This is a genomic window from Burkholderia sp. Ac-20384 (assembly GCF_017104605.1).
Taxonomy (GTDB): Bacteria; Pseudomonadota; Gammaproteobacteria; order Burkholderiales; family Burkholderiaceae; genus Burkholderia; species Burkholderia lata.
Genome location: NZ_JAAGPE010000006.1, coordinates 1 through 56,899, shown reverse-complemented (window position 1 = coordinate 56,899; position 56,899 = coordinate 1). Strand labels below are relative to the sequence as shown.

Sequence of the window (56,899 nt, the reverse complement as noted above, 5' to 3'; positions counted from 1 at the left end):
GCCGCGCGGCGTCGCGTGCGACGAATCCCGTGTCGCGGGTGCCGAGCGGGCGTAGCACGAGCGCATCGACCGCATCGGCGAGCGGCTGCCCGCTGACGGCCTCGATCACCGCGCCGACCACGTCGATGGAGAGCGAGTAGTTCCAGCCGGTGCCGGGTGCGTACTGCAACGGCACGCTTGCGATCCGGCGCATGTTCTCGGCGAGCGTGATCGATGCGCCATCGAGCCCGTCGGAGACGCCCGCGCGTGCATACGGGCCGGTCGCGTCGGCTTCCGCGAAGCGATAGCCGAGGCCGGCGGTATGCGCAAGCAGGTGACGCACCTTGATCACCGGCACGCTGCCGTCACGCAGTGCCGGGCGGAACTCGGGCAGCCAGCGCGTGACGTCGTCGTCGAGCGACAGCTTGTGCTGTGCGACGAGCGCCATGGCGGCCGTCGCGACGATCGGCTTCGTCACCGACGCGAGCCTGAACAGCGTGTCCTCTTGCATCGGCGTGCGCGCTTCGCGGTCGGCGAACCCGGCCGCGCGGCGATAGACGAGCTCGCCGTCGCGTGCGATCAGGACGACCGCGCCGACGAGGCGGTGCGTGTCGAGTTGACGGGACAGTACCGCATCGACGCGCTCGGCGAGTGCGGGATCGGTCGACGGCTGCTGGGATGACGCGCGGTTGGGGATCATCGAAGACTCTGTCGTGAAGGGTGAGCCGACATGGTAGGCGGCATGCCCCGACCGTGCTGTTTACCCACACATGGAACAGGGCTTCGTGGGCTTCGTGCGCCGCAACGGCCGGCGTAGACGGCCACGGGGCGGGCGATTCGGCCGGCGGCCGAGGCGGCTCCGTTGCAGCGCGGCGCGCCTGATGGCAGCGGCGCCCCATCGCACCGGCGCCGGGCAGCCGACAAAATATGCCCCAAGCGGCGCGCGGCCTTCGTTAGAATCTGCTTTCGTCGAGAAAATAACGCAATTGCATGGGTGCAGCGCGGTATCGCATGACGGACGCTGCTCGCCCAGATTTCATCGTTCATCTTTCACCGGAGGCGAGCATGCCAGGATTACTTCCCGATGTTGACCGCGAGGGGCTCCTCGAATATTCGGTGGTGTACACCGATCGATCGGTCAACCATATGTCGCAACGCTTTCAGGGCGTCATGCGCGACATCTCCGGCACGCTGAAAAAAGTCTACAACGCGAAGTCCGTCGTGATCGTCCCCGGCAGCGGGACGTTCGGCATGGAAGCCGTCGCGCGGCAGTTCGCCACGAACAAGAAGTGCCTGGTCATCCGCAACGGCTGGTTCAGCTTCCGCTGGTCGCAGATTTTCGACATGGGCAGCATCCCGTCCGAAACGACGGTGCTGAAGGCGCGCCCGGTCGAAGCGGGACGGCAGGCTGCGTATGCGCCGGCACCGATCGACGAAGTGGTCGCCGCGATCAAGGAACACAAGCCGGATCTGGTGTTTGCGCCGCACGTGGAAACCGCGTCCGGGATGATGCTGCCCGACGGGTATCTGCGCGCGGTGTCCGACGCCGTGCATGCGGTCGGCGGCATGTTCGTGCTGGATTGCATCGCGTCCGGCACGGTGTGGGTCGACATGCAGGCGAGCGGCGTCGATATCCTGATCAGCGCGCCGCAGAAGGGCTGGAGCGCATCGCCGTGCTGCGCGATGGTGATGCTCAGCGAGCTTGCCCGCGAACGCATCGATGGCACGACCAGCACCAGCTTCGCGTGCGATCTGCGCAAGTGGCTGCAGATCATGGAGGCTTATGAAGGCGGCGGGTTCGCGTACCACGCGACGATGCCCACGGACAGCCTCACGACGCTGCGCGACGTGATGAAGGAAACCGAGGCGTACGGCTTCGACAAGGTGAAGGCGGAGCAGCTCGAGCTGGGCAAGCGGATTCGCGCGCTGCTGGCTGAGAAGGGTTTCCGGAGCGTGGCGACGGAAGGGTTCGAGGCACCGGGTGTCGTGGTCAGTTATACGGACGACGACGGGATTCGCACCGGGAAGAAGTTTGCCGACGTCGGCTTGCAGATCGCGGCCGGCGTGCCGCTGCAATGTGACGAGGGGGACGATTTCAAGACCTTCCGTCTGGGGTTGTTCGGTCTCGACAAGCTGCATGATGTCGATGGGGCGGTTGCGCGGTTTGCGGATGCGCTGGAGCGGGTTCTTTAAGGCGCTTGGTGGATTTGGCGAGGCGGTGGACGGTGGGTGGCTGCACCTCCGGTCTATCGCCTCGCCGGATTGATGGTCATGGTGTTGTCCGATGCGCGCGTTCGGGTGCCTGGTTCGAGGTACTCGTGCGCAGCGAGGTCGGTCCATCTGCCTGTACGGCCAACCTGAAGGGTTCGTATGGCATACGTCGTTCGACAGGAAGTCCCGTCGGTATCCGCAGCGGGCGTGTGATCAAACGATTGCAGGACCGGCAGTTTCCGGCTTGCGTCCTGGCGCGATGCAAAGCGTCACCGCCATTCATCAGCGCAGCTTCGTGTGCTCGACGCGTCGCCTCGGCGTGTGGGCCCGGACGTCGTGCCGCCCGGTCTGATCGGCAAGTCTAGCTGGCCTCTTGGCTTGCCATGCCCTCCATCCATTGCTGGAACGCGGACACAGCGGCATCGTCGATGCGATGGGTGTTCGTCACGAGCGTGTAGTCGTCAGCGCGCCATGCAGGTGATGCGATGGGACACACGAGGCGCCCCTCGGCGAGATCGCGCCTGATCAGCGGCTGCGATGCCAGCGCCACGCCCAGCCCCTCGATGGCCGCGCCCAACTGAAGATTCACGTGATCGAATTCGACGTGGCGCGCTGCCCGCAGATCGGGAGCACCTGCTTCCTTCAACCAGTGCGACCAGGCGGAGCGCGTCGTGGCCGAATGCAGCAGGGTGTGATGGCGCAGGTCGGTCACGCTCTGTATCGGATGCTGGCGCAGCAAGGCGGGATTGCAGACGGGCACGCGCAGGTCGGGCATCAACGGGCGCGATATGACGCCCGCGCCATGCTCCGGACCGGAGCGAACGCCGATATCGAAAGCGTCGGCGACATAGCGCAGCTTGCGCGATGTCGTCGACACGCGGACGTCGATGTCGGGGTACCGCAACTGGAAATCGGCGAGCCGCGGCAGCAGCCAGCAAAGCGCAAAGCTCATCGTCACGTTCACCCGCACGACGCCTGAGATCCGGTGTGTGACCGTGTTGTGGCGCAGCCGTACCACCGCGGTACCGAGGCGCTCGAACGCGTGGCTGACGTCGCTCAGCAAGGCCGCCCCTTCGTCGGTGAGCACGACACCGCGCGGACGACGGTCGAACAACGGCAGGCCGAACCAGTCCTCCAGCAGCCTGATCTGTTTTCCGACGGCCCAGTGGGTGACATAGAGTTCCGCCGCCGCGCCCGCGAAGCTGCCGTGCCTCGCGACCGCATCGAACGCGCGCAGCGCATTGAGCGGGGGCAACTCGTCCCGGTGCTTCGCGGCATCTCGGCTTCCGTTCATAACGTGACTTTTTCTCTCCGTTGGCGCGATTTTAGCTCAATTGAAATCGCGGGTGCCTCGGTCATAAAATCGACGCGTCGAGCCTGAAAGCGACGCCACGAGCGGCTTCCGCCAACCACGCGTACGGAGAAAATGACGATGCGCTTGCCGGTTTTTTCCCTTCCCCTCAGGCGGGAGACTGCGCCGTCACGGCCGCGCGTGCTGTGGCTATCGTGCATTGCGCATGCCGTGCACGATGGCTACACGGACATGATCTACGCGTTGCTGCCGGTCTGGCAGTCGGACTTCGGACTGGACTTTGCGGCCTTGGCCATCCTGCGCGGCATCTACGCCGGCGCGATGGCAACGCTGCAGTTGCCCGCGGGACGTCTCGCGCAACGCCTGGGCAGTCGCGTGATCCTCGCAATCGGCACGCTACTCGCAGCGCTTGGCTATGCGATCGCGGGCATGTCGGGCGGCCTGCTCGGTTTGAGCGTGGCGCTGGCGATTTCGGGCGGCGGATCCAGCACGCAGCATCCGATCGCATCGGGCGCCATCTCCCGCGCCTATGGGCGCGACGCGAGAGGTCCGCTGAGTGTTTACAACTTCTCCGGCGATCTGGGGAAATCCGCATTGCCGGCAGCCATTTCGCTGCTGGTGACCATGATGCCCTGGCGTCACGCGCTGTGGATCGTCTCTGGATTGGGCTTCGTCGTTGCCGCAGTCATCGCGGTCTCGTTTCCTGATGTGCCGCGCGACGCCGGGAAGGCGGCGGTAAAAGAGCAATCGTCCGCTCAGCGCGGTGGCACCTGGGGACGCGGATTCTCGGCCCTGTTTTCCATCGGCGTGCTCGATACGGCCGTACGCATGGGACTGCTTACCTTCTTGCCTTTCCTGCTCACGGCCAAGGGCGTCTCGCCTCAAATGGTGGGAACGGCACTCGCGCTTGTCTTCATTGGCGGTGCGGCCGGCAAGTTCATGTGTGGCTGGCTTGGCGCACGGTTGGGCGTGGTGCGTACGGTGCTGCTCACGGAGGGCGGCACAGCTGCGTGCATCGTGGCGGTGATGTATCTCCCGTTGGGCCCCAGCATGGTGCTGCTGCCGATTCTGGGCATGATGCTCAACGGCACGTCCTCGGTGCTGTACGGAACCGTTCCGGAGATGTCCGCGCCCGAGCGCACCGAGCGCGCATTCGCCCTGTTCTACACGGGGACGATTGCATCGGGCGCGATATCGCCTGTTCTTTACGGTTTCCTGGGCGACAACATCGGTGTGCATGGCGCCACGTATGCCACCGCGTTGACTGCCCTGGCGATTTTTCCGCTTGCCCTCGCACTGCGCCCGCATCTGGCAGATGGCAAGACAGGGTGAACACGATGACAAGGTCCAACTACCCAGCCGTTGCCCTTGTTGGTCCGGGTGCAATCGGAACGACCGTCGCTGCCGCGTTTCATGAAGCCGGCCGCACGCCGGTGATCTGCGGGCGCTCGGCGCATGAGCGCCCGCCAGCGATGGTCCCGGCTAGTAGCAAGGAAGTCGGAATCCCGCCTGACCGATAACGGACGGGCGTTCCTGGCTGCTCGGGCGGAAGCTACCGCATCAAACAATACAAAACATCCGGACACCCTTCCTCGTTCCTGCTTCCGTCGCTGTATGCAATCGCAACGAACCCGTGCCGTTCATAAAACGCAGCGGCATCGCGATTCATCTGGAACGTGTAGAGCTGGAGCTTGCCAACCGTCTGCGACTTCACCGATTCCAGGAGGGAAGAACCGATCCCTTGTCGTTTGAATTCGGGGCACACATACAGCTGGTCAAGCCATGCCACGCCATCCGTGACGACATGTGCAGCCATGCCGATGATGCGGTCATCGTTCACGGCAACGGTAACGTCGCCCGACGGCACAAGCATGTTGGCTACCCAATCGCGGACGGCGGCTTCGGAGTGCGCGAGCGGCGCGTACGATGCCAGCGTGTTGCGCGACCGTAGATAGACTTCGGCTACCTCGGCGGCATCATCGGTAATCGCTCGACGCAAGATCAAGGGCATGTATCTCCTGCTCCGAAATCGTCAAAAGGTGCACAACGATAGCAGCACGGAATCGAACTTCCAAGATTGCGCAGCATGCTGCTGAAACGGGCGAAACCGGAAGTTCGGCGCGACATATCGAGTGTGCGGCACAGCGAATCGGCAGTGCGATCGCGTCACCGATTCGCAGCTTCATTCCGGGATTCCCGGTGGCGGACATTCCCGTATCATCTGTCCGATTCGCGGGATCGCATGACCTGTCGATTCCGCACAAACGAGAGGACGAGCGATGAAGGTCGAAGGGCGCGGCCACGGTAAAGCGACCGAGCAAAACGCAACGGCAGATCCGAAGCGTGCCGGCATCGCACCCGTCACGAAGAGCACCGACCCGCGCGACTACCAGCATGCACCCGGCATCGCCGCCGTCATGCCGAAAGCCTTCCCCGACGGCTTCGTCGTCGCGGAGCACCGGCACCCGCGCGCGCAACTCGTCTACACCACCACCGGCATCGCCGAAGTCATCGCCAGCCAGTCGCTCTGGATGATCCCGCCGCATCGCGCATTGTGGATTCCGCCCGACCTGCCGCACGCGATGCGTGCCCACGGGTCGCTCGAAATGCGCACCGCCTATGTCGACCCGCGAGCATACCGATCGGCCACCCCGGAGCAGCCGAGCCTGGTCAACGTGTCGCCGCTGCTGCGCGAGTTGATCGTGCGCGCATCGGCGTTCCCGGTCGAGGTCAATCCCGACGGACGCGACGATCTCGTCATCCAGCTCATGCTGGCCGAAATCGAGTGGTCGGCCGAGCAACCGTTGCGGCTACCGTCCGGCCAGGACCGGCGTCTTGCCCGTGTCTGCGACGCGATTCTGGCGAATCCGGCCGATCAACGAACGCTGACGGAATGGGCCGATGAAGTCGGCGCATCGAGCCGGACCCTGGCCCGGCTGTTCACCGCCGAAACCGGGTTGTCGTTCAGCCAGTGGCGCCAGCAGGCCCGGATTTCGGCCGCGCGCCCGCTGCTGGCGTCGGGGCGCTCCGTGATCGCCGTCGCGGCCGAGCTCGGCTACGAAACCACGAGCGCTTTCTCGACCGTGTTTCGCCGGTTTGCCGGCATGACGCCCAGCGCTTACGCGAAACTGTCCGATTCCGCGTAGCAAACGTCTTTCCAGCAAACGCGGGGTGTGGCGCGCACGCTTATCGTGTCGGTCATCGAATCCATTGACCGAACGAGGCAAGCCGACATGACGCGACATGACATCGAATTCCAGTCCGAAGGCACTACGCTGCGAGGCTGGTACTACGAGCCGACACAGCGCATCGCCGATACCGCAACACATCCGGCCGTCGTGATGGCGCACGGCTTCTCCGGTGTGAAGGAACAATATCTGGATCGCTACGCCGAGGTGTTCGCCGCCAGCGGCTTTGGCGTGCTGCTCTACGATCACCGGAATTTCGGTGCGAGCGACGGGTACCCGCGTCAGGAGATCGACCCCGTGCAACAGAAGCGCGGCTATCGCGATGCGATCAGCTATCTGCTCACCCGCCCGGACGTCGACGCCGCACGCATCGGCATCTGGGGCACCAGTTACAGCGGCGGCCACGTGCTCGAAGTCGCGGCGATCGACCGGCGCGTCAAATGCGTGGTGTCGCAGGTGCCGACGATCAGCGGCTATCAGTCGGCATTGCGCCGCACGCGTTCCGATCTGGTGCCGGCGGCGCTGGCGCGCTTCGATGAAGATCGCCGGCAGCGATTCGCGGGCGGCGCGCCGGCGATGTTGCCGGCTGTCAGCGCCGATCCCACGGTGGCCTGTGCGATGGCAGGCGCGGATGCGTACCGGTTCTTCACCGAGTCGGCCGCGCGGTTTGCACCGAACTGGAAAAACGAGGTGACGCTGCGCAGTGCCGAGATGTCGCGCGAGAACGAGCCGGGCCAGTATGTCGAACGTATCTCGCCCACCCCGTTGCTGATGATCGTCGCCGACCAGGACCTGCTGACGCCCACCGACCTTTGCCTCAAGGCGTGGGGAAGTGCGCTGGAGCCGAAGCGGCTGGTCATGATCAAGGGCGGACATTTCACGCCGTATATCGAGCACTTCGATGCAACCAGCCAGGCGGCGGTGGAATGGTTCACGCTGCATTTGTGCGGCGCGCGTTGATCTGGCCCGTTGCTGCGTTGGCGGTGTCCGCGGCTTGCATGAGTGTCGCCGTCGGTGGTTTTGACGGCGACTGCGTTTGCAGGGCAAATGGAAGGTTGAAGCGCGTCGGCGTCACGCCACGCGCCTGAAGCGACGCCGGAGAACGACTCGCGGAGCCAAGTCGCTATGCGGGGTCACGAACGATGCGGCACCACTTGACCACACACGACGGCGATCGCTGCTTCGTTATATGGAGTAATAGCTGTAATTTGGCCTGAAATTTTCTATCGGGCGACTCGGGCTAGACTGGTCTCGCCTTGATACCCCCCCAAGGTGTTGTTGTGTTCTCGGCTTGGCCCGCACTCAGGTGCGGGCCAATTTTTCGGGCGGGCGCCACCGGCGGCCGAACGATCGCCGACCGGATGCAGATTGGAGGAAACCTAGCGTGACAGTACGCTCGACAGTCCGCGATGCCGGTTCGCTCGTGCGGATCGCCGCGTTGAGCGCGGCGGCGGCAGCCGCGACGGTGTCCGCCATGCCGCCGGCGTTCGCGCAAGCCAGCGAGCCCGTGACCAGCAGCGTGTTCGTGCACCGGTCGTACGATACGGGCAATAGCGCGATCAACGAGAACTTCCAGTACATCGCGCATCCGCCGATACGGCCGGTTGCCGCGAGCGCACCACCGGTCGCGCGTGGCGCGCACCGCGGCCGCCGCGGACAAACAGGCACCACGAATTCAGCCGGCGCAACGGGCAGCGGGTCGAACAGCGCGGCCGTTCCTTTGCCGACCATGCCGGCGGACGGGTCGTCCGGCGCACCCGTTTCGCAGTAGTCGTTTCTTTCCGAATCCTTCCAGGCAAGCCTGTCGATCGACGCTCGGTCGCCATGCCGTACGTGATCGTCGGCTGTCGCCAGGATCATGATGACGTCAGGTAGCACGGTGTGACCGCTCGATGAGGGGTGAGCGGGATGTCTCCTTGTATCTCGCTCGTTGGCCCGACTGTGTCGGGCTTTTTTTGTTTGGTCGCGAGCGGGGGTGCTGGCGACGGCGACGTGTGGCACCATCGCGGTGATTGACACAATCCATCCGGGTGCCGGCAGACCCATCTATCCGAGGGGGAGTCATGTTTGACCATGTCAAATTCGGCGTGACCGACTTTGCAGCCAGCAAGGCGTTTTTCCTGAGCGCACTTGAACCGCTTGGCGTCGTGGTGCAGGGGGAGGGCGAGCCGTCGTACGGCATCGAGATTTCTCCGCCGGGCAAGCCGTCGTTGTGCCTGTTCCTGACGACGGAGAAGCCGGCGCATCTTCACATCGCGTTCGTGGCCGACAACCGGCAGCAAGTCGAGGCGTTCCATCGCGCGGCGCTGGCGGCCGGCGGGAAGGACAACGGCGCACCGGGGCTGCGGCCGCACTATCACGCGAATTACTACGCGGCGTTCGTCATCGGGCCGGATGGACACAATATCGAGGTGGTGTGCCATCAGGCGTAGGGGGGACTCCCTGTCGAACGGAATCGGGAGGCGAGGCTGCCTGCGACGTCACGCGTTGAAGCACAGTCGCTGACCGATGCCTCCGGAACGATGAGCAAACGCATGCCCTCGAATCTTTTGCAAGAAGCAGTGACCGGCGATTAACGTCAGGACCCTGACCGTACCTGTCGCGATCGCCGGTGTACGACACTCGGCGGACACGCGTTGCAGCGTGATATCGACAAGCGGCGAATACGATACCAACACCATCCGGGGCGGGAGGCGCTGGCTTCCTGAAAAAGACGATGCCAATCAGCAAATTGAAGGCAATGCCGGCGTTTCGCGCCGACGCACCGCGGCAGATCCGTCACGCTATCGCGCTCTTCACGATTGTCTGGCTCATCGAGGTCGGACTCGCCGTCTGGTTCATGATGATGGGCTTCGATGAGGTCGGCCACGTACCCGCGGCGAAGGCAGCGCTCATGCGTCAAGGTTTCGCGTGGGTTGCGATAGTCCAGGCCTTCTGGCTTTCTTTGAACGCCAGCCTGATCGTGGGTCTCTGCCAGCGACAGAAGCTGGCGCGCATGCTGGAACTCGCGCTCACGATCGTCACGACGCTGGCGTTTCTCGTGGCGGGTTTTCCTTTCAGGGTGAGTCTGATCGAAGTCGGCTTTTTCGCCAATGCGATCGCCACCGTGCTCATTTTTACGGGCCCGTGTACGCGCTGGTTCCAGGCGGTGGCTTCTTCATAAGCGCGTCGCGCCTTCGGCTGACGGAGCGCGTGCTTGCTGTCGGGCGTGCGGCTTTGCGGGATGGTGGCTTTCGAGTCACGACGTGAAGACTCAACGGAGAATCGAGCGATGACCTCGAAAAGCATCCGCAGGGCAACGGCAGAGGACATACCGGCGCTGACGCAGATCCGGAATGACGCGCATGCGAAGAAGCTCACGCACGGCGATCATGTGTGGGGCAAGGAAGGCGACGGATTTTCCGAGGCGTGGGTACGCAACAACGTCTCCCAAAAGGACGTGTATGTCGTCGAACTGGGCGGCACGTTGGCCGGGACGTTCTCGCTCGCCTTCGACGAGGACAGGCACTGGGGGCCGCAGGAACCGATCGCCGGTTACGTGCACGGCCTTTGTGTGCGGCGAGGGTTCAACGGGCAAGGGCTCTGCAGCTTCATGCTCGACTGGTGCGCTCGCAAGGTGAGCAGCGTGAACCGGCGTTTCGTTCGACTCGATTGCGCCGTCGACAACGTGACGCTCTGCGCTTACTACGAGTCGCTCGGCTTCGTTCGTGTCGGGTTGAAATCAGACGGGATCGTCTGGTCGCTGTACGAGAAACCGGCTGAGTAGCTTTCAACTGGAGCCACGGTGAATTTTCCTGGACGTTTCAACCGACCGCCCACACAACCGCTTCGATTTCCCTTGCACCTGACGCTACGTCAGCTTTTATGGTCGACCCCGACGACTGGGAAAACATGCGACTGAAAATCGGCGATCTGGCGAAGCGGGCGGGACTGAGCGTCCGGGCCTTGCACCACTACGATGCGATCGGGCTGCTGTCGCCGTCGCAGCGCACCGACGGCGGCGCGCGCCTGTATGGGCGGGACGACCTCGTCCGGCTGCATCGAATCGAAGCGCTGAAACGGTTCGGGTATTCGCTGCCGGACATCAAGGCCAGCCTCGACGGCCAACTGGCCAGCTCACCGCTCCAGCTTCTGCAGCGCCAGATCGCGGAACTCGACGCGCAGGCATCGCGCGCGCAGCGCCTCGGTCGTCACCTGCGATACATCGTGGACATGATCGCCGCCGGCGACGAGACCACGGCAACCGACTGGCTGAACGCTCTGGAGCGAATGAACATGATCCAAAAGCACCTTGATGACGACGAACTCGATGCGTTGCTGGCATCCGGGCCGGATACGATCGCGCCGACCGATCCATCCTGGACCGGACTGATCGACGAGGTTCGCGTTGCGTGGCAGCACGCGCTGTCGCCCGACAGCGGAGCCGCCCAGACACTCGCGTGGCGCTGGATCCGCCTCGTGGTTCGCATGACGCGTAACGACCCGACGCTCGCGACCAAGCTGATGCGGATGCAGCTCGACGAGCCGCGCGCTCCGCAAATCGTCGGCATCACGGCGGAGATGCTGGCATGGATCGACGAAGCGTTCGCGCACGCGCGTTGCGCGCTGCTGGCGAAGTACCTCGATCCGGCTCAGGCCGTCGAGGTGCGGCGGCGCCAGTTCGCCGCGACGAAGGATCGCGCGTGGCCGGCGCTGGTAGTCGAACTGAGAGCGCAGTTGGACGCGGGCGTCGACGCCGGTGCGCCTGCGGTGCAGGCCATCGTCAAGCGCTGGCAGCAGCTGTTTCTCGACAGCTTCTGCGGCGACGACGCCGCGCTGGAAGCACGCGTGCGCGATGCGATGATGCGCGAACCGGATCTGCAACTGGGCATCGGCCTCGACGATGCGTTGCTGGCCTACCTGAACCGGGCGCATATCGTCGGCCACGACACGACACCGGTGAACGCCGGGCCCAAGCCGAGCGCGTTGATGGTGGCCACGCAGCGGGCCGCGCACCAGTTGCTCGACCGGCCGCTGGTGCTCGACGATCCGGTCGCCCTGACCGTGCTCGGCGCGACCGAGGCGCAGGCCCTGCGCGACAACCTCGACAAGTTCCGCCAGCCGATGACGGTGGGCATGCGCAGCACGGTGGTCGTACGCAGCCGGCTTGCCGACGACGTCTGGGCCGACGCGATCGAACGCGGTGTTCACCAGTATGTGGTGCTCGGCGCGGGGCTCGATACCAGCGCATACCGGCGACCCGATGCGCCGGGGCGCGTGTTCGAAGTCGACCTGCCGGCGACGCAGGCGTGGAAGCAGGCCCGCTTGCGCGAGGCGGGCATCGCGGTGCCGCCGTCGCTGCAATTCGTGCCGGTCGATTTCGAGCGGGTCGGGCTCGCGGAAGGGCTGGCGCGCGCGGGATTCGATGCCGATGCGCCGGCGCTGTTCAGCTGGCTGGGCGTGACGATGTATCTCGACGAGGCCGCGGTCATCGAGACGCTCCGGTTCATCGCGGGCTGCGCCAAAGGCAGCGCGGTCCTGCTCGAATATGTGGTTCCGCTGCCGAGCCTGCAGCCGATCATGCGTATCGCGATGGAGCAGATGATGGCGCGGTTCGCCGAGCGCGGCGAACCGTGGAAGTGCTTCTTCGAACCCGACGCGCTCACCAGGCGGCTGGCCGTGCTGGGCTTCAGCCACAGCAACACGTGGACGCCGGACGAGTTGAACCGGCGCTATCTCGCGAATCGCGCTGACGGGCTGCATATCGGCGCATCGCCGGGGCGTCTGGTCCTGGCCACCGTCTGACGATGCCGGCCGGCGCGTATCGCCGGCCGCGACCGTTCATTCGACAGAAGCGGCCGGATCATCGACAATTCGCGGCGATCAAAACATGAGAGAAGGGGGCAGGGGCATGCGCAGGGTCTTCAAGTCGCTCGGAGTGATCCTGGGCATTTCCGTCGTGGGTATCGCAGCGGCTCAAGCGGCCTCCAGCGAACTGGCATTCCCGCGTTTCACCCAGGCGGAGGGCCGGACGGATAGCGACGGGCTCCCGCTGTCCGGCGCGACACTCTGCGTGCTTCCCGAGCGTGCGCCGTGCTTCCAGATGCCGCCTGCGCCGCTTCCCAATTCGCCGAAGGAGTTTTACCAGTTCGGACTGATGCCACGTTCCGAACGGTTGCCGATTGCATCGGGCGGTTCCTGGGTGTTCTTCTCGGGGATGTTCTCGGGCGGCGGCAGCGGGATGCTCGAGCGCGTGGCGATCTTGCGCTACGGCGCGAACGGCAAGATCGAAAACCTGATGCCGGAAGTCACCCAGACGGAATCGGCTGACCGCGCGATGTGGAAGGCGCCGGACGTGTCGCCTTATCCGGTGTTCGTCCGGGCGGACTTCGTGTGGGCCGACAACGAGGATCATTTCGGCAAGCACTTCTTCGACGTCGACGCGTGGGTGTTCGATCCCGCCATCAATCAATACAGGAAGTGGTTTTCCTACCGGACGACCAGGCGCTATGACCGCGGCGAGGGCTCGGATCGTGTGCTGGCCACCGAGCGTGCGGAAATTCTGCGGCGCCTCGCGGCCAGCAAGTAGCCTGCGACAGGCGTGCCCGGTATCCGCCCGCACACAGGGCAGTTTATGGCGGACCCGGCGAGCCGTTCAACGCACGGCCGGTTCTCGAAACCCTATCGCTGCGCGTCCCCGTAAGTCTCCTTGCACACCCCGCGCAGCGCCTCGACGAGCAGATCCCGCGCAGGCGAACGTGAATCCGCGGCGCGGGTAAACAGCGCGATGGGCGGGAGCGTCCAAACCAGCGAGTACGGCACGATCGCGACCCCGGCGATCCGCACCAGTTCTTCCGCGATATCGGCGGGCACGATCGAGACGGCTTCGTCGCTCGACGCGATCATCTCGCCGATCAGCTTGGACGAGTAACTCTCGACGATCGGAACGGGCGGCGCGATGCCGGCCGACAGGAACAGGTCGGTGACCTGTTCGCGCATCGGCGTGTGCGGTGCGCCGAGAATCCAGTCGAGCGCGTGCAGCTTGTGCCAGTCGAGCGCGGTGCGGGCCAGTTTCGCGGCGAGACGCCGGCTCGCGATCATGCGCGGTTGCTGCTGGTACAGCACTTCGAAGGAGACCTGGCCCAGGTCGATCGCCGACGAGGCCCGCCCGATCACGATGTCGACGCTGTGATCCCGGAGCTGCAGCAGCAGCTGATCGCTGGTGCCTTCGTGAATCGTCACGGTCAGGCGCCTTTCCATGCGCGCTTGCAGCCGCTTGAGCGCCGCCGACAGCATTTGTCCGGAAATGAACGGGATCACGCCGATGTGCAGGTGGGCCGCATGCCCGGCGGCGACCGCCTCCATCTCGCGGGCGAGGTGGTCGAGATCCTTGAGCATCGCCTTCGCCCGCTCGAGCACGACCGCGCCGAGCGCGGTGGGCCGCATGCCGCGCGACGAGCGCTCGAACAGCGGCGTGCCGAACATGCTCTCCAGCTCGGACAGCGCATTCGTCACGGCCGGCTGGCTGCTGGCCATGTGCTCCGCGACGCGCGTCAGCGACCCGTGCTGCTGGATCTGCAACAACAGCACCAGGTGCCGCATCTTCAAGCGGGCGCCCAGCCGCCTGACCACGTCGTTTGCATCGAAAATCATTGACTGGTCACGTATTCATCATGAAAAAGTGATGGACCGATATTAAAACAGAATCATCACCTTATGGCGGATCCCTAGAATCACCTTCATGGATCGCGCCGGGACTGGCCTGGCGCCCGTGCCCGGATCGGAAAACATGAAACAGACTGAGACACAGCAGCAGGCAGCGTTCGACTATCACGAATTTCCGACCCCGGGAAAGATCTCGGTCGTCGCGAGCAAGCCGCTCGTGACCCAGCGCGATCTCGCGCTGGCCTACACGCCGGGCGTGGCGGGCGTGTGCGAAGCCATCGCCGCCGATCCGCTGCAGGCGCACCGTTTCACGAGCCGCGGCAACCTGGTGGGCGTGATCACGAACGGCACGGCCGTGCTGGGTCTGGGCAACATCGGCCCGCTCGCGTCCAAGCCGGTCATGGAAGGCAAGGCCGTGCTGTTCAAGAAGTTCGCGGGGATCGACGTCTTCGACATCGAGATCAACGAAACCGATCCGGACAAGCTGGTCGACATCATCGCCGGTCTCGAGCCGACCTTCGGCGGCATCAACCTCGAGGACATCAAGGCGCCCGAGTGCTTCACGGTCGAGCAGAAGCTGCGCGATCGCATGAAGATCCCCGTTTTCCATGACGATCAGCACGGTACCGCCATTACCGTCTCTGCCGCGTTCATCAACGGGCTGAAGGTCGTCGGGAAGTCGATTTCGGAAGTGAAGGTCGTGACGTCGGGGGCCGGTGCCGCCGCGCTGGCTTGCCTGGACCTGCTGGTCGACCTCGGGCTGCCGGTTGAAAACGTCTGGGTGACCGACATCGAAGGCGTCGTCTATCGCGGCCGCACCGCGCTGATGGACCCGGCCAAGTCGCGCTTCGCGCAGGAAACCGACGCGCGCAAGCTGGCCGACGTGATCGGCGGCGCGGACGTGTTCCTGGGCCTGTCGGTCGGCGGCATCCTGACCGCCGACATGCTGAAGGCGATGGCGCCGCGCCCGCTGATTCTCGCGCTGGCCAATCCCACCCCGGAAATCTTCCCGGAACTGGCGCATGCGACGCGCGACGACGTCGTCATCGCGACGGGCCGCTCGGACTACCCGAACCAGGTCAACAACGTCCTCTGCTTCCCGTACATCTTCCGCGGCGCGCTGGACGTGGGCGCGACGACGATCACCCGTGAAATGGAGATCGCCGCGGTTCACGCGATCGCGGGGCTGGCCGAGGAAGAGCAGAACGAAGTCGTTGCGGCGGCCTACGGCGCGTACGACGTGGCGTTCGGCGCGCAATACCTGATTCCGAAGCCGTTCGACCCGCGCCTGATCGTGCGGATCGCGCCGGCCGTGGCCAAGGCGGCGATGGAAGGCGGCGTGGCGAAGCGCCCGCTGACCGATCTTGATGCGTACGTCGAGCAACTTCAGCAATTTGTCTATCATTCCGGCGCGTTCATGAAGCCGCTGTTCGCGACGGCGCGTCGGCTGGTGCGCGACGGCGGCAAGGCGCGGATCGTCTTTACCGAAGGCGAGGACGAGCGCGTGCTGCGCGCGGTCCAGGTGATCGTCGACGAGAAGCTGGCCCGGCCGATCCTGGTCGGGCGCCCGGAGGTGCTGCTGGCGCGCATCGAGCGTTTCGGCCTGCGGATCCGGCTCGGCCAGGACGTCGAGGTGACCAATCCCGAGTATGACGAGCGGTTCCCGCAGTACTGGACGACGTATTGGGAGCTGCGATGCCGGGATGGCATCTCGAAGGAGATGGCGCGGGTCGAGATGCGGCGCCGCCTGACGCTGATCGGCGCGATGATGGTGCGGCTCGGCGATGCGGACGGGATGATTTGCGGGACGGTGGGCGAGTATCACAACCACCTGCGGTTCGTCGACGAAGTGATCGGCAAGAAGCCCGGTGCGTCGACCTATGCGGCGATGAACATCCTGTTGCTCGACCAGCGGACGGTCGCGCTGGTGGATACGCACGTCAACGACAACCCCGATGCGGAGCAGATCGCGGAATTCACGATTGCCGCGGCGCGTCAGATGGAATGGCTGAACCTGACGCCGAAGGCGGCGTTGCTGTCGCGGTCGAACTTCGGGTCGGGGAGTGCGGCGTCGGGCGTGAAGATGCGCCGGGCGCTGGAGATCGTCCGGGAGCAGGCGCCGGATATCGAGGCGGACGGCGAGATGCATGGCGACTGCGCGCTCGACGAGGGCTTGCGCTCGAGGCTGCTGCCGATGTCGCCGCTGAAGGGGGCCGCCAACCTGCTCGTTTGCCCGAACGTGGACGCGGGGAACATCGCGTACAACCTGCTCAAGACCGAGGCGGGCAGCAACGTGGCGGTGGGGCCGTTCCTGCTGGGCGTCAACGCGCCGGTGAACATCCTGACGTCGAGCGCGACGGTGCGGCGGATCGTGAACATGGCGGCGTTGACGGTGATCGAGGCGAATCGCACCGCGTCTGCCTGAGCAGGAAAGGGAAGCGGGGCCGTGGAGGCTCCGCAAGGCGCCGCGTAGCGGACTCCCGGTTGTCGCGGGTTCCGCTATCGGTCGCCTGGTGAACGGGTGCCGCGGGTGGTTCGTGACGCGGCGCCGCGTGTGTCCACCGAGGTTGGCTACCGCCGCTTCGGTCGTCGGCAATCGTTTGCACGCAGACCCGGACCTCGGCTTTACCCGGAGGCGCACCCGTCACATCCAGGCATGGATGATGCAGTGCATTTAATAAGTATCACGTAACAACCGTCTCGGCGCGACACCCTGGCGTGTCCATTTTTGATACCGATCCTAACCATCTTTTAGGGCTCGCCACTTTCAATATCGTCCGATAATTAGCTTTTATTTTCGTCTAAAATCGCGCTTCTTCTTACTTTAGGACGGAAAGCGTTTTGAAAAGACTGACGAAAAATCTTTCGCGCACGGCCATCGCCGCATGCGTCGCTTATGCTGGGCTCCTGCCTTTATCCCAGTCCGCTCAAGCCCAGGTCGAACCTCTGAAGAATCCCGTCTACGGCGTGACCCTCGACGACCTGACCAAGCTGGACGCGATCGTCGCGTCGCTGCAGAACCTGCCGTACAAGCCCACCGTGCGTGTCGTGTTCGATCCGGGTACGTCGGCCGCCGACTACTACGCACCGCTGCTGCGCCTGCATGCAGTCGCGTACGTGATGGGCGAAGTCTACGATTCTTACTATTTCCCGACAGATCTCGCGACGTACCAGGCACGCACGCAGGAGCTGGTGTCGCAGTTGAAGAACACCGTCGACGTCTGGGAGATCGCGAACGAAATCAACGGCGAATGGTTGCGTAACAACCCGAGCGGCACGAACGCCGTGGTCAACTCGCAAGAGCAGCAGATCGGTCAGATGGTTGCCGCGGCCAACCAGATCGTCAAATCGAACGGCGGCAAGACGGCCATCACGCTGTACTACAACGACGACAGCAAGGGCAACAACTGCTGGGAGAAGCCGCAGGATTACTGGAAGACGTGGCCGACCACCTTCCTGTCCTCGACGGTCCGCCAGCAAGCCGACTACGCACTGTTCAGCTACTACCCGTACCAGGATTGCCCGGGGCTGAATCCGACGTGGAAGAACGATTTCGCGGCGCTGGAAAGCATCTTCCCGAACGCGAAGGTCGGCTTCGGCGAAATCGGTACCTCGGAAACCTCCGCGCCGGCGTCGGTGCAGCAGAACCTGATCAAGACGTACTACCCGATGGTCAACAGCATGACCGATCCGCGTTTCATCGGCGGATTCTTCTGGTGGAACTACGTCGAGCAAATGCTCCCGTATTCGACGAGCTCGTACTTCCAGCTGTTGCGTCAAACGATCCTTCCGCTCAAGTCGCCCAACTAAGCGAACAGCGCCGTTTCAGATCAAGCGTCAGCGTCGATGGCTAGAACCACAATGTCGCGCGTACCACGAGACCACGTGCGCGTGCCGCTGACGTCAACCCGAACCGGTATTGCACCGTGACATCCAGATAACTTGCCGGCGCGCTATAGCGGCCTTCGCGAAACCAGTACCGAACCTGGATGCCGGGCCCGGCGCCGATCGCCGTCTTGTCCGGCTGCCGATTGTCATGATCGCCGGCCACCGCGGCGTGCGGGTAGACGGTCAGCCGATCGCTGATCATCGGCAACCGCCAGGTGTGCCCGTAGCGCAACTCCGAATAAATGATGTATCGACCCGCGCTGATAAAGTAAGCGCCCTCGACATACGCCTGCCAGCTGCGCCAGCTCGGCTCGGTCACCCTCAGATCGGTCCCGCCTTCCGACGAATACCCCAGGCGCATCAGCCAGTCCGTCATCGACAGGCTGCCGACGTGGAACAGCCGCTCGGCGGTCAGCACGACGTTCTGGTCGGGCAGCGGCTTGTAGCGCGCGCCCACCGAACCCTGCACGGTCGGCATGCCGGTCACGTTGCCCGATCCGTCGTAGGCGGTGCCGTATCCGCGCACGAAGAACTGGAAGATGCGGCCGTTCTGATAGCCGATCTTCGGCGGCTGCCAGTACACCTCGATACCCGGCTGCAATACGCTGATCGTGCCTTGCGGGCCGAACGCGGCCGACTGGTACGGTACGCTCAGCACGAACCCCCAGGTGCGCTGAAGCTGCTCGACTTCCCGCCGATAGCCGAACTTGTGCTGCGCATCGAACGTGTGTTCGTTTTCGTCGGCGTCGAGGCTGTGCTCGAACAGATCGATGGACTCCTGGTTCAGCCCGATCCGCTTGGCGGCGTAGCCCGCGTCCGCGTAGTTCATCGCATTGCCGGCCCCGCCGGAAAATCCCTCCTGGAATGCGTCGAGCGCCTCGCGATCCTTGTGGTCGCGCAGCAGGTCGTAGGCGTCCTGCAGCTTCTGTTGCGCGGTATTGTCCACCGGCGCCTGAGCGGCCTGATCGTCCAACCGCGCCTGTGCGGCGATCGACGCGGCCATGTTGCGCTCGCCATCGGTCGTCGCGTCGCTGGCCGCCAGGTCCGCCACGCGGATGGCGGTGTCGCGATCGCCTGCCTGCAGGCTCATCTGCGCGATGCGCAGCTGGACCACGGCCGATTTTTCATCGGCCAGCGGCGCCAGCGCAACGCCGGCTTCATGCGGAAGCTTCGCCGCGAGCGCGCTGTCCGACCAGGCGAGACGCAGGTTGCGCTGCTGATCCTTGCTCCATTTCCCGGTCGCGACGGCGGTCGCGAAATCGCTGCAGGCCACGTCGTAGCGCATCTGACGCTGCGCCAGGTAGCCATGCTGCGCGCGTACCGCCGCACTCTTCGGAAAACGAACGATCAGCGATTCGACCATGTCGTCCGCTTCGTCGACTTTTCCTTCCCGTCTGTATACGTCGACGAGCAGCAGCCCGAGCTGCTCGCTTCCGGGCTGAAGCTTGATGGCGCGCGACGCATACACTTCCGCGAGGGGCAGGTCGCCGGCGTTGATCGCCTTGTACGCGCTGTCGGCCAGCTTGTAGGCCTTGGGTGTCAGTTGCTGGGCGGCGAAAGCCGGCGCCTGCCAGGCGAGCGATACGGCGATCGCCAGTGCGCTCAATCGCGCGCAGCGCGTGAGGCTGGCCGCGATCGGGAGTGTTGAATGCTTCATGCCTGTTCTCCCGAGGGTTTTTGCACGGGAGCGCCCTGCTGCGCTGCCGGGTCGCCGTCGCGTAGGCGAGCGAGTTCGACGAAGCGCGAGTGCCGGGAGAGTTCGGCGGCAATCTCCGCATCGCACGCGATGAAGTAGGCCACGTTCGATCGGGCGCCGCGCCGCACGACATCCTGCTCGTCCTGCGAGAGCGGCCGCCCGACCGCGATGTTCAACGTGCCGTCGTCCGCGGTCGAGAAGGGGACGGCGCGATACGCGTACTGCAGCTCGAATGCCAGCGAATCCGCGAAGTGGCCCACCGCGACGTTGCCGAGGCTCACGCGGGGCAGCTCGGCCTGCTCGGCGATCGCATCCGCCAGCGATTCGGCGGATATCGCGCAGCCTTCGACCAGCAGTTCCCCGAGCCGCCTGCCGCAGGTCAGCTGCTTCTCCAGGCTCGCCTGCAATTGCTCCAGTGTCACGACGCCCCAGCCGACCAGGATCTCGCCGACTTTCAGGCGCACTTTCCCGAGCGCTTCGTTCGACAGGTAGGTATGACTGGTCTTGTCCCATGCGATGGGCTTGCCGGTCACCAGGTGGCGGATATAGATGCGCCACGCGCGGCACACCGCGTAGAAGTTGATCAGGTTGTTGACGAACATCCGCGGAATCGAGAGCAGCCCCTGGGTCGGGCCGTTCAGCTTGCTGACGAAATGGAAGCGCTGCCCGGCGCGCGCGAACAGCATCGCGGTGTTGATCCACAGCAGCGGTGCGACCCAGTCGGTCGCCATGACGAGCGAGGCGCCGTTCGGGATGACATGGCCGGCTCTCTGGAGCGCGCCGAGCAGCAGGAAGTTGAGCAGCACGCCATAGGCAATGACCGAAAACAGCGAGGTCACGATGCCCTTGCGATCGTGGAAGAACATGTATCGGGTGAGCAGGTTGCCTTTCCAGCCGAGCTGCTCCCAACCCTGGAAGGCAATGCCGAGGATCCAGCGCGTGCGCTGACGGTACGCGGTACGAAATGTTTTCGGAAAGTACTCGCGCGTGGCCAGCAGGTTTCGGCTGACGATACCACCCCGTGCGCGCTCGTCGGTGTCATCGCGCGCGATCCCCGTCAGTGGAATGCACGCGAAGGTTTCCTTCATCCCCAGGTCTCTCAACCGGAAGCTGAAGTCGTAATCCTCGGTCAGCGAACTGGTGTTGAACGGAGAGCCGTTGCGTTCCTTCATCGCGGCTTCGATCGAGCGCCTGCTGTAGCACGACGCCACGCCCGCGCCCGGGACGACGCCGGTCAGCCGCGCGCGCACCGGCACATCCTTCTGGTGCGTCTCGCTGAAGTCGTCCAGGTAGCAGCCGGCGACGAACTCGTTCCATTTCCGCGGCAACGACAGCACGGGAAGCTGGACCAGGTCGCTATCCGCCACCGCGTGGTTGAGGTACTTGAGTTCGACCGGATGAATGACGTCCTCGCAGTCGTGCATGACGACGCCCGCGAACTGAATGTGATGGACCGATTCGTAACGCAGGATGGCTTCGATGATCCAGTTCAGGCAGTCGGCCTTGCAGGTCGGCCCGTCGTTCATCACGGTCGCGCGCGTGACCCTGCCCGGATACCGGCGGACCATCCGTTCGACCTCGGCCGTGGTTTCGGCATCGTTGTGATAGGTGCCGACGAAGATCACGTATCGCTCGTACTCGAGCGTCGCCAACGTGTTCTCGATCATCTTGGCGATCACGTCGTATTCTTTCCACGCCGGCACCATCAGCGCCAGATGCCGCTCTTCGAGCGCGCGCAGCATGCCGATATCGACCGTTTGCGATTTTTCTCGGCGCAGGATGCGACGGATTTCAAAGGACCAGTAGCAGGCATCCAGCGTGAGGTCATCCAGGGTGCTTACCAGGATGACGATTGCGGTCACAATGGCGACAAGGTTGAGTGCGTATAAATACGTACTCCAAATCATGTTATCCATCATTCTTTCCGCGTTTTATCTTTTATCTGGTTATTCCCCCTCGTATCGACGCAAGACGAAACCTTCCCGTCCTCGTCGCCCCCGTCACGTCCACTCCGCGGCTTGCGCCGCGCGAATGCCCGCCGCTCGAAAAAGCGCTGCGCAGGGCGCGAACTTCCTCGATGTGGCCACGTTGCATCGCGCGCGATGCAACGTGTTCAGTGGATGACTTTTTGACCGCCCATGTCCTGCTTGCCTGCCTCCGTCCCTGCATGCTTCAACGCTTGCAACCGCTCTCCACCCGACGCACGCGCAGTGCCCCCGCGCACCGACTCCGCAGCACACAACTCATCTAGCAAGTCGTGCGCCATCGCTGCGCGACCCTTGAGCTTGCGGGCGTCGAACGGCGGGGTACGGGATCGGCCCGCCGAATCCGCGCCAAATGTTTCAGTGCTGAAACACGCACTCGATCGATCGGATGACACATCGTTTTCGGACCCTTTGGCGGGCCGCGGCGACGGCTCTCGTGAAATCGTCGCGCGATTCGAGCGGTGGCCGGCGGAACGGATGGGCGTTGAACCGGAAACACGGCACCGCGGTCGTCATTGCGCATGCATGCCACTCACGACGATTGCAGCGTTGCATCGTTGCGACGCGCGGCGATTAACTGGTTTTCCCTGAATCGTACGAACATGATTTTCGCGTTTGTCCGATTTAATTCGTGACACCGCCGCGTTGCATGCCTGAAACGTTTTATCGACACATTTTTGAGCTGTGTCGATGCGTCAATTTTGTCCCCTTGGCGCTATGCCCATTTGCGACGGATGGTACGGTTCTAGCTTGAAAGTCAAACCATCTCCTCCCGGATTTATTTGTCTGGTTTCAATTGCGCAGCAGAATTTAACGACATGGCGCCCCGATTCCGGATGGTGATTCGACGTGCTCGTTTCGCTAACGAGATGAACTTATTTTGCATATCAAAGGATGAAAATCATGCCTTCGCATCGCAATCAATCTTTTCGAAACGGGTTGAGCGCCGCCGGGTCAATCGCCGCATTGATCACGACGCTCGTCTTCGCCGTCGGCGTTCAGGATGTGGGTGCGCAGCAGACGAGTAATTCTTCTGCCTCGAAGATCAAGCCGCCGCCACTGCCGAACGGATCGGCGCACGTCAACGTGAAAGCCGGCATGTCAGACGAGGATTGGGAATTGGCGTACAAGGAAACGGGCCGCCCGAAGTTCAGCAAGAAGTCTGTCAATAAATCCAACGGCAACGTGGAACGTGACTAGGGAGAAACGGCCATGAAAAAGATCTTGATCGTCATCGCCCTGCTTGCGGGACTCGCGCAAATGACATTGCCGGGCACCGCGCACGCGCAGGCCACCACCGCCCATACGCTCATCCTGTACGACAATCCGGCGAACGACCCGTATTCGAAGCTGGGACTGATGTACAGCATCATGCTGAGGAACCTGCTGGGCCACTTCAACACGACGGTCGATATGGTTCCGATCCAGAACTACACGGCCGGCATGGTCGGGAGCCACGACGCGACGTTCTATATCGGCGACTACTACAACAACCCGATTCCGACGGCGTTCATGAGCGACGTGATGACCACCACGAAGACGGTGGTCTGGTTCAAGTACAACCTGTGGCAACTGGCATGGAACACGGCCTACACGTTCAACCAGACCTTCGGGTTCAGCTTCCTGGGCCTCGCCGGGATGAATGCGACGCCTTCCTCGAGCAATCCGAACCCGGGCTTCTACGACACCGTCACGTACAAGAACCTGTCGATGGTCAAGTATTACTCGTATAACGCGTCGACCGGCGTCATCAGCGCGGATCCGGATGTCGGCCTGACCCAGATCAATACCACCAAGGCGCAAGCCCTCGTCACCATCAAGAACAGCCAGAGCGGGGCAACCGCACCCTACATCGTGCGCTCGGGCAACTTCTGGTACTTCGCGGACATGCCGTTTTCCTACATCGGACCGACGGATCGCTACCTGGTGATTTGCGACATCCTGCACGACATCCTGCAGACCAATGCACCGGTGAATCATCGTGCGCTCGTTCGCCTGGAGGACCTCGACGCGTACACGACCACGAGTTCGATGCAACTGCTGACGAACTACATGTACTCGAAGAAGATCCCGTTCACGATGGCCACCATCCCGTTGTATACGGACCCGAACGGCTATTACAACGGCGGCGTGCCGGAGACGATCCACCTGGCGCAGGCAACGGGCCTCAAGAAAGCGCTGAATTACGCGCTCTTGCACGGCGGCTCGATCGTGATGCATGGCTACACGCACCAGTACGATTCGACGCCGAACCTGTTGAATGCAGTCAGCGGCAACGACTACGAGTTCTGGTACGCGGTGCAGAACCGGCCGGTCGATGAGGACTCCGTCCCATGGGCGGAAGGCAGAATGGCCGATGGCCTGCTCGAGTTCACGACCAACGGCTACAAGATCGTCGGCTTTGCCGCGCCGCAGTACCAGATGTCCCCGGCCGCATCGACGGCCACGGCCCTCACGTTCCCGACCACGTTCCAGCGGGCCGTGTACTACACCGCGACCAATCCGCAAATCGGAACAGGGGCGGCCAACCAGGACTTCTCCGCCGGGCAGTTTTTCCCGTACATCATCAATTCCGATTACTACGGGCAGCGGATCGTTCCGGAGAACCTGGGCAGCGTGCAGTACAACATCTGCAATATCGACCCGTTCTCGTGCATCACGTACACGTGGCAGCAAATCGTGACCAATGCGCAGTATGGCCTGGCGGTGCGGGACGGTTTCGCGTCCTTCTTCTTCCACCCGTACTGGCTTGAACCGGATCTCGGATTGCCGGCGTACCAGGACTTCCAGAGCATGATTACCGGCATTACGAATCTCGGCTACACGTGGGTGGACGGCACGACGGCCAAGTGACGCCGACGTAGCGACAACCTCGTGCGACCCGCATTGGCAACGCGGGTCGCACGTTTGCGTTTGATCGGCTACGATGACGCGCAGGCATGCTTCCGGGGAACCAGCGATGACCACGTATGCGATCCCGGCCTGGCGCAGGATTCGACAGCGTATGGGCCGGTTCCGGCTTGCAGTGCGACCGGGCTCGCCCGCCGTCGCGCCGCGTTCGCCTCGCGCGGCGACGCTCGCGGCGATCGGTGCGTCGCTCGTCGTCGCCGCCTGCAGCTGGACCGCGCACGACGTGCACGCGGACGGCATCGTCTGGCAGCTGGACAACGCGACGACCAATCCGGTCGGCAGCTGGCAGATACTCGGCATACACGATCTGCTGATTCAGTGGACCGTCGTCGACGATACCGCGTTCATCGCCAACACCCGCATCCAGCCTGCCGCGCACCTTCCCGACTGGGAACGTATCGGCCGTGAGCCATGGGCCCGCAACGTGATCCTGGGCCTGGCCGGCTACCAGGACGAGAAGCGGGCGCGCACCCATCTGTCGACGCTCGCCGACCAGTCGCTGGAAGTGGCGCACGCAACGGTCCCGCTGCATGTCACCGGCTACTACTTCCCGGTCGAGATCGATCCGACCTGGCAGGACGCGCCCAAGCTCGCCGCGATCCTGCAACGGCTGCCACGTCCGCTCTGGGTGAGCGTGTACGACCAGACCAATATCGGCGGGAAGGCGCTCGCGGAGTGGCTCGCCGCGTGGCTGCCCGCGGACGTCGGCGTGTTCTTTCAGGATGGCTGCGGCGTCTATGCCCGCGAGCCGTATGTCGCGCGCAGCTACCTCGACGAATTGGTTGCACGGTTGGGCAAGCAACGCGTGCGGGTCATCGCCGAGGCGTTCCGGCCCGCCGAGCGGGGCGGGTTCCGTTCAGCCAGCGCCGACGAGTTGAGCAAGCAGCTGGTGGCGTATCGCGGCTATCCCGTCTATCTGTTCGACGGTCCGCACTATGTGTCGGACGACCTCACGCACGCGCTTTCGACGTGGAAGCCCAAGCCGCCGCCGGCCACGCCTTCCGGGACACCGCACTGATTCGGTTCGATCCCGGCAAGCGGGGCAAGGTGAGCGCACAAGCGCATGGCGAAACAATCGTCGGGATTGGCTTTCCGCCAGCAACACCCGTACGGAACCCGATGTCGTCGCGCCGCCGGACGGGGCGTTTCGCTGCTCCTGCCTGAGCCCCATGTGATGACCAAACCGCAAGACCTAGTGCATAGATATCGTTTGCCGCGGCCTTAATGACTATCGACAATCGTGGCTCGATTTCACCGCCGTGGCGCCAGAAGCGCCGCGGTGGCCGGTATCTGGCGGCTATCCCGGCCGTCCGCGCCATCCAGCTCACGACGACATGTACGCGTTCACTCCCTCATTCCAGAATCCCGCCGGCTCGCCGATCCGCGAACTGTTCAAGTACCTGTCCGAACCGGGCATGATTTCCTTCGCCGGCGGCTATCCGGCCAGCGACCTGTTCGACGTCGACGGCCTGAACGCAGCCGCCGAGCGTGCGTACGCGCAGCCCGTGCGCTGCCTGCAATACGGCCCGACCGACGGCCTGGCCGAACTGAAGCAGCAACTGATCGCGCTGATGGGGCGCCGCGGCGTGGCGTGCACGCCGGCCGAACTGCTCGTCACGACCGGTTCGCAGCAGGGCCTCGACCTGCTGCTGCGCGTGATGGTGTCGCCCGGCGACGTCGTGCTGACCGAGCAACCGGCTTACCCGGCGACGCTGCAGGCAATGCGTCTGCAACAGGCGCGCATCGTGACGATTCCGGTCGACGGCGCGGGCCTCGACGTCGATCGTCTCGGCGAACAGCTCGCGTCCGGCGCGATTGCGCAGCCGAAACTGCTCTACACGGTGCCGACCTTCGCGAACCCGACGGGCGCGACACTCACGCGCGAGCGCCGGCTGAAGCTGCTGCGTCTCGCGGTGCAATACCGTTTCCTGATCATCGAGGACGATCCGTACGGCGACCTGCGTTTCGCGGGCGAAGCCGTGCCGTCGATGCTCGCACTCGCCGATGAAGTGGACGGTGCGCGCGACTGGATCGTGCATTTCGCAAGCCTGTCGAAGATCGTCGCGCCTGGGCTGCGCGTGGGCTGGACGATCGCGCCGGCCGAGATCGCGCGGCGCTGCGTGATCGCGAAGCAGACGGTCGATCTGTGCAGCACGCCGTGGACCCAGGCGGTGGCCGCCGAGTATCTGGCCGACGGTGCGCTCGAACGCCATCTGCCGCGCATCACGGCCGCTTACCAGCGCAAATGCGAGGCGATGTGCGACGCGTTGCGCGACGGCCTGGGCGATGCGATCGAATTCCATCGTCCGGAAGGCGGGATGTTCGTGTGGGCGCGGATCGGCGCGGTGTCGTCGGACGTGCTGCTGCAACAGGCGATCGCGAACAAGATCGTGTTCGTGCCGGGCAAGGCATTCTTCGCGGACAACGTCGACGCGGCCTCGCTGCGCCTGTCGTTTGCCGCGCCGGACGTCGACGCGATCCGGGAAGGCGTGGCGCGCCTCGTGCGCGCGTATGGTGCGGCGCTGGCCGCGTGAGGAGACTACAACGTGAATATCACCGTCAACGAAGCCGCATCGATGCGCGTCGCGCCGGGCGCGGGCGATAACCGGCCGGTTGCGCATCGGTCGTCGCAGATCAGCGCGGGGCCGCAGTACGTGGCCGACGTGCTCGGCCGCTTCGGCACGGAGCCGGCAGCCGACCTCGGCGAAGCCGCATCGGTCGTGCTCGGCTACAACTGAGTCGTACGGTGACGGCCGGTGCGCGGTGCACGCGTGCCGTCGCCGCTGCAAACGGTTAAGCTGGCGCGATCGCAACCTGCACGATCGCTGCTTCGACATGTCCGACTCCACTTCCGAATCGCTCGCGCAAACGTACGAGCGCCTGTGGTCCTGCCTCGAATCCGGCGTGAGCGCGCAGCGCTCGCCGTTCACGATGCTGCAGGCCGCGACGCTCGGCATCGACGGCGCGCCGAAGGTGCGCACGATCGTGTTGCGTCAGGTGAGCCGCGTCGATCGCGTGCTGTCGTTTCATACCGATGCGCGTTCGGAGAAGGTCGCCGAGCTGCGCCGCGATCCGCGCATCGCGCTCGTCGCCAACGATCTCGATGCGCTCGTGCAGATTCGTGTGGAAGGTGTGGCATCGATCTGCGATGACGAAGCGCAACGCCGCGCGATCTGGCAATCGAGCCGTCCGCATACGCTGCTGCTGTATCGCGCACCGTTGCCGCCGGGCACGCCGGTCGAGTCGCCGGAAGCCGCGCATGTCGACAGCGTCGCATCAACCGATGACGGCTACGGCAACTTCTGCCTGCTTCACGTGAGCGTGACGCGCATCGACTGGCTAGAACTCGCGCGCGCCGGCCATCGCCGCGCGGCATTCGACTTGCATGAAGGCGGCTACGAGGGCCGCTGGATCGCGCCCTGAGTGCGCTCAGGGGCCGTCCGTCAGGACGTCATCTTTCACGAGCCGCGTTCGACGAGATTGGCCAACGCCGCGGCGAGGTACTGCTCGGCGTCATCGATCGACGGGACCATCGCGGGCGCCGTGACTTCTCCCCAGAACGGCACGCGCCACTGAGGATCGGGGCGATGCCCCAGGACGACGGCCCGATAAAGACCATCCGGCCGTCGGGCAATCAGCGTGACCAGATGGCGATCGGCGAGATGCGTTTCGGCAACGGACATCTCGCCGGGCATCAGCACGCCCGTCCAGATGCCACCGTACTTTTCTTCCCATCCCATCGGACCACCTCCTCACGCCATGACGCCCGGCGCCTAGGCGTTGCTTTCCGCGCCGCGACTGCTGGCTGAATCGGGTCTCCGCCCGTCCGACACCACCTGCGCGGCCATCCACTCGCGCATCACGACGATTGCATCGTCGTCGCGCCGCTCGGCCGGATACACGAGATAGAACCCCACCGACAGCGGAAACGCGAAATCGAACGGCTTGCACAGCCTGCCCGCGGCGATGTCGCGCTCGACGAGCGGATCGGTCGCAAGCGCGATGCCCTGACCGGCGACGGCCGCATCGATCGCGAGCGACGTCTGGTTGAAGCGCAGCCCCTTGTGCGGATCGAGGTCGACGGGCTCGGGCAGCGCGGCGAGGAATTCGGGCCACAGGTCGTGCGCGTCGTGCAGCAGCACATGGCCCGCGAGTGCGCGCGGCGATGCGGGCGCGGCCAGTAGCGCCGGACTGCACACCGCACACACGTCGAGCGGGAACAGCGCGTGCGTGGCGAGATGCTTGCCGAACGGCGGCTTGCCGTAGCGGATCGCGAGATCGACGCCGTCGTGGCGGAACGTCGCCATTTGCGAATCGGCGATCACGCGCACGTCGTAGTCGGGATGCGCATCGGTGAACTGCGCGAGCCGCGGGATCAGCCATTTCGACGCGAACGACGGTGTCGTGCTGATGGTCAGCGCGGCGCGCCGCTTCACGAGCTTGTCGGTCGCGTCGGCGATCGCGTGCAGCGCGCGCTGCACGTCGGAGAAGTAGGCGGCGCCGTCGTGCGTCAACGCGAGGCCGCGCGGCAGGCGTTCGAACAGTTTCAGGCCGAGCACGTCCTCGAGATGGCGCACCTGCTGCGCGACGGCGCCCTGCGTGACGCCGATCTCGTCGGCGGCGGCGCGGAAATTGAGGTGCCGTGCAGACACTTCGAACGCGCGAAGCGCATTCAGCGGCGGCAGGCGGGAGGGGCGAGGCGGCATCGTCAGGCTGTAGAAAAACTATCGGCTGGAGGCAGAAATACTGGTTCGACAGTCGTGATTGATGCGCCTACATTACCACCATGGCGCGCCGAACGGCGGCTGCGCGGCGGCAGGATTCGAACGAGGAGCATATCGTGACTGTAGAAAAAGTAGCGTTGATCACGGCAGCAGGCAAGGGCATGGGCGCGGCGATCGCGCGCGAACTGGCGGCGACGGGTTATCGCGTCGCGCTGATGTCGCCGTCGGGCAGCGCGGTGGCGCTCGGCGAGGAGCTGGGCGGGTTCGGCATCCAGGGCTCGGTGACGGAAGAAGCCGACATCGACCGGCTCGTGCAGGAAACGGTCGCGCGCTACGGCCGCATCGATGCGGTCGTGAACAACACCGGGCATCCGCCGAAGGGCGAACTGCTGGCGATCACCGACGACAACTGGCACGCGGGGCTCGACCTGATCCTGCTGAACGTGGTGCGCGTGATGCGCCGCGTGACGCCGATCTTCCAGAAGCAGGGCGGCGGCGCGGTGGTCAACATCTCGAGCTTCGCGGCGGACGCGCCCGAGCAGCCGATGCCCGTTTCGTCGGCATTGCGCGCGGCGCTGAGCGCGTGGACGCGCCTTTACGCGGAACGCTACGCGGCCGAGAACATCCGGATGAACGCGGTGCTGCCGGGCTTCATCGACAGCTGGCCGGAAACGCCGGAGATCGTCGCCCGCATTCCGGCGGGCCGCTTCGGCAAGACCGGCGAGATCGCGAAGACGGTCGCATTCCTGCTGTCGGACGGCGCGGGCTACATCACCGGGCAGAACATTCGCGTCGACGGCGCGATCGTCAAGGCGCTCTGAGCGTTGCACCGGCGAGCGGCCGTAGAAGCCCGGCCGCTCGCCTCGCAGCTGCTACAAACGCGTACAAATCAGACAAATCCGGGATACATCAGACCTTTCAAATGGGCGACGCCGCGTGACGAGGGCGCGCCGGATTGAAAGCCTGGGCGCGTTTCCCGCGCGCGGCATGTTCACTTTCCACTTCACGAAAGGAGATGCCGAACGATGTCTTCCACACCGTTTTCCCCGATGCGTCGCCACCTGCTGGCCACCTCCGTGGCCGCCGGGGTCTCGGCGATGCTGCCCACCGCGCTGCATGCGGCGACCGGCGCCAGCGGCATACGCCCGTTCACCGCGCACATTCCCGATGAAGCCGTGGCCGACCTGCGCCGCCGCATTGCCGCGACGCGCTGGCCGGGCCGCGAGACCGTCGCCGACGAATCGCAAGGCGTGCGGCTTGCGCGCATGCAGGCGCTGCTGCGCTACTGGGGCAGCGATTACGACTGGCGCAAGGGCGAGGCGCGCCTGAACGGTTTCCCGATGTTCATCACGGAAATCGACGGGCTCGACATTCATTTCATTCACGTTCGATCGCGCCACGAGAACGCGATGCCGATGATCATGACGCACGGCTGGCCGGGCTCGATCTTCGAGTTGCTGAAGGCGATCGGTCCGCTGACCGATCCGACCGCGCATGGCGCGAGCGCGGACGATGCGTTCCACGTCGTCGTGCCGTCGTTGCCGGGCTTCGGCTTCTCGGGCCGGCCGACGCAGACCGGCTGGGGTTCCGACCACATCGCGCGTGCGTGGGGCGAGCTGATGGCACGGCTCGGCTATACGCGCTTCGTGTCGCAGGGCGGCGACTGCGGCTCGGTGATTTCGCACCGGATGGCGATGCAGCGCGTGCAGGGCCTGGCCGGGATTCACGTGAACATGCCGGCGACGGTGCCGCCGGATATCGCGACGCTGCTCGCGACCGATGCGCCCGCGCCGGCTTCGCTGTCGCCGAAGGAGAAGGCCGCGTACGAGAAGCTCGCGACGTTCTATCGCGACAACTGCGGCTACTCGGCGATGATGGTCACGCGTCCGCAGACGGTCGGTTATGCGTTGGCCGATTCGCCTTCGGGTCAGGCTGCGTGGATGTACGACAAGATCTCGCAGTGGACGTATAGCGGCGGTGTGCCCGAACGCTCGATTCCGCGCGACGAGATTCTCGACGACATTTCGCTGTACTGGCTGACGAACACCGCGACGTCCGCCGCGCAGATCTACTGGGAGGATCACTCGAACAACTTCAACGCAGTGGATATCTCGCTGCCGGCCGCGATCACGGTGTTTCCGGGCGAGATCTACCAGGCGCCGCGCAGCTGGGCCGAGCGCAGTTATCACAACCTGATCTACTTCAACGAAGTCGACAAGGGCGGGCATTTCGCGGCATGGGAGGAGCCGGAACTGTTCGCTCGTGAAGTGCGTGCCGGGTTCCGGCCGTTGCGGCGCGTGTAAGCGAGGGTGTGGCGAACGCGGGCCGGGGGCGTGCGGCCTGCGTTCGTTGCTGTCGGTGTTGCGCGTGGTGTCGAGCGCGTGGGCGTGTCCTTGCGTGGAGCTGCCGTGCTTCGTTGGTCGCTGGCAGGAAACGCCGGAGACCGCGGAGCGCAATCCTGCCAGCCGCTTCGACGAGATCGCGAAGCCGCTCACATGGCATCAATCCACTGCGTGCCCACGCCCTTCCGCCAGCAATCGCCGGTAGGGCCGCAGCGCCGCGAACAGCAACCACGCGGCCAATGCTGCCGCAATCGTGCAGACGATGCCGATCGAATGGCCGGTCATCTTCGGGTTGCCGAATACGCGGTCCGTGACGAGCGCAATCAGCGTCGGTCCGAGTCCGAAGCCGATCAACTGCGCAAAGAACGAGTAGAGCGCCCCGACGATGCCGCGCATCCGGCTGGGTGCGACGTTCTGCAGTGTCGCGGCCATGCAGCCGGTCGGCAGGCTGAAGAAGAACACGGTGCCGGCCGCTGCCGCCAGCGCGCCCTGCGTGCCGGGGGCGAACGGAATACTGGCGCAGCAGATCATCATGGGAATCATCGAGATCGCGGCGGTACGCAGCGGCGCATCCTCGTAGCCCCGATTTTCGAGCCGGCGGGAAATCCATGGCCCGGTCAGCACGCCCGCGATGCCGAAGCCGACGACCAGCAAGCCGAAGCGGAATCCGACCTGTGCCGCGGGCATCCCGTGCGCGCGAATCAGGTAAGCGGGCATCCACGCCGGCATGCCGAGCACGACGATCGCCAGCATGCCGACGCCCAGCAGGATGCGCGCGTAGAACCTGCGTCGCTCCCAAAGAAACGCGAACGATTCGCGGGTCGAGTACTGACGCTCGTCCGTGCTGCCGCCGGCGACCTTGCCGCGCACCGGCTCCCGCACCGTCAGCCACACCAGCAACGCGAACAGGATGCCCGGCAACCCGATCAGCACGAACGCAAGCTGCCAGGTCTCGAATCCGGCGAGCATCGGGATATGCTGGTGGACGTCGCGCGCGAACGAGATGACGAGGCCGCCGGCGACGAGCGAGAGCCCCCCGCCGAGCAACGGGCCGAGGACGAAGACACTCATCGCGCGTGGCATCTGCTTGGCCGAAAAGCAGTCGGCGATCATCGACAATGCAACCGGGAACACGCAGGCTTCGCTGGCGCCGACGCCGAAACGCGCGAGGAACAAGCCCTCGAATGTCGTGGCCTTGCCGCACAAGGCCGTGAACATGCACCACAGACAGATGCCGATCAGCAGGATGTTGCGACGGTTGGTGATGTCGACGAGACGGCCGAACAGCGGCGACGCGATCAAGTACGCGGAAATGAACGCAATGCCCTGAACGAGACTGAGCTGGGTGTCGGAGATCGCCAGCGAATGGCGGATCGGGTCGACGAGCAGGTTGAGGAGCTGGCGATCGATGTACGCCAGCGAATACGCGAGCATCAGAACGATCAGGATGTACCACGAGCGCAGGCTGTCATGCCCGGTTTGAACCGCGGTTCGGACCGCTGGCGAGTCGCTCGGGCCGCCGGCAGGCGGGACTTCATTCACGACATGCTTCATATCTCCTCCGTTGTCATCATTCAGTTGTTTTAACTATTGTTTGGCGAACCCGGGAGACGCGGCACGGGAGACGGTGGGTTCATGCCGTCATTCGACGCAGCGTCAAACCGGTAAAGCGCGGCTTCTTCGAGCCGGTGGTCATGCGCTCGCGTTGCCGGACGATGCACCGCGCACCGCCGTCATGCGGATGGCCTGCATCGCCGGCGGACACGCGCGATGTGTGATCGCCGGTGTCGCGGCCCAGCGCGGGCGCGACGGTCCGGGTCGTCACGCACGCGTCGTCGTCAGATGAACACCGCCTGCGCGCGATACGCGTCGATGCGTGCTTCCGGCAGCCAGTCCCGCAGCGCGACGACTGCGTTTTCGGTACTCAACGCCGCAGGCGCCTCGGGGCGCGCGGCCGGCGTGCGCGAAAAACGCGGGCCGGGCGCCGGGTGCGTCACGCCGTCCAGGTCGACGAACATGCCGCGTGCCTGAGCGTGCGGGTGGCTCGGTGCTTCGTCGAAGTCGAGTACCGGTGCGACGCACACGTCGAGGTGGCCGAGCCGTTGCGCCCATTCGTCGCGCGTGCGTTCCCTGAATTTCTCGGCCAGCACCTGCTTGGCTTGCGGCCACTGCGCGCGATCCATCTGCGCCTGCAGCAGCGGGTGGTCCTGCAGGTCGAGTTGTTCGAGCAGCAGCCGATAGAACTTGCTTTCGATGGGGCCGACGCTCACGTACTTGCCGTCCGCGCAGGCGTAGACCTCGTAGCAGTGCGCACCGGTGTCGACCAGGTTGGTGCCGCGCGCTTTGTCGAGCATGCCGGCCGCATGCAGGCCCATCATCACCGTCATGATCGACGCGACACCGTCCACCATCGCGGCGTCTACCACCTGGCCCTGGCCGGAGCCACGCGCTTCGAGAATGCCCGCGAGCAACCCGAACGCGAGATACAGTGAGCCGCCCGCATAGTCGCCGAGCACGTTGAGCGGCGGCGTCGGCGCCTGCCCGGCGCGGCCCATCGCGTGCAGTGCGCCGGTGATCGAGATGTAGTTCAGGTCGTGTCCGGCCACCTGCGACAGCGGGCCATCCTGCCCCCAGCCGGTCACGCGGCCGTAGACGAGGCGCGGGTTGCGCGCGAGGCAGGGTTCGGGACCGAGGCCGAGGCGTTCCATCACGCCGGGGCGAAACCCTTCGATCAGCGCGTCGGCGTTGGTGATCAGGTCGAGCACCATGTCGACGGCGGGCGGATCCTTCAGGTCGACGCGAATCGACTTGCGGTTGCGCAGCCCGAGATCGAATTGCACCGGGCGCGGTGCGCCGAGGCCGGACGGCTCCTTGCGATCGACGCGGATCACGGTGGCACCCAGGTCGGCGAGGAACATCGCGGCCAGCGGCCCGGGGCCGATGCCGGCGATTTCCACGACCTTGATGCCCGCGAGCGGACCGGAGCGGGTTCGCGTGTCGGTCATCTCAGATCACTCCGTCATTGCGCAACTGCGACAGCTCGGCTTCGGAGCGTTTCAGCAGACCGCGGTAGATCTCGTCGTTGGCGGCGCCGAGTGCCTGCGCGGGCTGGTCGAACTGTACGGGCGTTCCCGACAGCTTGATCGGCAGGCCCATGCCCATCGCGTCGACGTCGGCGAGGCCAGGGTGCTCCAGCTTGACGACAGCGCCGCGCTCCCGCAGCGCCGGGTCATGCAGCACCTCCTGGGGCGAGCGCACTTTCGCGGCGGGAACGCCGCGCTTTTCCTGCAGTTCGCGAATGACTTCCTCGCTCGTGTGCTGCTGCGTCCATGCTTCGATGAGCGTGTTCAGCCCTGCTGCGTGCGTCATGCGCGGGCCGCGCGTGGCATAGCGCGGGTCGGTCAGCAGCTCGGGTTGTCCCATGGCTTCCGTCAGGCTCTGGAACCAGTCGGGCTGGAACGCGACGAGTGCGACGTGACCGTCTTTCGTGCGGTAGACGCCGAAAGGCACCAGGCGGTCCTGGAAATTGCCCGAGCGCTTGGGGTAGCCGTGTGCGTGGAAGATGTCGAAATGCTCCTCGGCCACGAGCGATGCGAGGCAATCGAGCATCGATACCTGCACCTGCTGCCCTTCGCCCGTCCTGCCCCGATGAATCAGTGCGGCGAGGATACCGTTCACCGCGAACAACGGCGCGATCATGTCGGCCATCGGAATCCCGATGCGTGTGGGCGGGCCGTCGGCGAACCCAGTCACGTCCATGATCCCCGACAGTGCCTGGACGATGATGTCCATGCCCTTGAGCTTCGGGTAGGGGCTTGGCTCGCCAAACGCCTTGACGGATGCATAGACGATCTTCGGGTTGACCTGTCGAACGCGCTCGTAGTCCACGCCCAGGCGCGCCGTGACGCCTTCGCTGGCGTTCTCGATGACGACGTCCGATTCCTTGACCAGCTCCATGAACAGCGCGCGGCCCTGTTCGGATTTCAGGTCGAGCGTGATGCTCTTCTTGTTTCGTGCGCGGTTGAGGGTGGTCAACGACACTTCGTCGTCGCTCTTCACGCCGAAGTGGATGCCGTCGTTGCCGACGTACGGGGGATTGTTGCGCGCGATGTCGCCGCCGCCGGGGGACTCGACACGAATGACCTCGGCGCCCAGGCCGCCGAGCAGCAGGGAGCCATAGGGGCCCGCGAGCGCGACGGTCAGGTCGAGTACGCGGATGCCTTCCAATGGTTTGGTAACTGACATACGTTGTCTCCGGAAAACCTGTGTGCGACCGAGGCCCGTCCCTGCTTCGACGAGCTCGCGTCCTCGACCGGTTTTTCTATTGGAACGTGAGCCCCCGTCGATCGTCGGACCGACGGGGGCTCACGGCTCGTCAGTACGATTTGGGCAATCCGAGCTTGCGCTCGGCGATGTTCGACAGAATGAGTTGCGGGGTGACAGGGGCAATGTAGCCGATCCACGCCTCCCGCATGAACCGCTCGACGTGATACTCCTTCGCGTAGCCGAAGCCGCCGTGCGTGAGGATCGCGGTCTGGCATGCCTGCATGCAGGCCTCGGACGCCAGCAGCTTCGCGGCGTTCGCCTCCGAGCCGCAGGACAGCCCCTTGTCGTAGAGTTCGGCGGCGGCCAGCATCATGTGATTGGCTGCCTCCAGCTCGGCCCAGTTGCGGGCCAGCGGATGCTGGACGCCCTGGTTCTGACCGATCGGGCGACCGAACACGACGCGATCCTTCGCGTATTGCGTCGCGATCTTGAGTACGGCGCGGCCCATGCCGACCTGCTCGGCGGCAACGAAGACGCGCTCGGCATTCATCCCGTGGAAGATGTAGCTCAGGCCCTTGCCTTCCTCGCCGATCAGCTCGTCCTTCGACACCGGCAGGTCGTCGATGAAGAGTTCGTTCGTATCGACCGCCGCGCGGCCGAGCTTGTCGATCTCGCGGATGTCGACATATTTGCGGTCGAGCTTCGTGTAGAACAGGCTCAACCCTTCGCTGTGTTTCTTGACCTGCTCGATCGGCGTGGTGCGCGCGAGGATCAGCATGTGGTCGGCCACTTGCGCGGTCGAGATGAAGACCTTCTTGCCCGAGATCAGGTAGTTGCCGTCGGGCTGCTTCTTTGCGACGACCTTCAGCTTCGTGGTGTCGAGGCCGGTATCCGGCTCGGTCACCGCGAAGCAAGCCTTGTGCTCGCCGCGCGTGAACGGCGGCAGCCACGCCTTCTTCTGCGCGTCCGAGCCGAAATGCACGACCGGCTGCAGGCCGAAGATGTTCATGTGGATGGTGGACGCCGCGGCCTGGCCGCCGCATTCGGCTGCGGCGCGCAGAAAGAGGGCGGCTTCGGTCACGCCCAGGTTGGCGCCGCCAAACTCTTCCGGCATGCAGATGCCGAGCCAGCCGCCGCTCGCGACCGCGTCGAAGAACTCGTGCGGAAATTCGTGGTGCTTGTCCTTGTTGCGCCAGTATTCGAGCGGAAACTTCGCGCAGATTTTTTGCGCGGCGTCGACGATCGCCTGTTGGTCGTCGCTGAGTTGATAGTTCATGGTCTTCTCCGGTAGGGCGAATTCAGGCGTGGTTGGCGGGGCGCAGCAGCATCAGGCCGGTGCGCAATGCGGTGCACACGATCTCGTCGCGCTGGTTCTTCGCCACGTGCTTGAACTTGACGATGCCGGAGTCGTTGCGGCTCTTCGACAGCCGCGTTTCGAGGATCTCGGTCTCGACGCGAATCGTGTCGCCATGGAACGTCGGCTTCGGAAACGCGATTTCGCCGAAGCCGAGATTGCCGAGCGTCGTGCCGAGCGTGGTTTCGTACACGGTGATGCCGGCCACCAGCGCGAGCAGGAACATGCTGTTCACGAGGCGCTGGCCGTAGAGCGAGTCCTTGCTGTATTCGGCATCGATGTGCAGCGGCGCGCAGTTGTAGGTCATCGCCGAGAACAGCACGTTGTCCGTTTCGGTCACGGTGCGGCGGATCGCATGCTCGATCACCATGCCGGGCTTGAATTCTTCGAAGTAAAGGCCTGCCATTTTTTCTGTCTCCTTGGGTGTCCGGGAAGCGATCAGCGATTGAACGACTCGGCGAGCGCGATGATTTCGCGTGCCGTCTTCGCGTGGGCGATGTCGATGTGTTCGCCGTCGTAGATGCACGATGCGCGCCCTTCGGCCTGGGCCTGGTCCAGCGCGTCGATCATGCCTTGGTAGAACGCCACGTCCTCTTCGGTCGGGCTGTAGGTGCGGTTGACGATCTCGACGTTCGACGGATGCAGCACCAGCTCGCCGCTCATGCCGAGCTGGCGGTCGTTCGCGGACGACACCCTGAGCCCGTCGAGGTCGCGCACCTGCTGCCACACGCCGCCGATCGGCAGCTTGCCGGCGGCGCGCGCGGCCATCACGACGCGCGATTTCAGGTAGTGGGTTTCGCGGCCTTCGAGCGACCACACGGTATTCAGCGCGCGTGCCACGTCGGCGTTTTTCGCGGTGGCACCGACGATGGCCGGCACGCGCTCGTGCTGCGCGATCTCGTACGCCAGTTGCAACGCGCGCGCGGTTTCCAGCAGCGGGATCACCTTCGTATGGCCGACCGGGACGCCCGCGCGGTACTCGGCTTCGGCCAGCATCGACGACACGGTGTGAATGTCCTCCGGGCCGCAGGGCTTCGAAATGACGACGCCTTCGAGCGCCGGGTTCACGATCGCGAGGATGTCGTCGAAGTCGTACAGGTGTGCGCTGCGGTTGATGCGTACCCACACACGCTGCTTCTGCTCGGCCAGCCACGCGAGCTTCGACCGGACGATCTCGCGCGCGTCGACTTTCTGTGCGGGCGGCACGCTGTCCTCGAGATCGAGGATCAGCGCATCGGCCTTCGATTCGATGGACTTCTCGATCCAGGTCGGCTTGTTACCGGGAACGAAGAGGAAGGAACGGATGCGTTTCGTTTGCGTCAACATGGTTGCGTATGCCCAATTGATCGTCGTTCATCAGGCGAGGGCCTGACTATTACGTCTGTTCAAAGGTCGGAACGGGTCGGCAGATGGCAACGTGCATGGGCTGTCTCCTGGGTGGGTGGCCTTGTCCGCAGCCATCGCATCGGTCGTTGCGACTATTACATTCGCAAGTCAGGCAGCAAGAAAGGCATCGAGGCTTATGAAAAAAATAAGCATCAGTTATGGCGCGGCGCGTGCACGGGAGATGAGGGGAGACAACGAGGGGGGCGCAAACGGGTGGGTGGCTCGGGATATCAGGCCGTCCCGCTTGCTGTTTCCGGAGGGAATTCGGGGGAATTTCGATGACGGCGCCTGGGGTCGTGCGTCCGATGTTCCGTCGGCCCTCGGCACAGGGCGCGAGAACCCGTGGATGCACGCATGCGCGTTCACCGCAGGCGGCGCGGTGGCATGCCGTTGCGGCTACGACACCATGAGCGCCTTAGGGCGCGTTGAGCCGCATGGATGCGGTCTTCGTGCGCGCAACCGGACTAAAGCGGGGTAGTCCGAATTTTCTTCACATGATTTCGGTGCGTCAGACCAGCGCCGACACCCAATTGCGATAAGCGGTCTCGACCAGCTTGCGCAGCCAGATGTGACTGGCGTCGCGTTGAAATCGCTCGTGCCAGATCATCCGCGACGTGAGGGTTCCGACCTCGAACGGCACGGGATGCAACCGGACTGGAAACAGGGCCGTCAACTGCCGGCCGGCCGGTTCTCCGACGGTGCAGATCGCATCCGTTTTCACCACGGTCTGGGCCGCGACGAAATCGCTGGACACGCTGGCCACCGCGTTCCGGTGAATGCCGGTGGCCTGCAGACGCTCCGAGATCGGGTCGGTGGTGTCGGCAATCCGGCGTACGCTGACATGCCGCCCGTCGATATAGTCCTGAAGGGTGAGCGGTGCCGAGGCCCATTTTCCCTGCGCCGACACCATGCACACCATCCGGTGTTCGGCGAGCCGTTGCTGACGCAGCGACGGCGCGGCGCCTGCGAGGCTGCCGGCCGCGAGGTCGACTTCGCCTTGCTCGAGCATCGACAGCAACTGGGAGTGGTGCACCCGGATCCCGCGGATACGGCATCGCGGCGCATGCAGCGCAAACTCGGCCGCGACGCTCGGCAGCACGGCAAACTCTGCCACCTCGGACAGGCTGACGATGAATTCCTGTTCGGCCGTCGCGGGATCGAAGCCGTCCGGCGGGCGCGAGAGCATGTCCAGGTCGCGAAGCAGGCGCGCAATGACGGGCTGCAGGGCGAGCATGCGTGGCGTCGGCTTCAGCATGTTGCCGCTCCGCACGAACAACTCGTCGCCGAAGTGCTCGCGCAGCCGGCGGAGATTCTGGCTGATGGCGGGTTGCGTCACGCCGAGCGCGATCGCGGCCTTGGAGGCATTGCCGGTATCCAGGATCGCCTGCAGCGTCGCCACGAGGTTCAGGTCGATGCGGCCCGAACGCCCGGATTGCCTCGACCTATACAAAGACATAAGTGCCGATTATGTATTTCATAAGCATGGGTGCCTTTCTTGTCAGCGAGCTTGCGCATGTAATAGCAGCCAATGACCAAGACGATGGATGCGCGCGGCAGTAGCCATCCATCACGGAGACAGCCATGACTACGATCGTCGAGCAATTGGCGAACTTTAGCACCAACACGCTATTTGACGACATTCCCGCCCCTGTCGTGGACGAAGCCAAGCGACTGGTGCTCGACTCCATCGGATGCGCCCTTGCCGCCGCCAGCCATCCCAAGGGGCACATCGGCATCGAATACGGCAGATCGATGGCGGGCCACGGGCACGCCACGATCATCGGCACGCCGCATCGGGCCGCGGCACTGGGTGCCGCTGTCGCCAACGGAGAACTGATCAACGCACTCGACATGGATGCCGTCGTGCCGCCCGGTCACGTGACGCCGTATGTGTTGCCCGGTGCGCTGGCCATCGGCGAAACGACCGGGGCCTCCGGGCGCGACCTGATCCGGGCAATCGCGGTGTCGCATGAAATGTCCTGGCGCATCGGCAAGGCCATGGACTATCTGCGCGACGTGAAAGACGGCCGGCTCGACACCCCGAAAGTGTTCGGCTTCGCGAGTACGATCTTTGGGGCCACGGCGGCCATCGGCATGTTGCAGCGGCAGTCAGCCGACCTGCTGGCGCATTCGTTGAGCATTGCCGGTTACGTCTCGCCGGTGCAGTCGATGATGGCCTTCTTTCACCACGCACCGAGCACGACGATCAAGTACACGATGGCTGCCGCACTGGTGCAGTCGGCGCTGCTGGCGGCGAACATGGGGTTGCTGGGCCACCGGGGCGACTTCCAGCTGCTGGACGACGCGGAGCATGGCTATGCCCGGTTCATCGGCACCCGGCGCTGGGCGCCGGAGCGGATCACGTCGGGCCTGGGCGAGACATGGGGCTTCGTGTCCGAGCAACTCTACAAGCTCTATCCGCATTGCCGCATCCTGCACGGGCCGCTCGACTGCCTGATCGATATCGTCGAGCGCAACGATATCCAGCCTGACGAAATCGAACATATCGACCTGCTCGTGGAGGGGTTCGTCGAGAAGCCGACGTGGCTGACGCAGGATATCCGGCATGTTCATGACGGCCAGTTCAGCATTGCGCACGGCATGGCCATCGGCGCACATCGCCTGGCGCCGGGACGGGACTGGCAGGATCCCGAACATGTGTTCAGTCCGTCCGTGCTGAACCTGATGAAGAAGGTCCGGCACCGGGTGCATCCGGATTACCTCAAGGAATTGTCGTCGCATGCGTCGGCGCGTCCGTCACGGGTCGAGGTGACGGCGCGCGGCCAGACGTTCGTGGCCGAGCGTCTCTATCCGAAGGGAAGCCCGTCACCCGATCCGTCGAATCTGCTTTCCACCGACGAGCTGGTCGCGAAGTTTCATCGGAACGCCGACGGCGCGATGCCGCGCGACCGGGCCGATGCCGTCGTCGACGCGGTGATGGCGCTGGATCGCGACTGCAACGTGCCCGGGTTGATGGCGTTGGTCGCGCCAGCCGCTGCGTAAGCCGTCCGTGCACGGACAACACATCGACAAGGAGACTCGGCATGAAATTCACGTATCTCGTCCTGACCAACCCGACGCCCGGGAGCGACGCGGCATTCAATCGCTGGTACACGGAGCAGCATGTGCCTGACGTCTTGCGTGTCCCGGGGGTGGTGAGCGCTCAACGCTTCAGGCGCACGGAACAACAGCGGGGATCGGGTGCGCAACCGTGGCAATACATGGCGCTCTATCAGTGCGAGGCCGCCGAACCGCAAGTCGTCACGGACGGTATCCAGGCGCGGTACAACACGCACGAGATGCCGATCAGCGATACGTTGGCCGACGTGCGCTATGCCTGCTACTTCGAACCCGTTACCGACGTGGTCCTGAAGCAGGGCGATTGAGCCGCGGCGATCGTTTGTGTCGGTGCGGTGTGTGGTGCGGCGCGCGCGGCCGCAGCCGCTGATCACTTCAATTCCCCTCGCTCAGCCGCGTGAATTCACCGCGGCTGCGTTGTCTGTTGCGGGTGTCGCCCATCAAAGTGATCGCTTGATAGCGGACACGGCAGCGGCTTTATTGGGCGCTGCGGAAGCGGGACGCCACTTCCGCGCACGATTGAATGACAGGTCGATGAAATCCGTCCTTCCGGGGCGGAACATTCCATCGTAATCATTTGATTTCAAAGCGATTTTGATAAAAATCAAAAATATATCGCACGAATGATCTGAGGATTTGAAACCCTCAATACAATGATTCGCGACAGAAAGGCCAATCGGCCCTTTCACCGTTTCGCCCGGCGAAAAAATACGACCCGAGGTTTCGCGATGACGAACAACGACGTGCGCGCGTCGCGCGTGTCCGGCAATGGCATGCGGCCGCTTGAAGGCAAACGAGGCATCGTCGTCGGATTGGCGAACGAGCAGAGCATCGCCTGGGGATGTGCGCGCGCCTTTCACGCAGCGGGTGCCGAGCTGGCCGTGACCTGGCAATCCGACCGCGCGTTGCCGTACGTCGAGCCGCTGCTGGAGCAGTTGAAGCCGGCGATTGCGATGCCCGTCGATGTCAGCCGGATCGACCAGATGCGCGCGGTGTTCGACACGATCGGCGAGCAGTGGGGCGGCCTCGATTTTCTGCTGCATGCCGTGGCCTTCGCCCCGCGGGCCGACCTGCACGGGCGGGTCGTCGACAGTTCGCCGGAAGGGTTCGCGCTCGCGATGGACACCTCCTGCCACTCGTTCATCAGGATGGCGAAGCTTGCCGAGCCGTTGATGACTTCCGGCGGCAGCCTGATGGCGATGACCTATATCGGCGCCGACCAGGTCATCGCCGAGTACGGCGTGATGGGGCCGGTCAAGGCGGCGCTGGAGGCCACCGTTCGCTACCTGGCCGTCGAACTGGGCCCGGCTGGCATTCGCGTGCATGCGGTTTCGCCCGGTGCATTGGCCACGCGGGCGGCCTCCGGGCTGCCGAACTTCGATCACCTGCTCGACGACACCGCGCGGCGCGCGCCATTGCGCCGGCCGCTCGACATCGACGACGTCGGCGCGCTGTGCACCTTTCTCGCCAGCGATGCCGCACGCGCGATGACCGGCGGCGTTCACTACATCGACGCCGGGATGCACGTGCTCGGCTGACGCGAGACGGCCGCTCCCGAATGTGTCGAGATTCACCTTGCCCCTCTGGAGAACAGTGTTATGGATGCTGCCACGCAACTGGCGCGCAGTCATGAGATCGCCGCGGAGATCGTCCACGTCCTGCAAAAGCGCACGCAGCACGCGCTCGAACAGTACGGGAAACGGTTGAGCGAAGCATTCGACGGCAGCGACAGCCCTGGCCACGACCCGGGTGCGGCCGCCTTCGCCACACCTCTTTCGCCGCTGAGCGCATGGCATTACGCGGTCGACGCCGTCCAGCGCTCGGTGCTGTTCTGGGACACGCTGCGCGAGCGCGGCACGCAATACGTCGAGCGCACGGCGCAGGGCCTCAAGCCGGTGCTGCATTTCGACTACGACGTCGTGCTCGACGGCCGGCAGTTCGAGCGGCCCGTCAACTACGCGCTCGTTCACATCCAGCCGCCGGACGGCGTGATCGTCGACGCCGCGAAGCGGCCTTACCTGATCATCGATCCGCGCGCGGGGCACGGCCCCGGGATCGGCGGCTTCAAGGACGATTCGCAGGTCGGCGTGGCGTTGCGCGCGGGGCATCCGGTGTACTTCGTCGTGTTCTTCCAGGAGCCCGAGCCCGGCCAGACGCTTCTCGACGTGTGTGCGGCGGAACAGGCGTTCGTCCGGAAGGTGCGGGCGCTGCATCCGGACAGCCTCAAGCCGGCCATCGTCGGAAACTGCCAGGGCGGCTGGGCCGCGATGATGCTCGCGAGCTCGTCGGCGGACGACACGGGCCCGATCGTCATCAACGGTGCGCCGATGTCGTACTGGAGCGGCGCGTGGAGCGAGGGGCCCGGCGACAATCCGATGCGCTATGCCGGCGGCCTGCTCGGCGGCACCTGGCTCGCGTCGTTCTCGTCGGATCTCGGCAACGGCAAGTTCGACGGCGCGTATCTCGTGCAGAACTTCGAGAACCTGAACCCGGCGAACACGTTGTGGGACAAGTATTACCACGTGTACGACAACATCGACACCGAGCCGCCGCGCTTCCTCGAGTTCGAACGCTGGTGGGGCGGCTACTACCTGATGAACCGCGAAGAGATCGAGTGGATCACGCGCAACCTGTTCATCGGCAACAAGCTCTGGTCCGGCGAGGTGCGGGACGGGGCGGGCAAGGCGTTCGACCTGCGCGAGATCCGCTCGCCGATCATCCTGTTCGCGTCGATGGGCGACAACATCACGCCGCCGCAGCAGGCGTTCAACTGGGTCGCGGACATCTACGGCAGCACGGAGGAGATCAAGTCGCGCGGGCAGGTGATCATCGGGTTGGTGGAAGAGGATGTGGGGCATCTCGGAATCTTCGTGTCGGGCAAGGTCGCGAAGAAGGAGCATGCGCAGATCGTCAGCGTGCTGGATGCCGTCGAAACGCTGCCGCCGGGCCTCTATGCGATGTCGATCGAGGAGGTGAAAGGCGCCGACGGTAAGGTCGCCTACGAGGTCACCTTCGCCGAGCACCGTCTCGAAGAGATCGCGCAACACTTCAACCGTTTCGGGCGCAAGGACGAACATGCGTTCGAGGCCGTCGCCGAGCTGTCCGAATTCACGCAGCGCGCGTATGAACTGTTCATGCAGCCGTTCGTGCAGCAGGCCTCGAACGAAACCACGGCCCGCCTGTTGCGCGATTTTCATCCGCTGCGTTTTCAGCGCTGGGCATTTTCCGACCTGAACCCGTGGCTTGGCTGGCTGAAGCCGGCCGCCGACACGGTCAAGGCGAACCGCCCGCCGGCCGACGATATCGAGCCGTGGCGCAAGCTCGAACGCCGTGGCTCGGACGTCGTCAGCGCGTCGCTCGATTTTTTCCGCGCGATGCGCGATGCGAGCACCGAGTCGCTGTTCTTCACGCTGTACACGCAGCCGTTCATGCTGCATTTCGCGGAGCAGTATCGCGACCATCATGCCGCTTCGCCGGCGGTGACGGACCCACGCGACCTGCCGTTCGTGAAGGATGCGCTCGCATCGATCGATCGCGGCGGCTACACCGAAGCGGTGGCGCGCGCGGCGTTCATGCTCGAGCGCAGCGGCGAGCCGTTTCCGCTGGCGCAGCTGGCGACCGAGCGTGAACTCGCCGAAACCTACGCCGAGTATCTGCCGGACCTGCCGCCCGACCAGTGGCGGCGCATCTATGGCGAGCAGGAAATCATCGCGACGTACGCGCCGCAACAGGCTGTCGCCACGCTGCCGGCCTTGCTTGCCCGGCCGGAGGATCGCCAGCGGCTGCTGACGTTGCTGGACAAGCTGCTGGGCGATCCGCGCGTGCAAGGCGCGTCGGTGAGCGAGCAACAGTGGGCGGCCTTGCAACGCATCCGCGCGGTGCTGGGCGCACCGCCCGCGAAGCGGCCGGCCAAGGGGCCGGTGGCGGCCCTCGATCGTGTGCAGTGACGGACAGCAAGGAATGTGATGGAAACCAGACACGAGAAATATCACCGCCTCATCGAACACTGTCAGACCCTGGCGCCGATGCCGACGGCCGTCGTGCATCCGTGCGACCGAAGCTCGCTCGAGGGGGCGCTGGAGGCGGCGCGCAAGCGGCTGATCGAACCGATCCTGGTCGGCCCGCGTGCACGGATCGAAGCGACCGCCACGGCGTGCGGGCTGTCGATCGGCGATTACGAGATCGTCGATGCGCCGTACAGCGAGGCATCGGCCGCGGCGGCGGTGCGGCTCGTGCGCGACGGGCGGGCGTCCGCGCTGATGAAGGGCAGCCTGCACACCGACGAGCTCATGGCTGAAGTCGTGCGTCACGATGCCGGGTTGCGCACCGGCCGGCGCATCAGCCATTGCTTCGTCATGGACGTGCCCGCGCATGCCGATCCGCTGATCGTGACCGACGCGGCGATCAATATCGCGCCGACGCTCGCGGAAAAGGTCGACATCCTGCAGAACGCGATCGATCTTGCGCATGCGCTGGCGTTTCCGCAGGTTTATGTGGCGATCCTGTCGGCGATGGAGACGGTCAACCCGAAAGTGCCGTCGACGCTCGAAGCCGCCGCGCTGTGCAAGATGGTGGATCGGCGGCAGATTACCGGCGCGCTCGTCGACGGCCCGCTCGCGCTCGACAACGCGATCGATCCCGAGGCCGCGCGCATCAAGCAGATCGATTCGCCGGTGGCCGGGCATGCGAACGTGCTGATGGTGCCGGACCTCGAAGCGGGCAACATGCTCGCGAAGAGCCTGTCGTTCCTGGCCGGCGCGGACGCGGCGGGGATCGTGCTCGGCGCGCGCGTGCCGATCATCCTGACGAGTCGCGCCGATTCGTTGATCACCCGGCTCGCTTCATGCGCGGTCGCGATGCTCGTCGCGAACGTGCAGCGTGAAGCGGCCACGCACGCGGGGTGACACCATGGCAGACGTGATTCTGGTGTTGAACGCCGGCTCGTCGAGCATCAAGTTTTCCGCATTCGACGTGCAGGGCGACACGCTCGGGCTGATCGTGCATGGCCAGGTCGACGGGTTGTACACGGCCACCGCGCACTTCAGCGCCGTCGACCGTCACGCGGAACGTCACGAGCAGCAATGGGCTGGCGGCGAGTCGTTCGGCCATCACGAAGGGCTCGAGCAGATTGCCGCGTTCCTGGAAGCTCATCAGGAAGGGCACCGTCTCGCGGCGGTGGGCCATCGCGTCGTGCACGGCGGGCAGCGTTTCAGCGGCCCGGTGCGCGTCACGCCCGAGATCGTGGCCGAGCTGGACAAGCTCACGCCGCTCGCGCCGCTGCATCAACCGCACAACCTGACGCCGATTCGCATCCTCGAAACGGTGCAGCCCGGTATCGAGCAGGTGGCCTGCTTCGACACGGCGTTCCACCGCACGCAGCCTGCGGTGACCCAGGCGTTCGCGCTGCCCGAATCGATCACCAGCCAGGGCGTGCGCCGCTACGGCTTCCACGGGCTCTCGTACGAGTACATCGCGAGCGTGCTGCCCGACGTCGCGCCACCGGCGGCGCGCGGGCGCACGGTCGTCGCTCACCTCGGCAACGGCGCGAGCATGTGTGCGCTCGTCGCGGGCAAGAGCGTCGCGAGCACGATGGGGTTCACCGCCGTCGACGGGCTGCCGATGGGCACGCGTTGCGGCAACCTGGACCCGGGCGTCGTGCTGTTCCTGATGGAAGAACTCGGGATGGACGTGCGCGCCGTCGAGGATCTGATCTATCGGCGTTCCGGGCTGCTCGGGGTGTCCGGCATATCGAGCGACATGCGCACCCTGCTCGCGAGCGACGATCCGCACGCGCGCTTTGCGATCGAGCTGTACATCTACCGGATTGCGCGCGAACTCGGGTCGCTGGCCGCCGCGATGGAGGGCATCGACGCCATTGTCTTCACGGCGGGGATCGGCGAGCACGCGGCGCCGATTCGCGAAGGGGTGATGCGCCGTGCGGCGTGGCTCGGCGTCGAGATCGATGTCGAAGCGAACAACATGGGCGGGCCGCTGGTCACGACGTCGTCGAGTCGCGTACCGGTGTGGGTGATCCCGACCAACGAAGAACTGATGATCGCGCACCATACGCGCCGGCTGATCCGGTGACGGCGGTCGAATCAAGAAAGGAGCCGCGATGGCCGAACTGTTGCTGATCAATGTCGAAGAACACGCACGCGACGACGAGGTCGGCGCGTTCCTGACACGGTATGGATTTCCACTGTTCGATTCGATCGAGCGCGTGCCGGCGGGGATCGGCGACCCGATCGCGCTGCTCAGGTTCAGTACGCTGTCGTCGGTGGCGCTCTACACGCTGCGCGCGCGGATCGATCACCTGTCGTGGCGGGGGCGGTCGATCCGTGCGCATATCCTGCCGGATCGGAAGGTGTGAGCGGCTTCTCGCGTCGGCGTCAGATAATCCGGCATGCGCCGTGCACGTCTCTCAGCCACGTGAAAAGTGCCATGGCGCCATAGACGCAAAGCAGCGCGATCAAGAATCGAAGCCACGTTACCTTGACGGGCTGGAATCGCCGGACGACCGCGGCGAGTGCGATGCAGGCAATCAGTCCGACCGGAAAGACATGCCAGTAGTCCCTGAAGGCGGCAAAAACGACAGCCGCCGTGAAAAACACGACCCAGACCAGGGCGTCGCCAAGCGTGTCGCAGTACGCGGTTGAGTATCCGGAGAACCACGCGAGCAAAAGTGCCGCAAGTCCGGACACGGTCAGGATGGTCGCGAGCCAGAGCGGCGGCCTGTTCGCGCCGGCCTGTCGTACGGGAGCGTTCTGTTCGTCTGTGTCGGTCAAATCGATCACCTGAAATCGAGCGGATTGTCAGCACAAGCGACGTAGTATCGCCGCGTTCCGGTGCCGAAGCGAGAGGCAGCACGTGCCCACGTCGTCGATGAGGCACGTCGGCACGGGGCATGCGGCCCACCGCCAATACGCGTCTCCAGCACGATTTTTGAATCGCCGTGTGTCATGTACACGCACAGATACGTTGGGATACAAAGCCTCCCGAGGGCTCGGGTATAAATCCGGTGAAGCGATTCACACGGCGGCGCGGTGCCATCGCCGCCGCCGAGAACGCCGATTCCCGAGCGCCCGCCTGTGCCGCGGGCCCCTTTCGTAGCGATCGACAATGGAGAACGAGTCATGCCTGAAACCGTGAACACCCGCCGCCGCCTGATCCTCGGTACGACGCTGGCCAGCCTGAGCCTCGCCGACCTCGGCTTCAGCGCCCTCGCGCATGCGCAGTCGGCGCCCGATGCCTCGCCTGCGAAGCGTTCGGCCGGCGTCGCGTCGCTGGGCACGATTCACCAGATCGACGCGGGCGTGCTCAACGTCGGGTATGCGGACCTCGGGCCGAAGAACGGCCCCGTCGTGTTCCTGCTGCACGGCTGGCCGTACGACATCTACAGCTATGCGGAAGTCGCGCCGCTGCTCGTCGCGGCCGGCTATCGCGTGATCGTGCCGTACCTGCGCGGCTACGGGTCGACGACGTTCCGCTCGGCCGACACGGTGCGCAACGGCCAGCAGGCCGTGACGGCCGTCGACATCATCGCGCTGATGGACGCGCTGAAGATCGACCGCGCGGTGTTCGGCGGCTACGACTGGGGCGCGCGCACGGCCGACATCATCGCGGCGCTGTGGCCGCAGCGCGTGAAGGCGCTGGTATCGGTGAGCGGCTACCTGATCGGCAGCCAGGAGGCGAACCGCAAACCGCTGCCGCCGCAGGCCGAGTTCCAGTGGTGGTATCAGTTCTACTTCACGACCGAGCGCGGCGCGCTGGGCTACGCGGCGAACCGCGATGCGTTCAACAAGCTGATCTGGCAACTCGCGTCGCCGAAGTGGCAGTTCTCCGACGAAACCTATGCCCGCTCGGCCGCGTCGTTCCAGAACCCCGATCACGTGGCCGTCGTGATCCACAACTATCGCTGGCGTCTCGGGCTCGCGAAGGGCGAGGCGCAATACGACGACATCGAGCGGCGCCTTGCCGCCGGGCCCGCGATCACCGTGCCGACGATCACGATGGAAGGCGACGCGAACGGTGCGCCGCATCCGGAACCGGCCGCGTACGCGAAGAAGTTCACGGGCAAGTACCAGCACCGGACGATCACCGGCGGCATCGGCCACAACCTGCCGCAGGAAGCGCCGCAGGCGTTCGCGGATGCGATCCTGCAAGTGGAGCATCTGTGATGCGGGCACGCGTGAGTGTGGGCGTGGTGCGGCGCGGCGCGCGCCGGGCGTTCGTCGCCGGCGTGCTGCTGGCCGGTGCATGGGTGGCCAGCGGTCCGGCCGCGTTCGCGGAGCAGCCGAAACCGGCCGGCGCCGCCACTTCGCCGATCTACGGCGTGACGATTCCGCCCGGCTACCGGAAGTGGGAAATGGTCGCGCCGGCCGAGGAGGCTGCGCCGCTCGATGAACTGCGCGTGGTGCTCGGCAACCCCGTCGCGATCCGTGCGCTCGAACAGGCGACGCTGCCATTCCCGGACGGCACGATCCTCGTGAAGCTCGCTTACAAGCGCAAGCAGTCCGACGAGTTCGCGCCGGCGACGGTGCCGGGCCAGGCGACGACCGTGCAGGTGATGGTGAAGGACTCGCGCCGCTATGCATCGACGGGCGGCTGGGGCTTCGGGCGCTTCATCAACGGCGTGCCGGCCGATATCGGCCAGCATCAGACGTGCTTTGCGTGCCACCAGGCGCGTGTGAAGAACCACGACTACGTGTTCACGCGGCTTGCGCCGTGACGTGCGTGGTGTGACGGGTTCGACGGAAAGGCGTGCCATGCGTGGCACGCCTTTTTTCATGGTGGGTGCGCTTTTGGGGAGCCCCTCGGCAGAGCGCGCCAGTGCGCCGACGCGGTAGGCGGGTTTGTATCGCACTGTATCTGCGGCCGCTCCTGAAAAACTGGCATGCAGAAAGCCCCGGTTTCGGAAACATGGCAGATACGTGCGCGGGTTCTACTGTCGACATGCAGGAAACGTTCGATGCCAGACGATCTGGATCGGATGCCGAATGATCGACTGACCTACCTCTCTCAAGGAGAACCCTCATGAAAGCCGCTCGAATCCTCGCCGTTGCCGTCCTCGCCGCCATCCCCGCCTTGTCGTTCGCCGATACCGTCCACGGCCTCACGCGTGCCGACGTGCGCGCCGAACTCGTCCGCCTGGAGAAGGCCGGCTACAGCCCGGCCACCAGCGAAGCGAACTACCCGAGCGATATCGCGGCCGCAGAGAACGCCGTCGCCGCGCAGCAGGTCGCGCGTTCCGATCAGAACGGCCCGTCGAAGTCGCAAGACGACAACGTGGCCGATGCGTCGACGCCTGCCAGCCATCGCGATGCGGCCCAGTCGCGTTCCGCACGGAATGCCGCCGACGACCTGTACGCGCATTCGTGATCCGGTGCCGCGCCTGCGGTATCGAGGCGCGGTCGCCCACGCAGCACCTCATTTGAATAACACGACACAGACAGGAGCATGACGATGGTAGGTTCGATGAAACGCGTTCTGGTATCCGCCGCGGTGATCGGCGGACTGTTCGGTGCGGTGGCGGCACAGGCCGCGCCGAAAGAAGATCTGAAGGGCACGAACGTCGTGCTCGTGCACGGTGCGTTCGCCGACGGGTCGAGCTGGAATCGCGTGATTCCGCTGCTCGAGGCGCGCGGGCTGCACGTGGTGTCGGTGCAGAATCCGCTGAGTTCGCTCGCCGACGATGCGGCCGCAACGAAGCGCACGGTCGACGCACAGAAGGGGCCGGTCGTGCTGGTCGGCCATTCGTGGGCTGGCGTCGTGATCAGCGAGGCGGGCAACGACGACAAGGTGAAGTCGCTCGTGTACGTCGCCGCGTTTGCACCCGACAACGGTCAGTCGATCGCCGACGTCACACAGGGGCTGCCGGCGCCCGCGTGGGCCGGCGAGCTGCGCAAGGATGCGGGCGGCTTCGCGACGCTGTCGGACAAGGCGATCGCGCAGGATTTCGCACCGGATCTGCCGCCTGTGCAGCAGCGCATCGTTGCGGCGACCCAGGGGCCATGGTATAGCGGTTGCATCTCGGAGAAGGTCACGCAGGCCGCGTGGCACGCGAAGCCGTCGACGTTCGTCGTCGCGACGCAGGACAAGATGATCGACCCGACGCTGCAGGAAGCGATGGCGAAGCGGATCGGCGCGACGGTCACGCGCGTGAACGGCAGCCATGTGTCGATGCTGAGCCAGCCGAAGGCCGTGGCCGACGCGATCATCGCAGCCGCCGAACGCGCGAAGCAGGATACGCAGTGAGTGAACATGGCGCCGCGCGTTCGTGGGGCAGCGCGGCGCCACGAGTGATTGTGATGTCCTTCCAAAAGGAGAAGTCATGACGCAACTCTGGCAACTGCCGGCAACCGAACTCGCGAAACGCGTGCGGCATCGTGAGGTATCCGCGCGCGAAGTGGCCGACGCGGTGCTCGATCGTCTCGATGCGGTGAATCCGGCGATCAATGCGGTGATCGAACACCGGCCCGACGAGGTACGGCGGCAGGCCGACGAAGTCGATCGCGCGATCGCGCGCGGCGACGATCCGGGGCCGCTCGCGGGCGTGCCCGTTACCGTGAAGATCAATGTCGACCAGGCGGGTTTCGCGACGACCAACGGCACGCGCCTGCAGGAGCAGCTGATCGCGCACGCCGACAGCCCGGTGGTCGGCAATATCAGAAAGGCCGGCGGAGTCCTGCTCGGCCGCACCAACTCGCCGACGTTCGCGTTGCGCTGGTTCACGTCGAATCTCGTGCATGGCCACACGCGTAATCCGCGCAATCCATCGCTGACGCCGGGCGGATCGAGCGGCGGCGCGGCGGCAGCCGTGGCCGCCGGGATCGGCCCGCTTGCCATCGGCACCGACATCGGCGGCTCGGTGCGGTATCCGGCCTACGCGTGCGGCGTGCACGGGATCCGGCCGTCGCTCGGACGTGTGCCGGCGTTCAATGCGTCATCACCCGAGCGGGCGATCGGCGCGCAGCTGATGTCGACGGCGGGGCCGATTGCTCGCACGATCGACGATCTCTCGCTCGCGCTGCGCGCGTTCGCCGCGCCGGACCCGCGCGATCCGTGGCACGTGGCGGTGCCGTTCGACGGGCGCGAGGTGCCGAAGCGCGCGGCGCTGTGCGTGCGGCCGGGTGGCTTGCAGGTCGTGCCCGAAGTCGAGGCCGCGTTGCGCGATGCCGCACGGCGGTTGATCGATGCCGGCTGGACCGTCGACGAGATCGACGACACGCCGCCGATGCGCGAAGCGGCACTGTTGCAGGAGCAACTCTGGCTCGGCGATGGATTCGACGCATTGACGAACGCGGTCTTGAAAGACGGCGATCCGGGTGCGGCCGCCGTGGTCGAAGCGGTGCGCGGCAAGGTGCGCGATTTGCCGGCCGACGTGATCAGCCGCGCGCTCGTCCGGCGCACGACGCTGACGCGGCAGTGGCGGCTGTTCCTTGACGACTATGCGGTCGTGCTGCTGCCGGTGTCGTCGGAGCTGCCGTTTCCGGATGATCTCGACCGGCAAGGGCAGGGCGGGTTCGATCGCGTGTGGGAAGCGCAGCTCACGTTGCGCGCGCTGCCAGCGATGGGGCTGCCGGGGTTGGCTGTCACGACTTCACTCGTGCACGGCGTACCGGTCGGCGTGCAGGTGGTGGCCGCGCATCACCGCGAGGATCTGTGCCTGCTGGCGGGGCGCGATATCGAAGCGCGCGGCGTGCCGGTCGCGCCGGTCGACCCGGTGCAGTAACCGGTTGACGGACAGGCGAATGCATCGGCAATGCCCGTCGGGCATCGTGCCGATGCATTCCACGAGCCCGCCGGATTTCATCAGTCGCCCCTGCATGCGCGCCCGTGCATGCATTCCATTTCGGATTCCGTTGCAACGCGCTGTACGGCGCGTTGATCGTCTCCCTCGATACCTTTCAAAGTCCTTCGATGTGTGACATCGAACGGTCACCATTCTTCCCGTCCTGCTCGCCGGCGAACCCGCCCCGATAGCGCGCGTCTGCTATTGCATTCCCCGCGCCGCTGATTAGGAAATGAATTTTTATTGGTTCTGCTTGCCCGGCCGCGCTCGCATAGTGGCGCTGACGGCTATAGACAGCACGCAAGCTGCATCGGCCGCTTTCCCGGTGTTTTTTGATCATACGAATCAACGAAAACAAGGAAGTGTCATGACGGTTGCATTGGAAGAACGAACCGCTGCGCAGCAGGCGCTCGAAGACGCGCGCGCAGCGGCGGCAGCGGCCGGCTCGCCCTATGCGGGCGGCGTCGCGCCGGAAGCGGCGTGGGCGTTGTTCTCGTCCGGCGACGCATTGCTGGTGGACGTACGCACGGCCGAGGAACGGAAATTCGTCGGCCACGTGCCGGAGTCGCTGCACGTGCCGTGGGCAACGGGCACGAGCCTGACGCGCAACCCGCGCTTCGTGCGCGAACTGGAAGCGAAGACGGGCAAGACGGCCGTCGTGTTGCTGTTGTGCCGCAGCGGCAACCGCTCGGCGCAGGCGGCCGAGGCGGCGACGAAGGGGGGCTTTACGCAGGTATTCAACGTGCTCGAAGGGTTCGAGGGCGACCTCGACGAGCGGCAGCATCGCGGCGGCAGCAACGGCTGGCGTTTTCGCGGCCTGCCGTGGGCACAGGACTGATTCACGGCCGTTACAGGGAGAAAGCAGCATGGCCGCATTCGACATCGACGACATCGTTCAATCGCTGCAGACCGTGCGCCGCGCATGGCGCGAGAAGCAGCGGCGCTCCCTCGAACCGGGCGGGCGCGACTTGCCGGCGCGCGAGGCGCTCGCGCAGATCATCGGCGCGCTGAAGGGCGTGCTGTTCCCGATGCGACTCGGGCCGCCCGACCTGCGCCAGGAGAGCGAGAATTTTCACGTGGCCCATGCGCTCGACGCGGCACTGAATGCGCTGCTCGCGCAGGTGAAGCTGGAATTGCGCTACGCGGCGCGACAGCGCAATGCCGACGGGCCGGTCGATCGCGTCGATGACGTGGCGTCGACGGCCGTGCAGGCATTTGCCGCGCGCTTGCCCGAGATTCGCCGGCTGCTCGACAGCGACGTGCTGGCCGCCTTCCACGGCGATCCGGCGGCGGGCAGTGTCGACGAGGTGCTGCTGTGCTACCCGGGCATCCTCGCGATGATCCACCACCGGCTCGCGCACGAGCTGTACGGGCTCGGCTTGCCGCTGCTCGCGCGGATCATCGCCGAGCAGGCGCATGCGGAGACGGGCATCGACATTCATCCGGGCGCACGCATCGGCGCGGGTTTCTTCATCGATCACGGCACGGGCGTCGTGATCGGCGAGACGGCGATCATCGGCGAGCGCGTGCGCGTGTACCAGGCCGTCACGCTCGGCGCGAAGCGCTTTCCGCGCGATGCGGCAGGCCACCTGGAGAAGGGGCTGGCACGCCATCCGATCGTCGAGGACGACGTCGTGATCTATGCGGGCGCAACGATCCTCGGCCGCGTGACGATCGGGCGCGGCGCGGTGATCGGCGGCAACGTGTGGCTCACGCAGGACGTGCCGGCCGGCGCGAACATCACGCAGGCCGTGCTGCGCAGCGAAGCGAACACCGCACCGCGCGCGGCCGCGCGTGTCGCCTAGGAGGCGCGATGAGCGACCTCATCCATCACTTCGGCGCCAACGTGCGCAAGCTGCGCGAAGCGCGCACGTGGTCGCAGGAGCAACTGGCCGAGCATGCGGGGTTGAACCGCTCGTATGTCGGCGAGATCGAGCGCGGCGAGGCGATCGCATCGATCGTCACCGCCGACAAGATCGCGCGCGCGTTCGACGTGTCGATCTCGACGCTGCTGCCGGGCGCGTACGTCACCTGAGGCTGCCCCGTTCCATTTCCCCTTCGGTTGCACGCGACATGACGGCTATAGCATGTTGAGCCGGCAGGTGCGTGCTTCCGATAATCACCGAGCGTCATAAGCAATCCCGTTTTTCATCTAAAGAACCCGGAGCCACACATGTCGACCGTTGCAAGCGGCACGGCCGCGCTGAGCGATCACGCCGCCCGCCAACTAGCGAACGCTACCAAGACCGTCCCCCAGCTTTCCACGATCACGCCGCGCTGGCTGACCCACCTGCTGCAATGGGTGCCGGTCGAGGCCGGCATCTATCGCCTGAACCAGGTGAAGAACCCGGAAGCCGTGCGCGCCGCGTGCACGCAGCTCGAGGACGAAAGCGTGCTGCCGCAGACCTTCGTGCCGTACGAGGAACAGCCGCGCGAGTATTTCCTGAACGCGGTGAGCACGGTGCTCGACGTGCATACGCGGATCTCCGATCTTTACAGCAGTCCTCATGACCAGATCAAGGAACAGCTGCGCCTGACGATCGAGACGATCAAGGAGCTGCAGGAAAGCCAGCTGATCAACAACCCCGACTACGGGCTGCTCGCCAACGTGACCGACGAGCAGCGGATCTTCCCGCTGACGGGTGCGCCGACGCCGGACGATCTCGACGAGCTGCTGACCAAGGTGTGGAAGGAGCCCGCATTCTTCCTCACGCACCCGCTCGCAATTGCCGCATTCGGCCGCGAATGCACGCGGCGCGGTGTGCCGCCGCCGACGGTCAGCCTGTTCGGGTCGCAGTTCCTCACGTGGCGCGGCATCCCGCTGATCCCGTCGGACAAGGTGCCGGTCGCGGACGGCAAGACCAAGATCCTGCTGCTGCGCGTCGGCGACAAGCGCCAGGGCGTGGTCGGCCTCTATCAGCCGGGCGTCGCGGGCGAGCAGGGCCCGGGCCTGTCGGTGCGCTTCATGGGGATCAACAACCAGGCGATCGCGTCGTACCTGATCTCGCTGTATTGCTCGCTCGCGGTCCATTCGCCGGATGCGCTGGCTGTCCTCGATGACGTCGAAATCGCCAAGTTCCATGACTATCCCGACACCTACCGTTAATCCCGGCCTGGCCGGCGGCGACGCGCACGCGCTGCCGCA

At 65.0% G+C, this 56,899-nt stretch carries 53 protein-coding genes and 1 pseudogene (1 of these 54 cut by a window edge); 36 read left to right on the top strand and 18 right to left on the bottom strand.

Annotation, left to right across the window (positions count from 1 at the left end):
* On the bottom strand, window positions 1-679 hold the 5' portion of the coding sequence (locus tag G3O00_RS02665) for a serine hydrolase domain-containing protein (RefSeq protein ID WP_206141955.1). 503 nt of this gene lie to the left of the window's left edge; 679 of the gene's 1,182 nt are visible here — the first part of the coding sequence; the start codon lies at window positions 677-679; its stop codon lies off the left edge, out of view.
* Window positions 680-1,044: 365 nt separating this feature from the next.
* Here G3O00_RS02665 and G3O00_RS02660 point away from each other — a divergent pair, with 365 nt between their 5' ends.
* A complete protein-coding gene (locus G3O00_RS02660; protein ID WP_206141954.1) occupies window positions 1,045-2,172 on the top strand; it encodes an aminotransferase class V-fold PLP-dependent enzyme in 1,128 nt (375 codons plus the stop codon).
* A 379-nt stretch (window positions 2,173-2,551) separates the two neighbouring features.
* On the opposite strand, the gene gcvA (G3O00_RS02655) is transcribed toward G3O00_RS02660, so the two are convergent.
* Entirely contained in the window at window positions 2,552-3,484 is a 933-nt protein-coding gene (gene gcvA / locus G3O00_RS02655; protein ID WP_206141953.1) for a transcriptional regulator GcvA, read from the bottom strand.
* 138 nt (window positions 3,485-3,622) lie between these two features.
* On the opposite strand from gcvA (G3O00_RS02655), the gene G3O00_RS02650 reads away from it, so the two are divergent.
* The gene (locus G3O00_RS02650) at window positions 3,623-4,834 is read left to right on the top strand and encodes an MFS transporter (RefSeq protein ID WP_206141971.1); all 1,212 of its coding nucleotides are present in this window, start codon (window positions 3,623-3,625) and stop codon (window positions 4,832-4,834) included.
* A gap of 5 nt (window positions 4,835-4,839) precedes the next feature.
* A pseudogene (locus tag G3O00_RS43235) lies at window positions 4,840-4,965 on the top strand (2-dehydropantoate 2-reductase N-terminal domain-containing protein); the annotation flags it as partial.
* Window positions 4,966-5,054: 89 nt separating this feature from the next.
* On the opposite strand, the gene G3O00_RS02645 reads toward G3O00_RS43235, so the two are convergent.
* On the bottom strand, window positions 5,055-5,513 hold the full coding sequence (locus G3O00_RS02645; protein WP_206141952.1) for a GNAT family N-acetyltransferase: 459 nt from the start codon (window positions 5,511-5,513) through the stop codon (window positions 5,055-5,057).
* A gap of 268 nt (window positions 5,514-5,781) precedes the next feature.
* Here G3O00_RS02645 and G3O00_RS02640 point away from each other — a divergent pair, with 268 nt between their 5' ends.
* Window positions 5,782-6,648, top strand: a complete 867-nt coding sequence (locus G3O00_RS02640; RefSeq protein WP_206141951.1) for a helix-turn-helix transcriptional regulator — start codon at window positions 5,782-5,784, stop codon at window positions 6,646-6,648.
* An 87-nt stretch (window positions 6,649-6,735) separates the two neighbouring features.
* Entirely contained in the window at window positions 6,736-7,650 is a 915-nt protein-coding gene (locus G3O00_RS02635) for an alpha/beta hydrolase (RefSeq protein WP_206141970.1), read from the top strand.
* A gap of 342 nt (window positions 7,651-7,992) precedes the next feature.
* Here the strand turns inward: G3O00_RS02635 and G3O00_RS02630 are convergent, their stop codons facing one another.
* Window positions 7,993-8,709, bottom strand: coding sequence for a hypothetical protein (locus G3O00_RS02630; protein WP_206141950.1), 717 nt, complete (start codon window positions 8,707-8,709; stop codon window positions 7,993-7,995).
* A gap of 44 nt (window positions 8,710-8,753) precedes the next feature.
* Between G3O00_RS02630 and G3O00_RS02625 the strand changes: the two genes are divergently transcribed.
* The 5 genes from G3O00_RS02625 to G3O00_RS02605 all read left to right on the top strand — a co-directional run bounded on the left by G3O00_RS02625 (window position 8,754) and on the right by G3O00_RS02605 (window position 13,258).
* On the top strand, window positions 8,754-9,122 hold the full coding sequence (locus G3O00_RS02625) for a VOC family protein (protein ID WP_206141949.1): 369 nt from the start codon (window positions 8,754-8,756) through the stop codon (window positions 9,120-9,122).
* A gap of 284 nt (window positions 9,123-9,406) precedes the next feature.
* The gene (locus G3O00_RS02620; protein WP_206141948.1) at window positions 9,407-9,853 is read left to right on the top strand and encodes a hypothetical protein; all 447 of its coding nucleotides are present in this window, start codon (window positions 9,407-9,409) and stop codon (window positions 9,851-9,853) included.
* Between the two features lie 108 nt (window positions 9,854-9,961).
* Window positions 9,962-10,456, top strand: coding sequence for a GNAT family N-acetyltransferase (locus G3O00_RS02615; protein ID WP_206141947.1), 495 nt, complete (start codon window positions 9,962-9,964; stop codon window positions 10,454-10,456).
* Between the two features lie 125 nt (window positions 10,457-10,581).
* Window positions 10,582-12,474: an SAM-dependent methyltransferase gene (locus G3O00_RS02610; RefSeq protein WP_206141946.1), complete on the top strand. Its 1,893-nt coding sequence runs from the start codon at window positions 10,582-10,584 to the stop codon at window positions 12,472-12,474.
* Between the two features lie 106 nt (window positions 12,475-12,580).
* Window positions 12,581-13,258, top strand: a complete 678-nt coding sequence (locus tag G3O00_RS02605; RefSeq protein WP_206141945.1) for a hypothetical protein — start codon at window positions 12,581-12,583, stop codon at window positions 13,256-13,258.
* Between the two features lie 92 nt (window positions 13,259-13,350).
* Here G3O00_RS02605 and G3O00_RS02600 read toward each other — a convergent pair whose 3' ends face one another.
* Window positions 13,351-14,322 (bottom strand): LysR substrate-binding domain-containing protein, encoded by a 972-nt coding sequence (locus G3O00_RS02600; protein ID WP_206141944.1) that lies wholly within the window; start codon window positions 14,320-14,322, stop codon window positions 13,351-13,353.
* Window positions 14,323-14,458: 136 nt separating this feature from the next.
* Between G3O00_RS02600 and G3O00_RS02595 the strand changes: the two genes are divergently transcribed.
* Together G3O00_RS02595 and G3O00_RS02590 are read left to right on the top strand one after the other, a co-directional pair.
* Complete coding sequence (locus G3O00_RS02595) at window positions 14,459-16,759, top strand: NADP-dependent malic enzyme (protein ID WP_206141943.1); 2,301 nt, start codon at window positions 14,459-14,461, stop codon at window positions 16,757-16,759.
* A 482-nt stretch (window positions 16,760-17,241) separates the two neighbouring features.
* A complete protein-coding gene (locus G3O00_RS02590; RefSeq protein WP_241024910.1) occupies window positions 17,242-18,144 on the top strand; it encodes a hypothetical protein in 903 nt (300 codons plus the stop codon).
* 40 nt (window positions 18,145-18,184) lie between these two features.
* On the opposite strand, the gene G3O00_RS02585 is transcribed toward G3O00_RS02590, so the two are convergent.
* Both G3O00_RS02585 and G3O00_RS02580 read right to left on the bottom strand, forming a co-directional pair.
* Window positions 18,185-19,879 carry a bacteriophage N4 adsorption protein A gene (locus tag G3O00_RS02585; RefSeq protein ID WP_206141942.1) on the bottom strand — a complete coding sequence of 565 codons (1,695 nt, stop codon included), beginning with the start codon at window positions 19,877-19,879 and terminating at the stop codon, window positions 18,185-18,187.
* Entirely contained in the window at window positions 19,876-21,825 is a 1,950-nt protein-coding gene (locus G3O00_RS02580; protein WP_241024909.1) for a glycosyl transferase family protein, read from the bottom strand. Before G3O00_RS02580 ends, G3O00_RS02585 begins: the two co-directional genes overlap by 4 nt.
* A 981-nt stretch (window positions 21,826-22,806) precedes the next feature.
* Here G3O00_RS02580 and G3O00_RS02575 point away from each other — a divergent pair.
* From G3O00_RS02575 to G3O00_RS02550, 6 genes are all read left to right on the top strand, one after another.
* Window positions 22,807-23,103: a hypothetical protein gene (locus G3O00_RS02575; RefSeq protein WP_241024906.1), complete on the top strand. Its 297-nt coding sequence runs from the start codon at window positions 22,807-22,809 to the stop codon at window positions 23,101-23,103.
* 12 nt (window positions 23,104-23,115) lie between these two features.
* Complete coding sequence (locus tag G3O00_RS02570; protein ID WP_174932232.1) at window positions 23,116-24,756, top strand: DUF2334 domain-containing protein; 1,641 nt, start codon at window positions 23,116-23,118, stop codon at window positions 24,754-24,756.
* Between the two features lie 106 nt (window positions 24,757-24,862).
* Window positions 24,863-25,831: a hypothetical protein gene (locus G3O00_RS02565; RefSeq protein WP_206141940.1), complete on the top strand. Its 969-nt coding sequence runs from the start codon at window positions 24,863-24,865 to the stop codon at window positions 25,829-25,831.
* 316 nt (window positions 25,832-26,147) lie between these two features.
* Window positions 26,148-27,347, top strand: coding sequence for a PLP-dependent aminotransferase family protein (locus G3O00_RS02560; protein WP_041493387.1), 1,200 nt, complete (start codon window positions 26,148-26,150; stop codon window positions 27,345-27,347).
* 12 nt (window positions 27,348-27,359) lie between these two features.
* Window positions 27,360-27,551, top strand: coding sequence for a hypothetical protein (locus G3O00_RS02555; RefSeq protein WP_206141939.1), 192 nt, complete (start codon window positions 27,360-27,362; stop codon window positions 27,549-27,551).
* Between the two features lie 97 nt (window positions 27,552-27,648).
* A complete protein-coding gene (locus G3O00_RS02550; RefSeq protein WP_206141938.1) occupies window positions 27,649-28,236 on the top strand; it encodes a pyridoxamine 5'-phosphate oxidase family protein in 588 nt (195 codons plus the stop codon).
* Window positions 28,237-28,271: 35 nt separating this feature from the next.
* On the opposite strand, the gene G3O00_RS02545 is transcribed toward G3O00_RS02550, so the two are convergent.
* Window positions 28,272-28,553, bottom strand: coding sequence for a hypothetical protein (locus tag G3O00_RS02545; RefSeq protein ID WP_206141937.1), 282 nt, complete (start codon window positions 28,551-28,553; stop codon window positions 28,272-28,274).
* Window positions 28,554-28,586: 33 nt separating this feature from the next.
* Window positions 28,587-29,519 (bottom strand): transcriptional regulator GcvA, encoded by a 933-nt coding sequence (gene gcvA, locus G3O00_RS02540; RefSeq protein ID WP_206141936.1) that lies wholly within the window; start codon window positions 29,517-29,519, stop codon window positions 28,587-28,589.
* A 134-nt stretch (window positions 29,520-29,653) separates the two neighbouring features.
* Here gcvA (G3O00_RS02540) and G3O00_RS02535 point away from each other — a divergent pair, with 134 nt between their 5' ends.
* Both G3O00_RS02535 and G3O00_RS02530 read left to right on the top strand, forming a co-directional pair.
* Complete coding sequence (locus G3O00_RS02535; protein WP_039354670.1) at window positions 29,654-30,358, top strand: SDR family oxidoreductase; 705 nt, start codon at window positions 29,654-29,656, stop codon at window positions 30,356-30,358.
* Between the two features lie 204 nt (window positions 30,359-30,562).
* A complete protein-coding gene (locus G3O00_RS02530) occupies window positions 30,563-31,840 on the top strand; it encodes an epoxide hydrolase (protein WP_206141935.1) in 1,278 nt (425 codons plus the stop codon).
* Window positions 31,841-32,038: 198 nt separating this feature from the next.
* Here the strand turns inward: G3O00_RS02530 and G3O00_RS02525 are convergent, their stop codons facing one another.
* From G3O00_RS02525 to G3O00_RS02490, 8 genes are all read right to left on the bottom strand, one after another.
* Window positions 32,039-33,433 (bottom strand): MFS transporter, encoded by a 1,395-nt coding sequence (locus G3O00_RS02525; RefSeq protein WP_206141934.1) that lies wholly within the window; start codon window positions 33,431-33,433, stop codon window positions 32,039-32,041.
* A gap of 79 nt (window positions 33,434-33,512) precedes the next feature.
* A complete protein-coding gene (locus G3O00_RS02520) occupies window positions 33,513-33,704 on the bottom strand; it encodes a hypothetical protein (RefSeq protein WP_206141933.1) in 192 nt (63 codons plus the stop codon).
* A gap of 13 nt (window positions 33,705-33,717) precedes the next feature.
* Window positions 33,718-34,884, bottom strand: a complete 1,167-nt coding sequence (locus tag G3O00_RS02515; protein ID WP_206141932.1) for a CaiB/BaiF CoA-transferase family protein — start codon at window positions 34,882-34,884, stop codon at window positions 33,718-33,720.
* A gap of 1 nt (window position 34,885) precedes the next feature.
* Complete coding sequence (locus G3O00_RS02510) at window positions 34,886-36,124, bottom strand: CaiB/BaiF CoA-transferase family protein (protein WP_206141931.1); 1,239 nt, start codon at window positions 36,122-36,124, stop codon at window positions 34,886-34,888.
* 130 nt (window positions 36,125-36,254) lie between these two features.
* Entirely contained in the window at window positions 36,255-37,421 is a 1,167-nt protein-coding gene (locus G3O00_RS02505; protein ID WP_206141930.1) for an acyl-CoA dehydrogenase family protein, read from the bottom strand.
* A 22-nt stretch (window positions 37,422-37,443) separates the two neighbouring features.
* Window positions 37,444-37,905, bottom strand: a complete 462-nt coding sequence (locus tag G3O00_RS02500; protein ID WP_174932243.1) for a MaoC family dehydratase — start codon at window positions 37,903-37,905, stop codon at window positions 37,444-37,446.
* Window positions 37,906-37,937: 32 nt separating this feature from the next.
* Complete coding sequence (locus tag G3O00_RS02495) at window positions 37,938-38,825, bottom strand: CoA ester lyase (RefSeq protein WP_206141929.1); 888 nt, start codon at window positions 38,823-38,825, stop codon at window positions 37,938-37,940.
* 568 nt (window positions 38,826-39,393) lie between these two features.
* Window positions 39,394-40,284 (bottom strand): LysR family transcriptional regulator, encoded by an 891-nt coding sequence (locus tag G3O00_RS02490; RefSeq protein WP_254602383.1) that lies wholly within the window; start codon window positions 40,282-40,284, stop codon window positions 39,394-39,396.
* A gap of 182 nt (window positions 40,285-40,466) precedes the next feature.
* Between G3O00_RS02490 and G3O00_RS02485 the strand changes: the two genes are divergently transcribed.
* The 7 genes from G3O00_RS02485 (at window position 40,467) to G3O00_RS02455 (ending at window position 48,333) form a co-directional block, all read left to right on the top strand.
* On the top strand, window positions 40,467-41,888 hold the full coding sequence (locus G3O00_RS02485) for an MmgE/PrpD family protein (protein ID WP_174932246.1): 1,422 nt from the start codon (window positions 40,467-40,469) through the stop codon (window positions 41,886-41,888).
* Window positions 41,889-41,929: 41 nt separating this feature from the next.
* Window positions 41,930-42,271 carry a DUF4286 family protein gene (locus G3O00_RS02480; RefSeq protein ID WP_206141928.1) on the top strand — a complete coding sequence of 114 codons (342 nt, stop codon included), beginning with the start codon at window positions 41,930-41,932 and terminating at the stop codon, window positions 42,269-42,271.
* Between the two features lie 465 nt (window positions 42,272-42,736).
* Window positions 42,737-43,501 carry an enoyl-ACP reductase FabI gene (fabI, locus tag G3O00_RS02475; protein ID WP_206141969.1) on the top strand — a complete coding sequence of 255 codons (765 nt, stop codon included), beginning with the start codon at window positions 42,737-42,739 and terminating at the stop codon, window positions 43,499-43,501.
* A 60-nt stretch (window positions 43,502-43,561) separates the two neighbouring features.
* A complete protein-coding gene (locus tag G3O00_RS02470) occupies window positions 43,562-45,910 on the top strand; it encodes a DUF3141 domain-containing protein (RefSeq protein WP_206141927.1) in 2,349 nt (782 codons plus the stop codon).
* 18 nt (window positions 45,911-45,928) lie between these two features.
* Window positions 45,929-46,867 (top strand): phosphate acetyltransferase, encoded by a 939-nt coding sequence (locus G3O00_RS02465; protein ID WP_206141926.1) that lies wholly within the window; start codon window positions 45,929-45,931, stop codon window positions 46,865-46,867.
* Between the two features lie 4 nt (window positions 46,868-46,871).
* Window positions 46,872-48,050: an acetate/propionate family kinase gene (locus tag G3O00_RS02460; protein ID WP_206141925.1), complete on the top strand. Its 1,179-nt coding sequence runs from the start codon at window positions 46,872-46,874 to the stop codon at window positions 48,048-48,050.
* Window positions 48,051-48,078: 28 nt separating this feature from the next.
* A complete protein-coding gene (locus tag G3O00_RS02455) occupies window positions 48,079-48,333 on the top strand; it encodes a hypothetical protein (protein WP_089443285.1) in 255 nt (84 codons plus the stop codon).
* 19 nt (window positions 48,334-48,352) lie between these two features.
* Here the strand turns inward: G3O00_RS02455 and G3O00_RS02450 are convergent, their stop codons facing one another.
* Window positions 48,353-48,757: a hypothetical protein gene (locus G3O00_RS02450; protein ID WP_206141924.1), complete on the bottom strand. Its 405-nt coding sequence runs from the start codon at window positions 48,755-48,757 to the stop codon at window positions 48,353-48,355.
* Between the two features lie 339 nt (window positions 48,758-49,096).
* Between G3O00_RS02450 and G3O00_RS02445 the strand changes: the two genes are divergently transcribed.
* From G3O00_RS02445 to G3O00_RS02405, 9 genes are all read left to right on the top strand, one after another.
* A complete protein-coding gene (locus G3O00_RS02445) occupies window positions 49,097-50,140 on the top strand; it encodes an alpha/beta hydrolase (protein ID WP_206141923.1) in 1,044 nt (347 codons plus the stop codon).
* Complete coding sequence (locus G3O00_RS02440) at window positions 50,140-50,691, top strand: cytochrome P460 family protein (protein WP_206141922.1); 552 nt, start codon at window positions 50,140-50,142, stop codon at window positions 50,689-50,691. Before G3O00_RS02445 ends, G3O00_RS02440 begins: the two co-directional genes overlap by 1 nt.
* Before the next feature lie 305 nt (window positions 50,692-50,996).
* Window positions 50,997-51,341 (top strand): DUF4148 domain-containing protein, encoded by a 345-nt coding sequence (locus G3O00_RS02435; RefSeq protein WP_206141921.1) that lies wholly within the window; start codon window positions 50,997-50,999, stop codon window positions 51,339-51,341.
* 84 nt (window positions 51,342-51,425) lie between these two features.
* Entirely contained in the window at window positions 51,426-52,217 is a 792-nt protein-coding gene (locus G3O00_RS02430; RefSeq protein WP_206141920.1) for an alpha/beta hydrolase, read from the top strand.
* A gap of 76 nt (window positions 52,218-52,293) precedes the next feature.
* Window positions 52,294-53,694, top strand: coding sequence for an amidase family protein (locus tag G3O00_RS02425; protein WP_206141919.1), 1,401 nt, complete (start codon window positions 52,294-52,296; stop codon window positions 53,692-53,694).
* Between the two features lie 427 nt (window positions 53,695-54,121).
* Complete coding sequence (locus G3O00_RS02420) at window positions 54,122-54,592, top strand: rhodanese-like domain-containing protein (protein ID WP_174932258.1); 471 nt, start codon at window positions 54,122-54,124, stop codon at window positions 54,590-54,592.
* Window positions 54,593-54,620: 28 nt separating this feature from the next.
* Window positions 54,621-55,559 (top strand): serine O-acetyltransferase EpsC, encoded by a 939-nt coding sequence (epsC, locus tag G3O00_RS02415; RefSeq protein WP_011356216.1) that lies wholly within the window; start codon window positions 54,621-54,623, stop codon window positions 55,557-55,559.
* A gap of 8 nt (window positions 55,560-55,567) precedes the next feature.
* Window positions 55,568-55,789 carry a helix-turn-helix transcriptional regulator gene (locus G3O00_RS02410; protein ID WP_011356215.1) on the top strand — a complete coding sequence of 74 codons (222 nt, stop codon included), beginning with the start codon at window positions 55,568-55,570 and terminating at the stop codon, window positions 55,787-55,789.
* A gap of 138 nt (window positions 55,790-55,927) precedes the next feature.
* A complete protein-coding gene (locus tag G3O00_RS02405) occupies window positions 55,928-56,860 on the top strand; it encodes a family 2A encapsulin nanocompartment shell protein (RefSeq protein ID WP_006479760.1) in 933 nt (310 codons plus the stop codon).
* Window positions 56,861-56,899 lie beyond the last annotated feature (39 nt).

What these genes read in the sequence shown, in the direction of transcription:
- G3O00_RS02495 (WP_206141929.1), bottom strand. Translation starts at nt 38,825, where the DNA reads ATGTTGACGCAAACGAAACGCATCCGTTCCTTCCTCTTCGTTCCCGGT.
- G3O00_RS02430 (WP_206141920.1), top strand. Translation starts at nt 51,426, where the DNA reads ATGGTAGGTTCGATGAAACGCGTTCTGGTATCCGCCGCGGTGATCGGC.
- G3O00_RS02570 (WP_174932232.1), top strand. Translation starts at nt 23,116, where the DNA reads ATGAAAAAGATCTTGATCGTCATCGCCCTGCTTGCGGGACTCGCGCAA.
- G3O00_RS02525 (WP_206141934.1), bottom strand. Translation starts at nt 33,433, where the DNA reads ATGAAGCATGTCGTGAATGAAGTCCCGCCTGCCGGCGGCCCGAGCGAC.
- gcvA (WP_206141953.1), bottom strand. Translation starts at nt 3,484, where the DNA reads ATGAACGGAAGCCGAGATGCCGCGAAGCACCGGGACGAGTTGCCCCCG.
- G3O00_RS02530 (WP_206141935.1), top strand. Translation starts at nt 30,563, where the DNA reads ATGTCTTCCACACCGTTTTCCCCGATGCGTCGCCACCTGCTGGCCACC.
- G3O00_RS02480 (WP_206141928.1), top strand. Translation starts at nt 41,930, where the DNA reads ATGAAATTCACGTATCTCGTCCTGACCAACCCGACGCCCGGGAGCGAC.
- G3O00_RS02500 (WP_174932243.1), bottom strand. Translation starts at nt 37,905, where the DNA reads ATGGCAGGCCTTTACTTCGAAGAATTCAAGCCCGGCATGGTGATCGAG.
- G3O00_RS02435 (WP_206141921.1), top strand. Translation starts at nt 50,997, where the DNA reads ATGAAAGCCGCTCGAATCCTCGCCGTTGCCGTCCTCGCCGCCATCCCC.
- G3O00_RS02410 (WP_011356215.1), top strand. Translation starts at nt 55,568, where the DNA reads ATGAGCGACCTCATCCATCACTTCGGCGCCAACGTGCGCAAGCTGCGC.
- epsC (WP_011356216.1), top strand. Translation starts at nt 54,621, where the DNA reads ATGGCCGCATTCGACATCGACGACATCGTTCAATCGCTGCAGACCGTG.
- G3O00_RS02420 (WP_174932258.1), top strand. Translation starts at nt 54,122, where the DNA reads ATGACGGTTGCATTGGAAGAACGAACCGCTGCGCAGCAGGCGCTCGAA.
- G3O00_RS02585 (WP_206141942.1), bottom strand. Translation starts at nt 19,879, where the DNA reads ATGAAGCATTCAACACTCCCGATCGCGGCCAGCCTCACGCGCTGCGCG.
- G3O00_RS02660 (WP_206141954.1), top strand. Translation starts at nt 1,045, where the DNA reads ATGCCAGGATTACTTCCCGATGTTGACCGCGAGGGGCTCCTCGAATAT.
- G3O00_RS02640 (WP_206141951.1), top strand. Translation starts at nt 5,782, where the DNA reads ATGAAGGTCGAAGGGCGCGGCCACGGTAAAGCGACCGAGCAAAACGCA.
- G3O00_RS02485 (WP_174932246.1), top strand. Translation starts at nt 40,467, where the DNA reads ATGACTACGATCGTCGAGCAATTGGCGAACTTTAGCACCAACACGCTA.
- G3O00_RS02470 (WP_206141927.1), top strand. Translation starts at nt 43,562, where the DNA reads ATGGATGCTGCCACGCAACTGGCGCGCAGTCATGAGATCGCCGCGGAG.
- G3O00_RS02580 (WP_241024909.1), bottom strand. Translation starts at nt 21,825, where the DNA reads ATGATTTGGAGTACGTATTTATACGCACTCAACCTTGTCGCCATTGTG.
- G3O00_RS02405 (WP_006479760.1), top strand. Translation starts at nt 55,928, where the DNA reads ATGTCGACCGTTGCAAGCGGCACGGCCGCGCTGAGCGATCACGCCGCC.
- G3O00_RS02550 (WP_206141938.1), top strand. Translation starts at nt 27,649, where the DNA reads ATGTCCGACTCCACTTCCGAATCGCTCGCGCAAACGTACGAGCGCCTG.
- G3O00_RS02505 (WP_206141930.1), bottom strand. Translation starts at nt 37,421, where the DNA reads ATGAACTATCAACTCAGCGACGACCAACAGGCGATCGTCGACGCCGCG.
- G3O00_RS02440 (WP_206141922.1), top strand. Translation starts at nt 50,140, where the DNA reads ATGCGGGCACGCGTGAGTGTGGGCGTGGTGCGGCGCGGCGCGCGCCGG.
- G3O00_RS02510 (WP_206141931.1), bottom strand. Translation starts at nt 36,124, where the DNA reads ATGTCAGTTACCAAACCATTGGAAGGCATCCGCGTACTCGACCTGACC.
- G3O00_RS02595 (WP_206141943.1), top strand. Translation starts at nt 14,459, where the DNA reads ATGAAACAGACTGAGACACAGCAGCAGGCAGCGTTCGACTATCACGAA.
- G3O00_RS02575 (WP_241024906.1), top strand. Translation starts at nt 22,807, where the DNA reads ATGCCTTCGCATCGCAATCAATCTTTTCGAAACGGGTTGAGCGCCGCC.
- G3O00_RS02560 (WP_041493387.1), top strand. Translation starts at nt 26,148, where the DNA reads ATGTACGCGTTCACTCCCTCATTCCAGAATCCCGCCGGCTCGCCGATC.
- G3O00_RS02650 (WP_206141971.1), top strand. Translation starts at nt 3,623, where the DNA reads ATGCGCTTGCCGGTTTTTTCCCTTCCCCTCAGGCGGGAGACTGCGCCG.
- G3O00_RS02445 (WP_206141923.1), top strand. Translation starts at nt 49,097, where the DNA reads ATGCCTGAAACCGTGAACACCCGCCGCCGCCTGATCCTCGGTACGACG.
- gcvA (WP_206141936.1), bottom strand. Translation starts at nt 29,519, where the DNA reads ATGCCGCCTCGCCCCTCCCGCCTGCCGCCGCTGAATGCGCTTCGCGCG.
- G3O00_RS02610 (WP_206141946.1), top strand. Translation starts at nt 10,582, where the DNA reads ATGCGACTGAAAATCGGCGATCTGGCGAAGCGGGCGGGACTGAGCGTC.
- G3O00_RS02600 (WP_206141944.1), bottom strand. Translation starts at nt 14,322, where the DNA reads ATGATTTTCGATGCAAACGACGTGGTCAGGCGGCTGGGCGCCCGCTTG.
- G3O00_RS02455 (WP_089443285.1), top strand. Translation starts at nt 48,079, where the DNA reads ATGGCCGAACTGTTGCTGATCAATGTCGAAGAACACGCACGCGACGAC.
- G3O00_RS02635 (WP_206141970.1), top strand. Translation starts at nt 6,736, where the DNA reads ATGACGCGACATGACATCGAATTCCAGTCCGAAGGCACTACGCTGCGA.
- G3O00_RS02565 (WP_206141940.1), top strand. Translation starts at nt 24,863, where the DNA reads ATGACCACGTATGCGATCCCGGCCTGGCGCAGGATTCGACAGCGTATG.
- G3O00_RS02425 (WP_206141919.1), top strand. Translation starts at nt 52,294, where the DNA reads ATGACGCAACTCTGGCAACTGCCGGCAACCGAACTCGCGAAACGCGTG.
- G3O00_RS02625 (WP_206141949.1), top strand. Translation starts at nt 8,754, where the DNA reads ATGTTTGACCATGTCAAATTCGGCGTGACCGACTTTGCAGCCAGCAAG.
- G3O00_RS02460 (WP_206141925.1), top strand. Translation starts at nt 46,872, where the DNA reads ATGGCAGACGTGATTCTGGTGTTGAACGCCGGCTCGTCGAGCATCAAG.
- G3O00_RS02545 (WP_206141937.1), bottom strand. Translation starts at nt 28,553, where the DNA reads ATGGGATGGGAAGAAAAGTACGGTGGCATCTGGACGGGCGTGCTGATG.
- G3O00_RS02615 (WP_206141947.1), top strand. Translation starts at nt 9,962, where the DNA reads ATGACCTCGAAAAGCATCCGCAGGGCAACGGCAGAGGACATACCGGCG.
- G3O00_RS02620 (WP_206141948.1), top strand. Translation starts at nt 9,407, where the DNA reads ATGCCAATCAGCAAATTGAAGGCAATGCCGGCGTTTCGCGCCGACGCA.
- G3O00_RS02515 (WP_206141932.1), bottom strand. Translation starts at nt 34,884, where the DNA reads ATGACCGACACGCGAACCCGCTCCGGTCCGCTCGCGGGCATCAAGGTC.
- fabI (WP_206141969.1), top strand. Translation starts at nt 42,737, where the DNA reads ATGCGGCCGCTTGAAGGCAAACGAGGCATCGTCGTCGGATTGGCGAAC.
- G3O00_RS02605 (WP_206141945.1), top strand. Translation starts at nt 12,581, where the DNA reads ATGCGCAGGGTCTTCAAGTCGCTCGGAGTGATCCTGGGCATTTCCGTC.
- G3O00_RS02645 (WP_206141952.1), bottom strand. Translation starts at nt 5,513, where the DNA reads ATGCCCTTGATCTTGCGTCGAGCGATTACCGATGATGCCGCCGAGGTA.
- G3O00_RS02465 (WP_206141926.1), top strand. Translation starts at nt 45,929, where the DNA reads ATGGAAACCAGACACGAGAAATATCACCGCCTCATCGAACACTGTCAG.